Annotated in this window: 51 protein-coding genes and 1 pseudogene (1 of these 52 running past the window's edge); 24 read left to right on the forward strand and 28 right to left on the reverse strand. The window is 67.1% G+C overall.

From position 1 onward, the window contains the following. Positions 1 to 192: 192 nt before the first annotated feature. The 7 genes from ACT3S6_RS11110 to ACT3S6_RS11140 all read left to right on the forward strand — a co-directional run bounded on the left by ACT3S6_RS11110 (position 193) and on the right by ACT3S6_RS11140 (position 7,361). Entirely contained in the window at positions 193 to 852 is a 660-nt protein-coding gene (locus ACT3S6_RS11110; RefSeq protein ID WP_444555014.1) for a GntR family transcriptional regulator, read from the forward strand. A gap of 198 nt (positions 853 to 1,050) precedes the next feature. Next, entirely contained in the window at positions 1,051 to 2,451 is a 1,401-nt protein-coding gene (locus tag ACT3S6_RS11115; RefSeq protein WP_444555015.1) for an MFS transporter, read from the forward strand. Between the two features lie 56 nt (positions 2,452 to 2,507). Beyond that, entirely contained in the window at positions 2,508 to 3,758 is a 1,251-nt protein-coding gene (locus ACT3S6_RS11120; protein WP_444555016.1) for a M24 family metallopeptidase, read from the forward strand. 96 nt (positions 3,759 to 3,854) lie between these two features. Then, complete coding sequence (locus tag ACT3S6_RS11125) at positions 3,855 to 4,652, forward strand: IclR family transcriptional regulator (RefSeq protein WP_444555017.1); 798 nt, start codon at positions 3,855 to 3,857, stop codon at positions 4,650 to 4,652. A gap of 43 nt (positions 4,653 to 4,695) precedes the next feature. After that, positions 4,696 to 5,148: a cupin domain-containing protein gene (locus tag ACT3S6_RS11130; protein ID WP_444555018.1), complete on the forward strand. Its 453-nt coding sequence runs from the start codon at positions 4,696 to 4,698 to the stop codon at positions 5,146 to 5,148. 107 nt (positions 5,149 to 5,255) lie between these two features. Beyond that, on the forward strand, positions 5,256 to 5,621 hold the full coding sequence (locus ACT3S6_RS11135) for a VOC family protein (RefSeq protein ID WP_444555019.1): 366 nt from the start codon (positions 5,256 to 5,258) through the stop codon (positions 5,619 to 5,621). A 78-nt stretch (positions 5,622 to 5,699) separates the two neighbouring features. Continuing rightward, complete coding sequence (locus tag ACT3S6_RS11140) at positions 5,700 to 7,361, forward strand: FAD-binding dehydrogenase (RefSeq protein WP_444555020.1); 1,662 nt, start codon at positions 5,700 to 5,702, stop codon at positions 7,359 to 7,361. 63 nt (positions 7,362 to 7,424) lie between these two features. Here ACT3S6_RS11140 and ACT3S6_RS11145 read toward each other — a convergent pair whose 3' ends face one another. Beyond that, the gene (locus ACT3S6_RS11145; RefSeq protein ID WP_444555021.1) at positions 7,425 to 7,631 is read right to left on the reverse strand and encodes a hypothetical protein; all 207 of its coding nucleotides are present in this window, start codon (positions 7,629 to 7,631) and stop codon (positions 7,425 to 7,427) included. Between the two features lie 133 nt (positions 7,632 to 7,764). On the opposite strand from ACT3S6_RS11145, the gene ACT3S6_RS11150 reads away from it, so the two are divergent. Next, positions 7,765 to 8,424, forward strand: coding sequence for a hypothetical protein (locus tag ACT3S6_RS11150; protein ID WP_444555022.1), 660 nt, complete (start codon positions 7,765 to 7,767; stop codon positions 8,422 to 8,424). 29 nt (positions 8,425 to 8,453) lie between these two features. Here the strand turns inward: ACT3S6_RS11150 and ACT3S6_RS11155 are convergent, their stop codons facing one another. Then, positions 8,454 to 9,305, reverse strand: a complete 852-nt coding sequence (locus tag ACT3S6_RS11155; protein ID WP_444555023.1) for an inositol monophosphatase family protein — start codon at positions 9,303 to 9,305, stop codon at positions 8,454 to 8,456. An 18-nt stretch (positions 9,306 to 9,323) separates the two neighbouring features. After that, positions 9,324 to 9,764: a pyridoxamine 5'-phosphate oxidase family protein gene (locus tag ACT3S6_RS11160; protein ID WP_444555024.1), complete on the reverse strand. Its 441-nt coding sequence runs from the start codon at positions 9,762 to 9,764 to the stop codon at positions 9,324 to 9,326. Between the two features lie 81 nt (positions 9,765 to 9,845). Between ACT3S6_RS11160 and ACT3S6_RS11165 the strand changes: the two genes are divergently transcribed. The 3 genes from ACT3S6_RS11165 (at position 9,846) to ACT3S6_RS11175 (ending at position 12,482) form a co-directional block, all read left to right on the forward strand. Then, positions 9,846 to 11,024, forward strand: coding sequence for an App1 family protein (locus ACT3S6_RS11165; protein ID WP_444555025.1), 1,179 nt, complete (start codon positions 9,846 to 9,848; stop codon positions 11,022 to 11,024). Beyond that, a complete protein-coding gene (locus ACT3S6_RS11170) occupies positions 11,021 to 11,485 on the forward strand; it encodes an acyl-CoA thioesterase (protein WP_444555026.1) in 465 nt (154 codons plus the stop codon). Before ACT3S6_RS11165 ends, ACT3S6_RS11170 begins: the two co-directional genes overlap by 4 nt. A gap of 130 nt (positions 11,486 to 11,615) precedes the next feature. Next, complete coding sequence (locus ACT3S6_RS11175) at positions 11,616 to 12,482, forward strand: siderophore-interacting protein (protein ID WP_444555027.1); 867 nt, start codon at positions 11,616 to 11,618, stop codon at positions 12,480 to 12,482. Positions 12,483 to 12,504: 22 nt separating this feature from the next. On the opposite strand, the gene ACT3S6_RS11180 is transcribed toward ACT3S6_RS11175, so the two are convergent. Continuing rightward, a complete protein-coding gene (locus tag ACT3S6_RS11180) occupies positions 12,505 to 12,927 on the reverse strand; it encodes a DNA-3-methyladenine glycosylase family protein (protein ID WP_444555028.1) in 423 nt (140 codons plus the stop codon). Then, a complete protein-coding gene (locus tag ACT3S6_RS11185) occupies positions 12,924 to 13,379 on the reverse strand; it encodes an AlkA N-terminal domain-containing protein (protein WP_444555029.1) in 456 nt (151 codons plus the stop codon). Before ACT3S6_RS11185 ends, ACT3S6_RS11180 begins: the two co-directional genes overlap by 4 nt. A 248-nt stretch (positions 13,380 to 13,627) precedes the next feature. Between ACT3S6_RS11185 and ACT3S6_RS11190 the strand changes: the two genes are divergently transcribed. The 5 genes and pseudogenes from ACT3S6_RS11190 (at position 13,628) to ACT3S6_RS11210 (ending at position 18,235) form a co-directional block, all read left to right on the forward strand. Further along, a complete protein-coding gene (locus tag ACT3S6_RS11190) occupies positions 13,628 to 14,686 on the forward strand; it encodes an acetyl-CoA C-acetyltransferase (protein WP_444555030.1) in 1,059 nt (352 codons plus the stop codon). A 94-nt stretch (positions 14,687 to 14,780) separates the two neighbouring features. Continuing rightward, positions 14,781 to 16,184: pseudogene (locus ACT3S6_RS11195) on the forward strand (3-hydroxyacyl-CoA dehydrogenase NAD-binding domain-containing protein); the annotation flags it as partial. After that, positions 16,182 to 16,856 carry a 3-hydroxyacyl-CoA dehydrogenase family protein gene (locus ACT3S6_RS11200; protein ID WP_444555074.1) on the forward strand — a complete coding sequence of 225 codons (675 nt, stop codon included), beginning with the start codon at positions 16,182 to 16,184 and terminating at the stop codon, positions 16,854 to 16,856. The pseudogene ACT3S6_RS11195 and the gene ACT3S6_RS11200, both read left to right, overlap by 3 nt. A 78-nt stretch (positions 16,857 to 16,934) precedes the next feature. Beyond that, a complete protein-coding gene (locus ACT3S6_RS11205; protein WP_444555031.1) occupies positions 16,935 to 17,315 on the forward strand; it encodes an ArsR/SmtB family transcription factor in 381 nt (126 codons plus the stop codon). Next, on the forward strand, positions 17,312 to 18,235 hold the full coding sequence (locus ACT3S6_RS11210; RefSeq protein WP_444555032.1) for a cation diffusion facilitator family transporter: 924 nt from the start codon (positions 17,312 to 17,314) through the stop codon (positions 18,233 to 18,235). The genes ACT3S6_RS11205 and ACT3S6_RS11210 overlap by 4 nt, the downstream gene beginning before the upstream one ends. 27 nt (positions 18,236 to 18,262) lie before the next feature. On the opposite strand, the gene ACT3S6_RS11215 is transcribed toward ACT3S6_RS11210, so the two are convergent. From ACT3S6_RS11215 to ACT3S6_RS11225, 3 genes are read right to left on the reverse strand one after another with little or no spacing between them, the layout of a single operon-like run. Continuing rightward, the gene (locus ACT3S6_RS11215; protein ID WP_444555033.1) at positions 18,263 to 21,613 is read right to left on the reverse strand and encodes an ATP-binding protein; all 3,351 of its coding nucleotides are present in this window, start codon (positions 21,611 to 21,613) and stop codon (positions 18,263 to 18,265) included. After that, entirely contained in the window at positions 21,610 to 22,431 is an 822-nt protein-coding gene (locus ACT3S6_RS11220) for a DUF4194 domain-containing protein (protein ID WP_444555034.1), read from the reverse strand. The genes ACT3S6_RS11215 and ACT3S6_RS11220 overlap by 4 nt, the downstream gene beginning before the upstream one ends. Further along, entirely contained in the window at positions 22,428 to 23,885 is a 1,458-nt protein-coding gene (locus ACT3S6_RS11225; protein WP_444555035.1) for a DUF3375 domain-containing protein, read from the reverse strand. Before ACT3S6_RS11225 ends, ACT3S6_RS11220 begins: the two co-directional genes overlap by 4 nt. Positions 23,886 to 24,125: 240 nt before the next feature. Here ACT3S6_RS11225 and ACT3S6_RS11230 point away from each other — a divergent pair, with 240 nt between their 5' ends. After that, positions 24,126 to 25,472 carry a polysaccharide deacetylase family protein gene (locus ACT3S6_RS11230; protein WP_444555036.1) on the forward strand — a complete coding sequence of 449 codons (1,347 nt, stop codon included), beginning with the start codon at positions 24,126 to 24,128 and terminating at the stop codon, positions 25,470 to 25,472. Between the two features lie 6 nt (positions 25,473 to 25,478). Here ACT3S6_RS11230 and ACT3S6_RS11235 read toward each other — a convergent pair whose 3' ends face one another. Both ACT3S6_RS11235 and ACT3S6_RS11240 read right to left on the reverse strand, forming a co-directional pair. Then, the gene (locus tag ACT3S6_RS11235; protein ID WP_444555037.1) at positions 25,479 to 26,486 is read right to left on the reverse strand and encodes an aldo/keto reductase; all 1,008 of its coding nucleotides are present in this window, start codon (positions 26,484 to 26,486) and stop codon (positions 25,479 to 25,481) included. A gap of 67 nt (positions 26,487 to 26,553) precedes the next feature. Beyond that, positions 26,554 to 27,456, reverse strand: coding sequence for a dihydrodipicolinate synthase family protein (locus ACT3S6_RS11240; protein WP_444555038.1), 903 nt, complete (start codon positions 27,454 to 27,456; stop codon positions 26,554 to 26,556). Positions 27,457 to 27,574: 118 nt separating this feature from the next. On the opposite strand from ACT3S6_RS11240, the gene ACT3S6_RS11245 reads away from it, so the two are divergent. Next, the gene (locus ACT3S6_RS11245; RefSeq protein WP_444555039.1) at positions 27,575 to 28,078 is read left to right on the forward strand and encodes an SRPBCC family protein; all 504 of its coding nucleotides are present in this window, start codon (positions 27,575 to 27,577) and stop codon (positions 28,076 to 28,078) included. A gap of 60 nt (positions 28,079 to 28,138) precedes the next feature. Here the strand turns inward: ACT3S6_RS11245 and ACT3S6_RS11250 are convergent, their stop codons facing one another. Further along, positions 28,139 to 31,792 carry a TM0106 family RecB-like putative nuclease gene (locus tag ACT3S6_RS11250; protein WP_444555040.1) on the reverse strand — a complete coding sequence of 1,218 codons (3,654 nt, stop codon included), beginning with the start codon at positions 31,790 to 31,792 and terminating at the stop codon, positions 28,139 to 28,141. 214 nt (positions 31,793 to 32,006) lie between these two features. Between ACT3S6_RS11250 and ACT3S6_RS11255 the strand changes: the two genes are divergently transcribed. Beyond that, entirely contained in the window at positions 32,007 to 32,195 is a 189-nt protein-coding gene (locus ACT3S6_RS11255) for a hypothetical protein (RefSeq protein WP_444555041.1), read from the forward strand. A 119-nt stretch (positions 32,196 to 32,314) separates the two neighbouring features. Here ACT3S6_RS11255 and ACT3S6_RS11260 read toward each other — a convergent pair whose 3' ends face one another. The 12 genes from ACT3S6_RS11260 to ACT3S6_RS11315 form a co-directional block, all read right to left on the reverse strand. Next, positions 32,315 to 34,096, reverse strand: coding sequence for an MFS transporter (locus tag ACT3S6_RS11260; RefSeq protein ID WP_444555042.1), 1,782 nt, complete (start codon positions 34,094 to 34,096; stop codon positions 32,315 to 32,317). Between the two features lie 42 nt (positions 34,097 to 34,138). Next, positions 34,139 to 34,594 (reverse strand): MarR family winged helix-turn-helix transcriptional regulator, encoded by a 456-nt coding sequence (locus ACT3S6_RS11265; protein ID WP_444555043.1) that lies wholly within the window; start codon positions 34,592 to 34,594, stop codon positions 34,139 to 34,141. Between the two features lie 89 nt (positions 34,595 to 34,683). Further along, a complete protein-coding gene (gene glsA / locus ACT3S6_RS11270) occupies positions 34,684 to 36,522 on the reverse strand; it encodes a glutaminase A (protein WP_444555044.1) in 1,839 nt (612 codons plus the stop codon). Between the two features lie 56 nt (positions 36,523 to 36,578). Continuing rightward, complete coding sequence (locus ACT3S6_RS11275) at positions 36,579 to 37,796, reverse strand: serine hydrolase domain-containing protein (protein ID WP_444555045.1); 1,218 nt, start codon at positions 37,794 to 37,796, stop codon at positions 36,579 to 36,581. A 13-nt stretch (positions 37,797 to 37,809) separates the two neighbouring features. Beyond that, positions 37,810 to 39,525 carry an ABC transporter ATP-binding protein gene (locus ACT3S6_RS11280; RefSeq protein ID WP_444555046.1) on the reverse strand — a complete coding sequence of 572 codons (1,716 nt, stop codon included), beginning with the start codon at positions 39,523 to 39,525 and terminating at the stop codon, positions 37,810 to 37,812. Positions 39,526 to 39,527: 2 nt separating this feature from the next. Beyond that, positions 39,528 to 40,424 (reverse strand): ABC transporter permease, encoded by an 897-nt coding sequence (locus ACT3S6_RS11285; protein WP_444555047.1) that lies wholly within the window; start codon positions 40,422 to 40,424, stop codon positions 39,528 to 39,530. Beyond that, the gene (locus ACT3S6_RS11290; RefSeq protein WP_444555048.1) at positions 40,421 to 41,380 is read right to left on the reverse strand and encodes an ABC transporter permease; all 960 of its coding nucleotides are present in this window, start codon (positions 41,378 to 41,380) and stop codon (positions 40,421 to 40,423) included. Before ACT3S6_RS11290 ends, ACT3S6_RS11285 begins: the two co-directional genes overlap by 4 nt. Further along, positions 41,377 to 42,996, reverse strand: coding sequence for an ABC transporter substrate-binding protein (locus ACT3S6_RS11295; protein WP_444555049.1), 1,620 nt, complete (start codon positions 42,994 to 42,996; stop codon positions 41,377 to 41,379). The genes ACT3S6_RS11290 and ACT3S6_RS11295 overlap by 4 nt, the downstream gene beginning before the upstream one ends. A gap of 27 nt (positions 42,997 to 43,023) precedes the next feature. Continuing rightward, entirely contained in the window at positions 43,024 to 43,464 is a 441-nt protein-coding gene (locus ACT3S6_RS11300; protein ID WP_444555050.1) for a thioesterase family protein, read from the reverse strand. Then, positions 43,465 to 44,433: a 3-hydroxyacyl-CoA dehydrogenase NAD-binding domain-containing protein gene (locus tag ACT3S6_RS11305; protein WP_444555051.1), complete on the reverse strand. Its 969-nt coding sequence runs from the start codon at positions 44,431 to 44,433 to the stop codon at positions 43,465 to 43,467. 10 nt (positions 44,434 to 44,443) lie between these two features. Continuing rightward, positions 44,444 to 45,325 carry a 3-keto-5-aminohexanoate cleavage protein gene (locus ACT3S6_RS11310; RefSeq protein WP_444555052.1) on the reverse strand — a complete coding sequence of 294 codons (882 nt, stop codon included), beginning with the start codon at positions 45,323 to 45,325 and terminating at the stop codon, positions 44,444 to 44,446. Further along, on the reverse strand, positions 45,315 to 46,199 hold the full coding sequence (locus ACT3S6_RS11315) for a TetR family transcriptional regulator C-terminal domain-containing protein (RefSeq protein ID WP_444555053.1): 885 nt from the start codon (positions 46,197 to 46,199) through the stop codon (positions 45,315 to 45,317). The genes ACT3S6_RS11310 and ACT3S6_RS11315 overlap by 11 nt, the downstream gene beginning before the upstream one ends. 265 nt (positions 46,200 to 46,464) lie before the next feature. Between ACT3S6_RS11315 and ACT3S6_RS11320 the strand changes: the two genes are divergently transcribed. Further along, positions 46,465 to 47,871: a sugar porter family MFS transporter gene (locus ACT3S6_RS11320; RefSeq protein ID WP_444555054.1), complete on the forward strand. Its 1,407-nt coding sequence runs from the start codon at positions 46,465 to 46,467 to the stop codon at positions 47,869 to 47,871. An 86-nt stretch (positions 47,872 to 47,957) separates the two neighbouring features. Here the strand turns inward: ACT3S6_RS11320 and ACT3S6_RS11325 are convergent, their stop codons facing one another. Then, positions 47,958 to 48,749: an SGNH/GDSL hydrolase family protein gene (locus ACT3S6_RS11325; protein WP_444555055.1), complete on the reverse strand. Its 792-nt coding sequence runs from the start codon at positions 48,747 to 48,749 to the stop codon at positions 47,958 to 47,960. 135 nt (positions 48,750 to 48,884) lie between these two features. Between ACT3S6_RS11325 and ACT3S6_RS11330 the strand changes: the two genes are divergently transcribed. From ACT3S6_RS11330 to ACT3S6_RS11340, 3 genes are all read left to right on the forward strand, one after another. Then, positions 48,885 to 49,622 carry a M50 family metallopeptidase gene (locus ACT3S6_RS11330; RefSeq protein WP_444555056.1) on the forward strand — a complete coding sequence of 246 codons (738 nt, stop codon included), beginning with the start codon at positions 48,885 to 48,887 and terminating at the stop codon, positions 49,620 to 49,622. A gap of 72 nt (positions 49,623 to 49,694) precedes the next feature. After that, a complete protein-coding gene (locus tag ACT3S6_RS11335) occupies positions 49,695 to 51,197 on the forward strand; it encodes a TIGR01777 family oxidoreductase (protein ID WP_444555057.1) in 1,503 nt (500 codons plus the stop codon). Between the two features lie 419 nt (positions 51,198 to 51,616). Next, positions 51,617 to 52,324: a transglycosylase family protein gene (locus tag ACT3S6_RS11340; protein WP_444555058.1), complete on the forward strand. Its 708-nt coding sequence runs from the start codon at positions 51,617 to 51,619 to the stop codon at positions 52,322 to 52,324. A gap of 166 nt (positions 52,325 to 52,490) precedes the next feature. Here ACT3S6_RS11340 and ACT3S6_RS11345 read toward each other — a convergent pair whose 3' ends face one another. The 4 genes from ACT3S6_RS11345 to kynA form a co-directional block, all read right to left on the reverse strand. Further along, on the reverse strand, positions 52,491 to 53,306 hold the full coding sequence (locus ACT3S6_RS11345; RefSeq protein WP_444555059.1) for an isocitrate lyase/PEP mutase family protein: 816 nt from the start codon (positions 53,304 to 53,306) through the stop codon (positions 52,491 to 52,493). A 61-nt stretch (positions 53,307 to 53,367) separates the two neighbouring features. Further along, a complete protein-coding gene (locus tag ACT3S6_RS11350) occupies positions 53,368 to 54,210 on the reverse strand; it encodes a PaaX family transcriptional regulator (protein ID WP_444555060.1) in 843 nt (280 codons plus the stop codon). Further along, positions 54,207 to 55,460, reverse strand: coding sequence for a kynureninase (locus ACT3S6_RS11355; RefSeq protein ID WP_444555061.1), 1,254 nt, complete (start codon positions 55,458 to 55,460; stop codon positions 54,207 to 54,209). The genes ACT3S6_RS11350 and ACT3S6_RS11355 overlap by 4 nt, the downstream gene beginning before the upstream one ends. 18 nt (positions 55,461 to 55,478) lie before the next feature. Beyond that, entirely contained in the window at positions 55,479 to 56,375 is an 897-nt protein-coding gene (kynA, locus tag ACT3S6_RS11360; protein WP_444555062.1) for a tryptophan 2,3-dioxygenase, read from the reverse strand. A gap of 89 nt (positions 56,376 to 56,464) precedes the next feature. Here kynA and ACT3S6_RS11365 point away from each other — a divergent pair, with 89 nt between their 5' ends. Then, positions 56,465 to 56,573, forward strand: the beginning of a protein-coding gene (locus ACT3S6_RS11365) for a DUF488 domain-containing protein (protein WP_444555063.1). It continues 455 nt past the right edge of the window; only the first 109 of its 564 coding nucleotides appear in the window; its start codon is at positions 56,465 to 56,467; its stop codon lies beyond the right edge, outside the window.

The raw sequence follows: 56,573 nt of genomic DNA on the forward strand, positions 1-56,573 counted from the left end.
ACGAAGTCGTCAATGACTTCGCTGAGACCTGACCTGTGGTGGCGATGGTCATGGGTACTCCTTATCCGCACTACGTCGACAACTGATATATCTCTTGTGTTCCATATCGTATGATGGAGATCACGGTCGGTCAAGGGAAAGTTTTTACCCGCTGGTAATGTAGTCGCGGGCCCAGGAAGCAGGAGGAAGTCGATGGACATGGTGACCGGAACGGCACCCGTTGCCGAGTCGCTGGCGGAACGTTCCTATCGGGTGTTGCGCGATCGGTTGATCATGCTGGACATCGCCCCCGGCGCCCCCATCAACGAGGGGCTGCTCTCGACGGAGCTGGATATGGGGCGCACCCCCATCCGCGAAGCACTGAAGAAGCTCGAGACCGACCGGCTGGTGCACTCCTTTCCGCGACGCGGCACCTTCGCCACGATGGTGGACATCAAGGACCTCGCGGCCATCTCGGAGATCCGTCACCTCCTGGAGCCGCTGGCGGCCGAGAAGGCGGCGCTGAATCCGAACCCCGCGCTGCGTGAGCAGCTGGCCGATACGGCGGCGGCGATCGAACAGCTGGACGAGGACCAGGACCGCCGGGCCCTGATGGAATACGACCTGGAGGTCCACCGGCTGATCTACCGGGCGGCGGAGAACCAGCACCTCGAGGAAACGTTGGTGCGCCTGGACAACCTGGCCACCCGCATCTGGTGCCTGGTGATGGACCGGCTACCGAGCATCGCCGGCCACATCCAGGAGCACGCCTCGCTGTTGCGGGCCATCATCGCCGGGGATCCGGTGGAATCGCGGCAGCTGGCCGAAGAACACGTGCGTCACTTCGAGTCCACCATCCGCTCGATCCTCTGACGCTCCCGCGCCGACCGGAAAGGCACCACCCCACACGACAGGGGTGGTGCCTTTTTTGGTATCGGCCGCCGGGTCGCGCGGTCTGGTGGGCAATTTGAGGACTTCCGGCCAAAGCCTTGACAGTGACCCCTGCCACAAATAGCGTATGTGCAACAGCGTTGCAGTGAGTGCAACTTCAAACTTCTTTGGTGGTCCCTCATGAATCACGAAAAAACACCCGAAGCGCACGGTGAGCCTCATCAGCCGCCGTCAGTACTGACGCACCAACACGAATCCGGCGTCAAGCCCCGCACCGCCTTCAGTGGTGGACCGGGCGAGGAGACCCCGGCCTCCATCCGCAAGACCCGCAACAAAGTCGTTGCGGCGAGCTTCATCGGCAACTTCGTCGAGTGGTTCGACTACGCCGTCTACGGCTACCTGGCGGTGACCATCACCGCAGTGTTCTTCCCCGAATCGGATCAGCAAACCGGTCTGCTGCTGACCTTCGGCCTCTTCGCCGTCTCCTTCTTCGTCCGCCCGCTGGGCGGCTTCATCTGGGGGCACCTGGGTGATAAGTTCGGCCGGCGGCTCGCCCTGTCCTGGTCCATCCTGATCATGTCCGCCGCGACGTTCTGCATCGCACTGATCCCCGGATACGCCACCATCGGGTTGTGGGCCCCGATCCTCCTGCTCATCATCCGCGTCATCCAGGGCTTCTCGGCCTCGGGGGAGTACGCCGGGGCCGCCGCCTTCCTGGTGGAATATGCCCCGCCCAAGCGTCGTGGCCTCTTCGCCGCCGTCGTCCCGGCCAGTACGGCCACCGGACTGCTGCTCGGTTCACTGCTGGCAGCCTTGCTGACCGGTCTGCTCTCCACCGATCAGATGGAAGGCTGGGGCTGGCGCCTGCCCTTCCTGCTGGCCGCTCCGATGGGACTGATCGGACGCTACATCAGGACCCGGCTGGAGGATTCCCCGGCCTTCCGGGCCCTGGAGGCCGAAGACGACACCGAAACCACCCCGATCAGGGACCTCTTCCGCGACCATTGGCGTCAGCTCGTGCAGGCCATCGGCGCCGTGCTCCTGAACGCCGTCGGCTTCTACATGCTGCTCAGCTACATGCCCACCTACCTCGCCACGGAAGTCGGCCTCGATGAATCGAAGTCCTACCTGGCGACCACGGTGGCACTGTTGACCTACATCGGCTTCATCTTCGTGATGGGCATGCTCTCGGACCGGCTGGGACGCAAGAAGGTGCTGTTGACCGCCTCAGTCCTGTTCGTGATCTTCACAGTCCCGCTGTTCATGCTGCTGGACACCGGGAACTTCCTGATCATCGTGCTGGTGCAGATCGCACTGGGCGCGATGCTGACCCTCAACGACGGGACGCTGCCCAGCTTCCTGGCGGAGATGTTCCCCACCCGGGTCCGGTACACCGGATTCGCTGTCAGTTTCAACCTCTCCAACGCGATCTTCGGCGGAACGGCCCCCTTCGTGGCCACGTTCCTCATCGGCTTCACGGGCAGCGACCTGGCCCCTGGCTGGTACCTCATGGGAGCCGCCGTCATTGCCCTGGTGGCCGTCGCCTTCTCGGCGGAAACCAGCAAACAGCCGCTGAAATAGCGGCTCCTAACCTTCCTGACGAACCATTGATCCACCACGATAAAAAGGAGTCCATTGTGACCACCGAAGCATCCACCAACGCCGTCTCCGGACTCGAACGCCTGAAGGTCCTGCACAACGGGGACAAGGTCTCCCTGACGTTCTCGGACGCCGAGTTCGAGCGCCGCCTGGCCGGGCTGCGGAAGATCATGGCCGAGAAGGACCTCGACGCCGTCGTCCTGACCAGCTACCACTCGATCAAGTACTACTCGGACTTCCTGTTCACGTACTTCGGGCGTTCCTATGCCATGGTCGTCACCGCCGACGACACCTGCACCATCACCGCCAACATCGACGCCGGCATGCCGTGGCGCCGCAGCTACGGCGAGAACATCGTCTACACCGACTGGCGTCGTGACAACTTCATCCACGCCATCCAGGAGTCGCTGCGCCAGCGCAACGTCACCGTCCGCCGGCTCGGGGTCGAAGACGACACCCTGCCGCTGGACAACCGCAATAAGATCCAGGCGGCCTTCGAGCGCGCCACCCTGGTCGACGTGGCCCAGGCGGCCATGTTCCAGCGCATGATCAAGTCGGCCGAAGAGATCGAGGTCATCAAGCACGGGGCGCGTATCGGTGACATCGGTGGTGAAGCCATCAAGGCCGCCATCCGCGAGGGCATCTCCGAATACGAGGTCGCCCTGATCGGCACCGAGGCAATGGTCCACGAGATCGCCCGGACCTTCCCGGATTCCGAGATCCGTGACACCTGGGTGTGGTTCCAGTCCGGGATCAACACCGACGGGGCCCACAACTGGGCGACCACCCGGAAGCTGCAGCGAGGGGATATCCTGTCGCTGAACTGCTTCCCGATGACCTCGGGCTACTACACCGCGCTGGAGCGCACCTTGTTCCTGGGCGAGCCTGACGAGCGGTCGCTGGAGTTGTGGAACGTCAACGTCGAGGTCCACCGTCGTGGTCTGGAGCTGATCAAGCCGGGGGCCGTCTGCAAGGACATCGCCGCCGAACTCAATGAGATCTTCGTCGATCGTGGGCTGCTGGCCAACCGCACCTTCGGCTACGGACACTCCTTCGGCGTCCTGTCGCACTACTACGGCCGTGAGGCGGGCCTGGAACTGCGTGAGGACATCGATACCGTGCTCGAACCGGGCATGGTGGTCTCCATGGAACCGATGATCACCGTGATGGATGGTCAGCCGGGGGCAGGCGGCTACCGTGAGCACGATATCCTCGTGGTGGACGAAAACGGTGCCGAGAACATCACCAAGTTCGGGTTCGGCCCGGAAAACAACATCATCCCCTGCTAGAACGCACGGGGAACCGGGGCCACTGAGGACCCGGTGGCTGCTGGTGGCGGACAACTGCTCCGCCACCAGCAGCTGCAACCTTGGAGGGACGAAAAGATGACGGCTCAGACACGTGAATCGGAGGCGGGGGAGCCCCGCAGTTCTTCCGTGATCGTCAACGTCATCGACGTCCTGCGCTGTTTCACGGTCGATGATCCGCTGCTCGGGGTCACCGAGATCGCCACCAGCGTGGGACTGCACAAATCCAGCATCTCGCGCATCCTGTCCACCTTGGAGCAGGAACGCATCGTCGAACGCGACGAATTATCGCGCAAGTTCCGCTTGGGGCTGGGGCTCATTGCCGTGGCCGGCCCGCTGCTGGCCAATCTGGATGCCCGGCGCATCGCCTACCCCGTGCTGCAGGAACTGGCCGAGACCACGGGGGAGACGGCGGCCCTGAACATCTGGGACGGCGCCGAATCGGTGTCCGTCGAACAGATCCCCAGCCGCAAACAGGTCAAACACACGTCGCCCATCGGCACCCGGTACGGCACCCCGTTGAGCGCCTCCGTCCAGGTGTTCTTGGCCTACCAGGAAGAATCAGTCGTCCGGGAACTGCTGTCCAGATCAAGGGCCGAGGAGCATGACCCAGCGGGACCGCAGGACCTGAAGACGTACCTGCGTCGACTGGAGACGGTGCGGGAGCGTGGCTACGCCTGCAATTACGGGGAAACCTCCCATGAAGAGGTCGGGGTCGCGGCACCGATCATGGGGCATCGCGGGGAAGTCGCCGCGGCTCTGATGGTCGCCGCCCCGCTCTACCGCATCCACGATGCCGAACTGACCCGGCTCGCGGAGGCCTGTTGTCGGGCCGCCGCCCGGATCAGCCGGCGCATGGGCGGCCAGCCCGAATAACGCCCCGCACCACCCACCCACACCGGAAGGCACGGAAGCAGTCATGAGCGTTGAACGTCGCGGAGAATTCGCCTTCGACTACCTGTTGCATGAGGGCACGGCCCCGACGAAGGTCCAATTCCACTTCCTCGAGGAACTGAACCTCCCCGTGGCCATACAGACCTGGGAGCTACCCGTCGGGGGCAGCGAGGGGATGCACCGCCACGACGGGGAGCAGGCCCTCGAGGAGTTCTACCTCGTGGTCGAGGGAAGCGCGCGCATGCACCTGGGCGACGAGATACTTGAACTGGAGGCCGGGGACACGGCACTGGCGCCAGCCGGGGTGGACCATGACCTGATCAATGCCGGTGAAGGCCCCCTGAGGATCCTGACCGTCTGGGGCACCCCCGGCGCGGCGGACTTCTCCTCCTTCGGCTCCGCCCGTGCCTCGAAGGAAGCCCGCGCACTGGCCGCGGACCGGACGAAGGGCCCTTCCGGGACACCGCCGAGCCGCTAGGCGGCCCGCCACGGCCGGGAGGGGAATCGGCCGGGCACAAGTCTTGCCAGCCACGGGGGCGGATGCTGGAGTGGGGGCAACGGTTCCCTACGGAGAGGCAGTCCATCATGACCGGAGAGATTTCATTCATCGAATTCGGGGCCGGGGACGCCGCGGAATCCGCACGGTTCTATGCCGCGCTCTTCGGGTGGCGGAGCGAACCCGGCCCGAACGGGCCCGATGCCGGCTACCAACTGGATGTGGCCGGCACCCCGGGTGGCCTCCATTCCGGGGATCCGGGGGCGGCGCCCTACGTGTTCTTCGCCGTGGAGCAGATGCAGGCCGCCTGCGATCGGGTCGTTGAACTCGGGGGGACCGTCGACCCGATGGACCTCAACGGCGATGCCGGCTACCGGGCCACCCACGGACTATTCACGCTCTGCCGGGACCAGCAAGGCTCCCCGTTCGGCCTGCATCAGCGGCCCGCCGGTTAGGGCCATCGGCCCCCGACGGTGCACGGACCCGCCCCGACGATGGTGTGTCCCGCGCCATGTCCGGGCTACGCTGGCCGCATGACAGAGCATGACCAGCGGGAGTTCGACGTCATCGTCGTCGGTGCCGGCCTCTCCGGACTGGTGGCCGCCACCGAAGCCACCGACACCGGACGGAAGGTCCTGCTGATCGACCAGGAACCGCAATCCAACCTCGGCGCCCAGGCCTGGTGGAGTTTCGGCGGCCTGTTCCTGGTGGACAGTCCCGAACAGCGGCGCCTGGGGATCCGTGACAGCGTCGAGCTGGCCCGGCAGGACTGGTGGGGCACCGCCGGCTTCGACCGGCCGGAGGACCATTGGCCCCGGGCCTGGGCGGAGGCCTACGTCGACTGGGCGGCCGGGGGCAAGCGCGCCTGGCTGCACGAGCTGGGGATCAGGTTCTTCCCCGTCGTGGGCTGGGCCGAACGCGGAGGCCACGGGGCATCGGGCCCCGGGAACTCGGTGCCCCGCTTCCACATCACCTGGGGTACCGGCCCCGGGCTCGTGGAACCCTTCGCGAACAAGGCCCTGGCTGCGGTGTCCTCCGGGCTGCTCACCGTACGCTTCAGGCACCGCTTGGACTCATTGGTGGTCCGGGGCGGCGCCGTCACCGGGGTCCAGGGACAGGTGCTGGCCCCCTCCAACTCACCCCGCGGCCAGGCCAGCAACCGGCAGGAGGTGGGCGACTTCGAATACCTGGCCCCCGCCGTCGTGCTGTGTACCGGGGGGATCGGCGGCAACGTCGAGAAGGTGCGGGCCGCCTGGCCCGAACGGCTGGGGGACCCCCCGGCCCGGATGATTTCCGGGGTTCCCGCGCACGTCGATGGCCGGGGGCTGGATATCGGTGCTGCCGCCGGAGGGCACCTGATCAACGGGGACCGGATGTGGCACTACACCGAAGGGATCATGAACCACGGCCCGGTCTGGGAGAACCACGGCATCAGGATCCTGCCCGGACCCAGCTCGCTCTGGATCGATGCCGTGGGCCGACGCCTTCCGGCACCGCTGTGGCCGGGATTCGACACGCTGGGAACGCTGGAACATCTGCGCGGCACCGGTCACGACCATTCGTGGTTCATCCTCAACCGGCGCATCATCGGCAAGGAGTTCGCGCTCTCGGGATCCGAACAGAACCCCGATCTGACCGGCAAGGACATCGGTGCGGTGCTGCGGCGGGCCCGCACCGCAGTGCCGGATCCGGTGCAGGCCTTCCTGGACCGCGGCAAGGATTTCATCCAGGCGGACAGCGTGGCCGAGCTGGTCGCGCGGATGAACCGGCTCGCAGGAGGGGACCTGCTGGATGCGGAGGCCATCGAAGCCGAAATCATCGCCCGCGACGCCGAAGCCTCGAACCGATTCAGCAAGGACCCGCAACAGATGGCCGTCCAGGCGGCCCGCAGCTATCTCGGTGACAAACTGATCCGCACCGTCGCCCCGCACCGGCTGCTGGATCCGAAGGCAGGCCCGCTGATTGCCGTGAGGCTACACATCCTCACGCGCAAATCGCTCGGGGGACTGGAAACGGATCTGGACTCACGCGTGCTGGCCCCCGGCGGCCGGGCGGTCCCAGGTCTCTATGCCGCCGGGGAGGCCGCGGGATTCGGTGGCGGGGGAGTCCACGGCTACCGGGCCCTGGAGGGGACGTTCCTGGGAGGCTGCCTCTTCAGCGGCCGGGCCGCCGGGCGGGCCGCCGCCGGGCGGTGAACGGCGCAGAGGGGGACCAGGTCCCGTCGGTTGCGTGATCCCGACGGGCCGTTGGACCCGGTGCTAGTGCCTGGCCCAATACGTCGTGCCGATGACCAACGCGTACACCCCGAAGACAACCCCGAGGTACATGGGGCTGAAGACGTGGCCGGAGATGATCGATTGCAGGACCGCATAGGCCAGGAAAAGCAGCAGGATGCCGATCCCCGCAACGACGTACTCCACGCCGTGGTGATGATGGTGGGCGTGGGCGACGCCTTGATGATTCATAGAATGTCCCATACTTCGAACATACGCCGGTGCCGGGGGAAGAACCATAGCTAGACTGGGGGCCGCGAACGCACGCCGCCGCACGCCGGCCCGGGATCGACCCGCCTGATCAAGATTGCCTCGAGGTACCCAAATGACTGAGCAGAACCCATACGACCCCGCCCCATACCCCGGGCCGCAGGGCCAGGGCGGGTATCCCCACCCGTACCCGGGACAAAACCCGTGGTACCAGCAGCCACCGGCAGCCTCCGGGTTGACCAAGGCCGCGATGATCATCGGCATCGTGGCGATCGCCTTGGCATTCATCCCCGTCGTGGGGTTCATCTCCTTCATCCTGGGGCCACTGGCCCTGGTCCTGGGGATCATCGGGCTGGTGAAGCGGGTTCCCCGCAAGGGCTTCGCACTCACCGGGGTCATCACCGGTGCCGCGGCACTGATCGTCTGCATCATCTACGTGATCATCGCCGTCGCACTGGCCAACGTGGTCCAGAACGGGATGGGCGAAACCGCGCCCTATACCTACTCGGTGACCGGGGATGGCGCCTACACCGTCGACTACACCGCAGAGAACATCACCTCGGAGAAGACCGAAGAGATCCCCGGCGGCGAGTTCACCAAGGACGTCACGGCCAATTCCATGCTGGGAACGCTCACGGCCCACAACGCCGCGGGCAGCAGCGGGGATCTTTCCTGCACGATCAGCAAGCCGGACGGCAGCGTCGTCGCGAAGGATTCGGCCTCGGGCGCCGGGGCCAGGGTCGCCTGCCTGACCGGCGAAGGCTTCAATAAGTAGGGCCCGCCGTCCTGCCGGGGCGGGAGACGCTACCGGCGATGGCCCTTGGCCCGGCGGGCGGCCACGCGTTCCTCGACGATCGCGACGGCCGTTCCGGCCGAGGTCCGGGGGCCCGTGGCCAGATAGACCGGCGCCTCATGGACGGGCCGGACCTCGTCGTCGTACCGATAGGGCAGGTAGCTACCGCCCGAGCGGCGCACCAGCAGCACCCCGGCGGCGACATCCCAGGGGTTGGTGTCGAAGCCCAGGGTGATATCGGTCCACCCGGCCGCGACATGGGCCAGGCCCAGGGCCCCGCTGACGGTCCGCCGGACGGTGGCGTACCGGGTGACCAGGGTGCCGAAGGCCTCCAGGGCTGCCGGTCCGTCGAGTTCGAGGGCCTCGGCCGAGGGGTAGTCGGTCATGAGGCTGGACGCGGTTTCCTCCGGTGTGCCGGACGGTTCCAGACGATCCCCGTTCAGCCAGGCGCCTTCGGCATTGGCGGTGAACATCAGCTCGGCGACGGGGTCATAGACGACGCCGGCGAGTAGTTCGCCGTCCAATGCCGCGGCAATGGACACACAGAAGAAGGCGACGCCGTGGGCGAAGTTGCTGGTCCCGTCGATGGGATCAACGATCCATTCGATGCGGCCGGTGCCCTGATGCCCTCCCTCCTCGCCGAGGATCCGGCTATCGGGGCAGGCGGCGAAGAGATGGGCGGAGATGGCCTTCTCGCTGGCCTGGTCGAAGGCGGTGACCAGATCGTGGGCGTTGGCCTTCTGGCGGGCTTCGGCCCCGGAACGGAAGGCCCCGCGCAGCAGCGGGCCGACACCCCGCGCCGCGTCCTCCGCGATGCCACGCAGATGTTCGGCCAGTTCCAGGGGGTGCTCGGGGGTATCCACCCGGTCAGCCTACCGGGCTCAACTTTCGTCGAGCTGTTCCGGCTGCTCGCCCAGGATGAAGTGCCGTCCGGAGATCGACGTGGGGGTGATCTCGATCCAGAAGTCCTTCAATGTCTGTACCCAGGGGTCCACCCCGGAGGCCCGGGCGGTCTTGATCTCCGCTTCGGTCTCCAGGATGCGTGCGGTGCCCTGGATGATCACCGACCAGGCCTCGTCGCTGAGGATGCCGTCGGATTGGAAGGCGACCTTCGGGTTCACCGTCAGGCCCGAGAGCTTGGAGCCGGCCGCCGAACGCAGGTAGATCCGCTCATTGGAGGCCCCGTGGTTCACCGGGGTGATGTAGGGGACGCCGTCGAAAGCGGTGGCGAGGCGCCCGTGTTGGCTGTGGCCCAGGAGCTTCCAGCACTGGTCTTCGTCCAGGATCAGGACCGGTTCGTCGTCTGCATGGGTGAACATCATGCCCCTATTCTTCTACGGCATGTAGAAAAAATCCAGTATCCGCCGGGACTTGTTGACGCGCGGGCGTGAAAGACTGGCGATATGTCATCACGCAAAGCAGAATCGTTGCGACAGCACCTGGGGGTCAGGCTCGAGGACGCCTGGCATGCGTTCCGCGAGGCGAACGGTCGTGAACGTGGCATGGTTCCGACCGTGCTGCCCTTCAGGGGGTACGGACGCTCCGAATCCGCTGAGGACGGGTGGGTCCGGATCCTGGCACGGATCGTCGTCGCCTCCCCGCAGCCGTTCCGCCATGGGGTTCCGCGGTCCCGCGTGGTCGCCGATGGCGTCCGGGGGTGGAGGAACTTCATTTCCCCGCCCATCCCGTATGCCGAGGCCACCGTCACCATCGCCGGAGGGGAGCATCTGGTCCGCGCGGATCGTGGGGGAGTCCTGGATGCCCGCATCGCCACGAGACTGGGGCCGGGCTGGCATACCGTCACCCTGAGCGCCGAGGGCTCGGCCGAGGTCAGGGCCCGGGTGTTCGTGGTCGATGCCTCCTGCGAATTCGGTCTCCTGTCGGATGTGGATGACACCGTGGTGGTCACCGCCCTTCCGCGGCCGTTGTTGGCCGCCTGGAACTCGTTCGTCCTCGACGAGCATGCCCGGGTGGCCACCCCCGGCATGGCGGTGATGATGGAGCGGGTCTTGCGTGGACGCCCCGGCGCCCCCGTCCTGTACCTGTCGACCGGAGCCTGGAACGTCGCCCCGACCCTGAGCCGGTTCCTGGCCAGGAACCTCTTCCCCGAAGGACCCCTGCTGCTCACCGACTGGGGGCCCGTGGAAACCGGCGCCTCCGGTGGCCGCTGGTTCCGCTCCGGTGCCCAGCACAAGGTCGACCAACTGCGCCGTCTGGCCGAGGAGTTCCCACAGGTGAAATGGCTGCTCATCGGCGATGACGGCCAACACGACCCGGAGATCTATGCGGGCTTTGCCCAGCGCTACCCGCAAAACGTCAAGGCCATCGTCATCCGCCAGCTGACCCCCTCCGAGGCGGTCCTCGCCGGCGGCCGTTCGCAGCGGACGGTGAACTCGACGCCGGGCATCGACTGGGTCTACGCCCCCGATGGGGCTCATATCCTCTCCGAGCTGCAACGGCTGGGCATCGTCTCCGACGAGGAACAGCACGTCGAGCACCAGGAGCGTCGGCGGTTGCGCCAGCAGTGGCCGGAAGGAGAACCACAGGGAGAGCAGGAAGAACAGGAGGTCCACGCCCGATGAGCGGACGGAAACTGCAGGTCCAGGTCCCGATGCGGTGGGGCGACATGGACGCATACGGGCATATCAACAACGTCAACCTCGTGCGCATGATGGAAGAAGCCCGCATCGCCGGCTTCGGCGTGCCCGGGGGGACGGGCAAACCGGGCACCGAATCGACCGCGGAACTGTTCTCCAGCGTCCCGGTCAACACCCAGATCCTCGTGGTCGAACACCGGGTCAGGTATCTCAGCCCGCTGGACTACCGCAATGTCCCGGCGGAGGTCGAGATCTGGCTTTCCCGGGTGAAGGCGGCCAGCTTCGACGTCTGCTACGAATTCCGCGACCCGATCGAGGGGAGCCTGTGCGTGCGGGCGACCACCACGTTGGCCTTCTTCTCGGTGGAGGACCAGCGGTTGTTCCGGCTACCGGCCCGGCAGCGGGAGGAAATGCAGCAGTTCCTCGGCGAACCGGTCTTCCCCTGAGGCCCGGGGGCCGCTGAAGTAACCTCTTCGCCCGTGGCGTACGGAGTTTGCGTTGCCTGCGCGCTTGGGATTGGGTGGAGGAAATACGTTTTGCCGGGTCAGGCTCGGCCCTCGAAGGAGTGATCGGAAGATGCCCGTCCCCGCAACCGCTCGACCGCCGCGCCCGCAGGTCGTGTTGGAAGTGGTGACCAAACGGAAAATCGGCAAGCACATGGTCCGTCTGACCCTGGGCGGCGAGGGCTTTGCCGCCTTCCGCAACCGGGATGCCACCGACAAGTACGTCAAGCTGCTCTTCGCCGACCCCGAATTGGGGCTGACCCCACCGTACGACATGGACGAACTGCGGGCCGTCCTGCCGCAGGAACGGATGCCGGTCCGCCGCACCTACACGGTGCGCAGTGTCAACGAAGCCGCCGGCACCTTGCAGATCGACTTCGTCGTGCACGGTGAGGAGGGCCTGGCCGGCCCCTGGGCCGCCAACGCCCAACCCGGTGACCTGGTCTGCTTCTCCGGCCCCGGGGGCATGTACTTCCCCTCGAAGGACGCCGACTGGCATCTGCTTGCGGGGGACGAATCAGCTTTGCCGGCCATTGCCGCCGCCCTGGAGAAGATGCCTCGTTCCGCCGTCGGTGAGGTCTATGTCGAGGTGGCCGGGGAGAAGGACGAGGTCAAGTTCAGGGCCCCGAAGGGAATCAACGTCCACTGGCTGTACCGCGGCGGGACGTTCACCCCCGAAAGCACCAAGCTCGCCGCCGCCGTGATGGCAGGTCCCTGGCATGAGGGCGAGGTGCAGGTCTTCGCCCACGGGGAACGGGAGATGGTCAAGGCGCTGCGCCGGTTCCTGGCCGACGAGAAGGGCCTGCACCGCAAACAGCTCTCGCTCTCGGCCTACTGGGCCTTCGGCCGCGCCGAAGAGACCTTCCAGGCGGAGAAGAACGAACCGATCGGCAAGATCTTCCCCGAACAGCCGGGGATGCAGGCCACCACGGGCGGTTGATCCGCCGTCCGGGGCGAGGGCCTCAGCCCTTCGAATAGGCTTCCTCGTTCCAGAGATGGAAGAGCGCGTGGCTGCGATAGGGGCGCCAGGCTTCCGCGCGGCGGGCCGCCTCCCGGGTCGTGACCCCGCCCAGCGCCCGGCGCAGGACGAGGTCTCCGGCGGTGAAGGCATCGGGCTCCAAACGCGCCCTGACATCGAGGTTGTCGGCGCTCCACGGGCCGATGCCGGGGATGGCCAGGAGTTCTTCACGCGTGAGCGGGAACGCCCCGGGATCCGCCGGTGTCGCCACATGGGCGAACGCCTCGGCCACGGCCAACAACGTCCTGGTGCGGGCGTGGGTCAGGCCGACGCCGGCCTGCAGTTCGTCTTCGGGGATCCCCGCCACGACCCCGGGAGTCGGGAACAAGTGCAATCCGGCGATCGGCGGGCCGGCCCATCCGCTCACCAGCCGCCCGGCGAAAGTGCGTCCCGCGGCCAGGGAAACCTGCTGGCCGAGCACGGTCGTGGCCGCGGCCTCGAAGGGATCCGGGGAGCCGACGGGGCGGAGCCGGGGCCGCTTGGCGACCAGGGGGCCAGGGTCGGGTCGCGGAGCAGCCGGGCATTGATCGGTTCCAGATCCAGATCCAACGCGAACCACCGGCGAAGCAACGCCGAGAGCGGGGGCCGGTCCTCGGCCGTCAGCGCCGCGTCCACCCGGCGGAGCAGGACCGCGTCCTCGGTGAAGCGTAGACCGATCACCACGTTCCGGTCTCCGATCCTGACCGGGCGGCGGTGTTCGCCCCCCGTTTGTTCGTCGAGGCCCGGCACGGCATGGGCGGCCAGGACGGCCAGCGAAAGCTGCGGGTCCAGTCCTCCATTGGCTGGTAGGCGCAGGACCTGTTCCGGGTTCTCTGGCATGGCATCCATGGTTCCCCAGACTAGTGCCCCGAGGGGGTCGTCGATCCTGGCTATACAATCATTCAGTACCTTGTACGAACGTATAGGTGGGGGTAGTCTCAACCCATGGCAGCTTCCCGACCAGTGCTGCGTCCGCCCCTTCGCCCTTCAACGTGAGGTACTGATGACCACACCACCCCAAGCACTCATCTACGATTCCATCCGTATCTCCCCGGGGAAAGGGCAAGCCGAGCGGGTCCCTCCACGAAGTGAAGCCGATCGATCTCGTGGTCGGGCTCATCGATGCCCTCAGGGAACGCCACCCGGGGATGGATACCCGACTCATCGACGATATCGTCCTTGGTTGTGTGAGCCCGGTGGGGGAGCAGGGGATGGATATCGCCCGGATCGCCGCCCTGAAGGCAGGGCTACCTTGGGAGGTCGCCGGCGTCCAACTCAACCGCTTCTGCGCCTCGGGGCTCGAGGCCGTGAACCAGGTGGCTGCCCGTGCCCGCGCCGGTTGGGAGGATCTGCTCATCGGCGGCGGCGTCGAATCGATGTCCAGGGTGCCGATGGCCTCCGACGGAGGGGCGTGGGCCATGGACCCGGCCACCGCACGGGCCACCAATTTCGTTCCCCAGGGAATTGGTGCCGATCTAAGTGCCACCTTGGAGGGCTTCGAGCGCTCCGAAGTGGACCGCTTCGCCGCGCAAAGCCATCATCGGGCCGCCACCGCGTGGAAGGAAGGTCGCTTTGATCGTTCGATCGTCCCGGTCCGTGATGTGAACGGGCTGACGATCCTTGACCATGATGAAACCATTGGACCCGGGACCAGCACGGAAACCTTGGCTCCGCTGAACCCCTCATTCGCGAAGCTAGGCGCTCAGGGCGGCTTCGATGCGGTAGCCCTCGAGCAATACGCCTCGGTCGATACGATCAATCACGTCCACCATGCGGGCAACTCCTCGGGAATCGTCGCTAGTGCTGCCCTGGTCCTGGTCGGAAACGAGAGCGCTGGCCAACGACACGGCCTCACCCCGCGGGCCCGGGTGGTCGCAACGGCGGTGACCGGTTCCGAACCGACCATCATGCTCACCGGCCCCACTCCTGCCTGTCGCAAGGCCCTCGACCGTGCCGGCATGACGGCCGGGGATATCGACCTCATCGAAGTCAACGAGGCTTTCGCAGCGGTACCGCTGAAACTCATGCGGGATATGGGCTGGAACGAAGAACAAGCGAATGTCAACGGGGGCGCCATCGCCATGGGTCACCCCCCCCCTCGGGGCAACCGGCGCCATGATCCTGGGAACCCTGGTCGACGAACTTGAACGGCGTGAGCTCGAGCGTGGCCTCGCCACCCTCTGCGACGACGACGGAATCGTCACCCTGACCATGAACGACCCCGAGGCCTCGGTCAATACAATGAACGACGCCTACCAGGCCTCGATGGCCGAAACCGTCGAGATGCTGGAAGCGCAGCGGGAAGAGATCACCGGAGTCATCCTGACCAGCGCCAAGAAGACCTTCTTTGCCGGCGGGGACCTCGAAGCGATCTATCGGACCACTGCCGAAGACGCCGATAAACTCTTCGACCAGGCCCAAACCATCAAAGCCCAACTGCGGCGCCTCGAGCAGCTGGGAGTCCCGGTGGTGGCTGCGCTTAATGGCACGGCACTAGGCGGCGGACTAGAAATTGCGCTAGCCTGCCATCGCCGTATCGCGGTGAACAGCCCCGGAAACAAATTCGGCCTCCCCGAAGTAGGGCTGGGACTGCTGCCCGGCGGCGGAATCACCCGGATGGTGCGGATGCTGGGCATCCAGAAGGCGTTGATGGACTGGTTGCTCCAGGGTCAACAGCGTGACCCCGAGGCGGCACACCAGCAGGGTGTCGTGGATGAACTGGTCGACAGCCCCGAGGCACTGCTGCCCGCCGCTCGAGCCTGGATCCATAACCAGCAGCAGGAGGAGCCGAATACCCAACCCTGGGCGGCGAAGGGATACAAAATTCCCGGTGGAACCGCGGCATCGCCATCGATGGCCGCCATTCTTCCGTCCCTGCCTGCACTGCTGCGCCAACAGCTCAAGGGAGCAGACCTTCCGGCGCCCCGGGCGATCCTCAGCACGGCCGTGGAAGGGACGCTGGTTGACTTCGATACCGCATGCCGTATCGAGTCGCGGGCCTTCGCCAACCTCGTGGTTGGCCGCACGGCCAAGGCCATGATCCAGGCCTTCTTCTTCGACCAGCAGTCGATCGGTTCAGGCCGGCTCCGCCCGCAGGGGCCGAAGCCGCAGAAAGTCGGCACCGTCGCGATCCTCGGCGCCGGGATGATGGGCGCCGGGATCGCCTATTCCTGCGCTCGGGCAGGCATCGACGTGGTGCTGAAGGACGTCGATCAGGCGGGTGCCGAGAAGGGCAAGTCCCATGTCTCGGATGTGCTCGCCAGCCAGGTGTCCAAGGGGCGGCTGGACCAGGAATCGACGGATTCGATCCTGGCCCGAGTCCACCCGACGGGTCGGGCCGCAGACCTGGCGAGGGCAGAGGTGGTCATCGAGGGGGTCTTTGAGAACCTCGAGTTGAAATCCGCTGTCTTCGCTGAAGCCGAAACCGAGCTGCCCGCCGAGGCGCTGCTGTGCTCGAATACCTCGACGCTGCCCATCTCAACGCTGCAGGGCACGAGCGGACGCCCATAGGATTTCGTGGGGCTCCATTTCTTCTCCCCGGTGGAGAAGATGAAGCTGGTGGAGATCATCCGAGGAGACCAGACCTCGGATGCCACCGTCGCTCGGGCCTACGATCTGGTCCAGCAGATCCGGAAGATCCCGATCACCGTCGGGGACGGCCGTGGGTTCTATACCTCCAGGGTCTTCGGGACGCTGATCGTGGAGGCCACGGCATTACTGGAGGAGGGGGTGGATCCGCAGGTGATCGAACGTGCAGCCACCCAGGCGGGCTTCCCTGCCCCTCCGCTGGTTCTGCTGGACGAGGTCTCGCTGACGCTGGCCCAGCACACCCGGGCCGAAGAAGAAAAGGAATACGCGGCCGCCGGTGCGGTCCGCGAACCCGCAGCGGGGGAACGCCTCATTGACACGATGGTCGATGACTATGGCAGAAAAGGCCGCGCCGCAGGAGGCGGGTTCTACGACTATCCGACAGGCGGCGGCAAAACCTTGTGGCCGGGGCTCAGGGAACACTTCGCCCGCGGGACCGAGCTCGCCTCGAAGGACATCCAGGACCGCTACCTCTTCCGCATGGCGCTGGAGACGGCCCATTGCTTCGAGAATGGCGTCCTGACGGATACTGCCTCGGCAAATATCGGCTCGATCTTCGGGGTCGGGTTCCCCCCGGGGACCGGCGGGGCCGCCACCTTCATCACGAACCACGAAGGGGGCATCGCGGGCTTCGTGGCCCGGGCCGACGAGCTGGCCGACGCCTATGGTGAGCGCTTCCGCCCCCGGGACTGGTTGCGTTCCCGGGTGGGGATGGGGTCCCTGATCTGAGGTCCGCAGTCTTCCCGCCGGCTCCGGCAGGCGGGAAGGCCCCTCGCAATCAACGCTGGATACGGCTATCATCGTTATATGACGATGATAATGCGGAAGGGCGAACCGACGACGGGACCGCTGGCCCCGGCGGCGGCCCTGTTCCACGGGCTGGCCGATCCGACCCGATTGCTGATCCTGCGCCATCTGCGCACCGGGGAACATAAAGTCAGGGAACTGACCGAGCATCTGGGCCTGGCCCAGAGCACGGTCAGCGCACATCTGACCTGCCTGCGTGATTGCGGGCTGGTGTCGTCACGGCCGGTCGGCCGCGCCAGCATGTACTCGCTGGCCGAACCCGAGCACATCGACGTCCTGCTTCTCGCCGCCGAGACCCTGTTGGCCGACAGCGGCAACGAGGTCGCCCTGGCCGCCCACCATTGGCACGAGTCCCACCGCACCGGGCCGGAGTGCACATGAGTCATTCGCATTCCCACGACCACAGTGGCGGAGCCGTCGAGCACCGGCCCCGGCTGGCCATCGCGTTCGGGATCACCGCGGTCATTCTCATTGCCGAAGTCATCGGTGCGGTCGTCACCGGCTCGCTAGCCCTGCTCGTCGATGCCGCCCACATGCTCACGGACGCGGCCGGCCTGCTCATGGCCCTGACTGCGGCGACCCTCATGGGACGCCCGGCCACCGACCGGCGCACCTGGGGCTTCCGACGGGCTGAGGTGCTCTCGGCCACGGCCCAGTCCACGCTGCTGCTCGCCGTTGGACTCTATGCCATGATCGACGGCATCCGCCGGCTCTTCGCCCCGCCCGAGGTCGCGGCCACCGGGCTGCTGGTCTTCGGGATCGTCGGACTGGTCGGGAACATCATTGCGATCGTCGTGCTCAGCTCCGGACGCGGGGCGAACCTGAACATGCGCGCCGCCTTCCTGGAGGTCGTCAACGACGCCCTCGGCTCGGTGGCGGTGATCGTCGGCGCCATCGTCATCAGCACGACCGGGTGGATGCGCGCGGACGCACTGGCGGCCATGTTCATCAGTGCCCTGATCCTGCCCCGGGCGTTCCGGCTGCTGCGTGAGACGACGTCCATCCTGCTGGAATCGACCCCGCGCGGGTTGGACCTGGAGGAGGTCAGACGGCACCTGCTCTCCCAGGATCTAGTCCTTTCGGTCCACGATCTGCACGCCTCGCAGATCGCTACCGGCCTGCCGGTGCTCACCGCGCACGTCGTGGTCCATGAGGATGCCTTCCACGACGGTAGGGCCTCGAGCATGCTGGACTCGTTGCAGGACTGCGTGGCCGGGCACTTCGACGTGTCCATCGAGCACTCGACGTTCCAGATCGAAACCGAACGCCATGCCGAACACGAACAGCGCTTCCACCCGTAGCCGCCGGTCCGGGGCCGGCCCCACGGCTCAGCGCAGGATGATGTCCGTGGCCAGGGCGGGGGAGCGGCCGGTCTCGACGAAACCCGAGACGTTCGAGGCGGGATGCTTGATGATGTCCGAGACCGAACCCAGATGCAGGGCCAGATCGATCTTGTCCTCCGGGGCGGCCAGCAACAACTGGAAGCCGAACTCCTGCAGCGCGTTGATGCCGGCGGCGGCGTACTCCGCGTTGGCCTGGATGAACGCCTCGTCGATCATCACGGTCCCGTAGGTCGTGAAGCCCTGCAGGGCGAAGCCCAACTGGTAGGCCAAGGCGGCGCCCATGATGAACGAGGTGAAGCGTTGGCCCTCACCGCCGGAGAGCGTGCCCGGTTCCAACCCGTTTTCGATCTCACCGCCGGGCTTATGCTCGTTGCAGCTGATCCGCACATGTTGGCGCACGTCCAGAACGGTATCCCGCCAGGCTTGCCGTGCCGGATCGTCCAGGGCGTCCACCAGCTGCTCCAACGCCTTGTAGTTCGCACTCAATTCCTCCACCCCGCGGGAGCCGTAGGCGTTGCCGAGCGCCTCCTTGAGCGCGGTGCGGAAATCGCGGGCCTCTTCCGGGACGACCGTGGTGACTTCCAGACGCAGGTACGAGCCATGCTCGAAGGGGACATCGGCCAGGATCTGGTTCAACGGCAGGATGCGTTCACCGATCCCGCGGCGTTCCTCCTCCAACAGCTGCAGCAGATCCGAGAAGCGTTCGTAGGAACGGTTGGAGAAGTATTCGCGGAACTCCTCCTGGCGTTGCGGCAGCCCCTCCTGGACGATCGCCCGGTGCAGTGCCACATAGTGCGGGGCGCTTTCGATGCCGGTGCCGAAGGAAGCAGAGGTGGTCATGCCGAAGTCGCGGGCAAATTGGCGGAACGTCTCGGTGAGCGTGGCCTCGGTGGAGAAGACGAGTTCACGCACCTCCGTGGTGCGTTCGCCCAGATCCAGTGAGGTCGCCGACACCGCCGCATCCAGTTCGGCGAGGTCGAAGTCCTCGCCGGCCTCCAACCGGTGCATTGCCTCGGCCAGCAGCGGCTCGGCGCCCAGCTCTTCACGGGCCTGCGCCTCCGGGGCGGCCGCGGCGCTGGAGGCACGGGCCGCCTCGAGCTGGGTGCTCGCGGTCGCCGCCCGGGACTCGAGCGTCGCGGTCTGGTTGCGCAGTACCGCCAGCCGTCCGACGGCGGATTCCAGTTCGGTGCGGGCCGTCTCCAGGGCGGTGCGCAGCCCGGCCAGGTCGGTGCTGGAATCCATGGCCTCGGCGATCCGGGTCTCCAGCTCCTCGACGGCGGCGCCCTGGACCGAGGAATCCAGCGCGGAGAAGGGACGTTCGTCAGCGACCAGCTCGCGCAGCAGGGAGAGTTTGCGGGCCAGGGAATCCTTGGAACGGCTGCGTTCGGCGGCCAGCTCCTCGGCTTGGGCCCGGTCGGCGTCCAACTGGTCGACCTGGACGGTCAGTTCGGAGATCTTCTCCTCGTTAGTGAAGCCCAACAGGTAGTCCGAGGCCGCCACGGGCCGGGTATCGCGTTCGAAGGAACCGCGGCCGGATTTGATCGTCCCGGCCCGGGAGATCGCCCGTCGTTCGGCGTGCAGGTCGGCATCGGTGGCCACGCAGATGAAATCGTGGTCGGCGGCGATCTTGCGTTGCAACCACTGGCCGGCCTCGGATAGCTTGAACTCCAGCTTCGTCACCAGGGCCTGGTCGGCGGCGGTGGCCACCGGGTCCCCGTCGCGGCCGCCGGGGACGTGGGCCGAGAGGTCGATCCACCGCAACCTGCCATAGCCTTCCAACCGATCCGCCGCCGCCGTCACCCGTTCGATGTCCTCGCCGCCGACCAACAGGGTGGTGGCCAGTGAGCGCAAGGCCTTCTCCGCCGCGGCGCGCCAGGGGCCGGCCCCGGGGGCCATGTCCATGAGCTCCCCGGCGAAGGGGAGGTCCTCGGCCGCGATCCCGGTTTCGGAGCAGATCCGGCGGCGGGCCGCCGCCGAGAGGCCGTCGATGTTCGAGCCCCTGCGGGCGTAGGAATCGATGTCCTGGCGCAGCTTCTGCGCCTTCTCGCGCGCCTCCATGGACGCGGCGATCGCCTCGTGTTCCATGGTGGTCGCATCCTTGGCCACCCCCTGCAGGGTTTCGGCGGTCACCGCCGCCTGGCGACGGGCCGCCTGCAGACCGGAAGCCGAGAACGTCAGCGCCACCCCGGCGTCGTGCATGCGGGCCTTCAGGGTGGAGGCGATCCCTTGGCGCTCGGCCAACCGTGAGCGGGCCGCCTCGAGTTCACGTTCAAGCGCCTGGACCGCCTGGCCTCCATGGGAGTCGTGTTGTTCGGTCAGTGAACGCACCCGTTCGGCCAGCACGGTCCGGGATTCGGAGACCTCGGAAATGGCGGTGCGGTTGGCCTTCAGTTCGGCGGCGATGGCGGCGGAGCGGGTGCCCAGCAGTTCGGCGGCCAGATGTTCGCGCAGCAGCGGCAATTGATGCCGCCCCAGGCCCTGGAGGTGGCGCAGGGATTCGGTGAGTTCCTGGTGGCGTCGATGCTGTTCGGGCACCAGCTCCAGGGCATCTCGTTGGGCGCGGGCCTCCTCGAGTTGGCGGTGGATCCCCCGCAGATGGGAGAAGTCCTCCACCGCGCCGGCAGCGGCCTTCAAGGTCGAGGGGACCTCCAGGACCTCATAGCGGAAGAACTGGTTGACCCCGCGGTCCAGGCCTTTGCCGTTCTGCAGGGTGCGCAGCAGCGAGAACGCCTTGTCGTTGTCGATACCCAGGCGCCGGCGGAACCGTTCGGCGAAGGTGCGGTGGACATCGAAGGCCTCGAACCCGGGGAGCACCTTCATCAGGGAGGACGGCGAGAACCTGCGGGAGCCGTGCTCTTCCAACGCCGCGGTATCCAGGGTGCCGTCCCCGATGACATAGTGCTTGCCGACCTGGCCCTCCAGGCCCTGGGCCGGAAGGTCGAACAGGACGGCGATGCAGGTCCGGGTCCCCAACCCGTCCTCGAAGGTCAGGGCCACGGCGCTCCAGGTGGCGCCGGGACGTTGATACAGGGTGCCGGTTTCGGTTGTGAAGCGACGTCCACGCATATAGGAGTAGGTGGTGCGCCGGTCCTTGCGGGTGGAGGCCTCATGGGCGGATTCGTTCAGTCGAGGGGCCGCATGGAAGATATGGCCGATTCCGTCGAACAGGGTGGACTTGCCGACGCCGGGGCGGCCGGTGAGCAAGGTGCCGTCGCGGTCCACATACAGTTCGTGCCGGCCGTGGAAGGTGCCCCAGTTGATGACCTGGATCGAGCACAGGCGCTGCTGTCCGGGGTTGATCGCCTCACCGAAGGGCAGGGTCTGGGAGATGGTCACTGGGCCGCCCCTTCGGGGTTGGTGGTGGTCACGGGGTCATCTTCGGCGTCGTCGTCGGGCTTCCCGGAGTCGTCCTCCGGGTCATCGGGGACGACGTCGGAATCCAGTTCCAGCGTCGGCTCCATCCCCTCGTCGGCGGCCCGGTCCAGGGACTGCAGATAGGCGGGGATCTCATCGATCGAATCGAAGGGCAGGGCCAGCGCCAGGGCCCCGGAGACCCGGTATTCGTGGTCGAGTTCGGTGGGCAGGATCAGTTTCAGGGCAGCCAGCCGGGCCAAGGAGGAATCGGTGAGCTCCTCGAGCCGCTTATCGTCCAGGGCCCCGGGATGGCGATGCTCCTCGAGGAGCTCCCGGGCCCCGGCGCGGGAGATCACCGGATCGGTTCCGGTGCCGGCATGACGGTCCAGCAGCAGCCGCAACCGCAGCGCCAACAGGGTCTCCTCGCGGCGCAGCGGCTTGCGGGGCACGATCGCGGTGGTGTGGACGGTCTGGGTCGGCACCGGTACGAGCAGGGCGATCTTCCGTTCGGGATCGATCTGCAGCTTCAGGAACAGCTCGGCGACGAAGGCGGAGATTTCCCGGCGTCGGTCCAGCACCAGTTGCCACAGCCGCGCATCGGCGCTCCCGTCCAGGTAGGGGCCGCGCAGCAAGCGGATCAGCGCCTGGCGCAGCGCCAACTCGAATCTGCCGGTGTCCCCGTCGAAGAGCTCTCCCTCGGCCCGGCGGCCCGAGGGGGTCGCGGTGTCCGGGGTCTGGTCGTCGTCCCCGGAGGCACCGTGGGGGGCGAGGGCGGGGGATTCGGGGTCCGGGTGGCTCATTCGGTGTCCTTCGCGAAGGTGATCACGGGCAGGTAGGCGGTGCGTTCGGAGCCGTCGACCTGGCTGAAGGTGATCGACTCGAATCTGGTGGTGTCCACGTCCCGTCCGGCGGTGCGGGCGGCCTCGATGAGGTAGCGGATGGTGTTCACATGGTGGTCCCTGGTCTCGAGCCCGGCGAACACGGAACCGAGGGTGAGGGGGCCCGCGGCGGAGTCCACCGCGGTGGCGATGGCCGTGTCGAGCCGGTCGGCATCGGCCTTCGGGGTGCTGGGGGTGCGTCGGATGTCGGCGCTGCTCATCGCCGGCGGTTCGGCGAGCTTCGGTGGGGCCACATGCTCCTGGGGGTCGAAGATCCCCAGGCCCGACAGGGTCGAGAAGGCCGGGGCGTACAGCTTCACCGCAGTGACCGGGGTCCGGGGGCCGAGTGCCTCGGAACCGGCGACCGCCAGTTCGGCGCTACGCACCGTCCGGCGCAGCAGGACCGAATCGCGGAATTCGTCGGACTGGACGAAGGCGTGCAGGGATTCCGAGAGCTTGCCATAGCTCGAATGCACTTCGGCGGCCTGGCGGCGCAGCTCACGCAGCAAGGTGGCCAGGGTATGGCGTTCCTGGGCGTTGAGGCCATCGACGAAATCACGTTCGAGTACTTCGTTGATGGCCTGGCGGAAGCGGTGTTGCCGGGTCGGATCGTTGAGGAACTCGGTGAACCCCCGGAACGTCTCGCCTTCGGCGGTGCTGCGCAGTTGCCTATCACCTTCCAAGACCCGGCCGACGGCCACGCCCTTGGCCACCGAGCCTTCCATGATCTCCCGTCTGACCTGGTGGAGCATATGCCGTACACCGTCGCGCATGCGCTTGAAGTCGGCCGGCAGGTTCGCCGCCAGATCCAGGATGCTGCGTGCCGCGGCCATGGCCCCGTCGGCCGGCAACACGGCCGGGGCGGCCCCGGAACGCAGGGCCCGGACCCGTTCGGTGCGTTCGGCGATCTCGGCTTCGAGCTGGCGGATCCGCGCCTCGGGGTCGGGATCGGTTTCATGGGCCAGGGACTCGATGCTGGTCAGCAGGGTGTTCAAGCGCGAGGAGTTCAAATTGGTCCCCGAGCCGGAGAAGCCTTCGAGGAAGGTCAGCACCCGGGCGGTATGGGCGGTCGGCTCGTAGACGAAGGAGCCATCGATCAGCGGCCGCGCCAGATATCCGGCCCGCACCCAGGAATCGGCGTACTGCTGGGCCTGCCAGGCGTCGTTGAGCGGTGTCCCGGCGGAGCGGAGATGCCGTAGGAAGGCCTGCAACGAGGCATGGAACGCCTCCAACCCCACGCGGGGACGGGCCTGGGTGAACTCGGCCCGCAGGAACGCGACCGTCCACGGCGTCGCCGAGAGCAGCTTCCAGGCGGGGGAGGACCTGAATTCCTGCTGGTCGGCCCACGTCGCAACGGCGGGTTCGATTGAAGGCATCTGCTACTTTCCGCCCCACACGGTGGGGGACGACGATGGACGGGTGATGGTCGAAAAGGAAGCCGCGGCAGCGCGACGAACGGCGTTCGCACCGTCGAGGGCCGGATGGTCATTCTAGGCCACAACCGACGTGTCGCGTGCGTCCGGATCAAAGGTCGGGGCTAGCGTGGAAGACAGCGGATGTTTGATCGCACCCCCGCCGGCCTTCGTCCGCTCGACGTGCTGAAAGAGGTAGCAATAATGTCCTCCGCCAGGAGAACACGCTCCACCGGTGCCCTGCTTCTGTCCTCCGCCCTGGCCGTTTCCCTGGGCCTGTCGGGCTGCGCCGCGGAATCCGGTGGCCAGGAAGGGCCTCCCGGAGGGGGCGCCTGGGCCTCCGGGCCGGGCCTGGCACCAGACGGCGGATCCGAGGGGCCCTCGGCAGCGGACCAGCGCGAGGCCGCGATCGATGAGGCCAGGACGGCGGCGGCGCACTACGACTACTCCACCGCCCTGGAACAGCTCGAGGATCTCGAGGGCGGGGACGTGTCCGATCTCATCGACAAGATCACCGCGCAGCAGAAGAAGGCGGTGACCTGGGAGGACAACTCGAAGATCTCCCACCTGTTCTTCCACTCGCTGATCGTTGACCCGAAGCGGGCCTTCGCCCCCGGACCCAGTGCGCAGGGATATGCCGACTACATGGTCACGGTCAAGGAATTCAAGGCCATCCTCGCCTCCGTCTACGACAAGGGCTATGTGCTGGTCAACCCGCACGACATCGCCCGCGAAAACGCCGACGGGGAGATGGAATACCGGCCGATTAAGTTGCCGCAGGGCAAGAAGCCGTTGGTCCTCTCCGAGGACGACGTCAGCTATTACGAATACATGGACGGCGACGGCTTCGCCACGAATCTGACCCTGGACGACGACGGGAACATCACCAACACCTACCAGGCCCCCTCCGGAACGACGGTCCATGGGGACTACGACCTGCCCACGGTCGTGGACGCATTCGTCCGTGAGCACCCCGATTTCTCCTACCACGGCAGCAAGGGCATCCTCGGACTGACCGGCTACAACGGGGTGCTGGGCTACCGCACCAGCGAGATCGAATACGGGGATGACCCGGAGGTCGACGTGAAGGCACAGACCAGGAAGGCGAAGAAGGTCGCCGGGGCCCTGAAGGACGAGGGCTGGGTCTTCGCCTCCCATACCTGGGGCCACTCCAACGTCACGAATTCGACGATGGCGCGGCTGAAGGCCGACACGAGGAAATGGGACCAGGAAGTCAGCCCCATCCTGGGGGACACCGACCTGCTGATCTTCCCGTTCGGCGCCGACATGTCGGGCATCGCCGCGTATTCCGGGGCGAAATACGAGCTGTTCAAGAAGGCGGGCTTCGATTTCTACTTCGGCATCGACGCCTCGACCCCCGCCTGGATGCAGCTCACCGACGACTATGTGCGCCAGGCCCGCATCAACGTGGACGGGTTGAGCATGAACGCGGCGCTGAAGGGCAAGCACCACGTCCTGGAGAAGTTCTTCGACGTGGAGGAGGTCATCGACCCGGCCCGGAGCCGGCACGCCCCGAAGGACGAGGAATAGGTCGGCTCAGGCCTGCGCGGCGGTGAACTCCTCGGTGTCGATGGTCCGCTGTTGACCGGGGTTGTACCGGGCGCCGTGCATGGTCTGTGAGTTGATGATCGTCCCGACCTCGGCGGCCGTGGCCTCATCGAGGGCGACGGAACCGGCGTCCAGATTCTCGTCGAGGTGCCCGGTGCTGGTGGTGCCGGGGATGGCATGGACGTGATCGCCCTGGGCCAGGATCCAGGCCAGCGCCAGCTGGGAGCAGGTGAGGCCCAGCCGTTCGGCGACCCGGCGGAAGGAATCGAGCAGTTGAAGGTTGGCCGGATAGTTCTCGGCGGTGAAACGCGGCAACACGTGGCGCAGGTCCTGCTCCGGGAGTTCGGAGGGATCGAGTAGCGTGCCGGCCAGGAAGCCCCGGGAGAGCGGGCTGAAGGCCACGAACGAGGTACCCAGCTCGCGGCAGGCATCCAGCACGCCCAGTTCGGAGTTCCGGGTGGCCAGCGAGTATTCGTTCTGCACGGCGGCGATCGGATGTTCGGTTGCCGCCCGGTAGAGGGTGGCCGTGGAGACCTCCGACAGGCCGATGGCCCCGATGGCCCCTTCGGCCACGAGGTCGGCCAGGGCGCCGACGCTTTCCTCCACCGGCACGTTCGGGTCCAGGCGGTGCAGGTAGTAGAGGTCGATGAAATCGGTGCCCAGCCGGTCCAACGAGGCCTCGGCTTGGGCCCTGATGGTTTCGGGTCGGCCGTCGATGCGTCCGCGTTCTCCCGGAGCCATGATCTCCAACCCGCACTTGCTGGCCAGGAAGTAGTCGTCACGGCGTTTTCCCAAGGCGGCGCCGACGAGTTCCTCGTTGCACCCCCTGCCGTACAGGGTGGCCGTGTCGAAATGGTCCACCCCCGCATCGAGGGCGTGACGCAGGAGCCTGGCGCCGTCGGCGTAGCTTGGGAAGTTCGAATACCCGTGGCTGAGGTTCATGCACCCCAGCCCCAGCGGGTTCACCGGGGAACCCGCCAAATTGCGCATTTTCATGCCCCCTTGTCTAGCACGAGTTACCCGGGAGTTCGAACCCTTGGTGCACAGGGGCGGTGCCGGATCGCTACAGCGGTTCGGACAGCTCCCCGAGCAGCCGGGCCAGGTCCCGCTGGCTGCTGCCGGGCAGGGGGAGCAGCGGGCGGCGTGGTTCCCCGGAATCGATGCCTGCCGCACGGGCCAGGGCGTGGAGGTTGCTGAGTTTGCGCAACGCATTGAATTCGCGCATCAACGGGGTGAGTTCCTCCTGCAGCCGGTTCGCTTCGACGATGTCCCCGTCGACCAGGGCGGCCCGCAGCGCCCCGAAGTGGGCCGGCAGCACCGAAGCCGGTCCGGAATGCCAGGCGTCGGCGGCGAAGCCCGCCTCGGCGATCAACGCGTCCCCGCTCATGCCGTGGCTGAAACCGGGGTGGACGCGGGAGGCCAAGGCCTCGTGGCGTTCGATGAAGGTCGCCAGATCGGCGGCCGTTTCCTTGATCGCCACGATCGTCGGCTCGGTGGCCAGCTCGGCGATGAGGTCCAGGGAGAAGGAGAAGTTGGTGGTCGCCGGGTTGGAATACAGGCAGATGGGCAGATCCGAGGCGGCGGCAACCAGCCGGCACTGGGTGGCGACCTCGTCGTCGTTCAGGGGCACATAGGACACGGTGGAAAGCAGCAGCCCGTCGACTCCTGCCGCCACGGCCGCCTCGACGTGGCGCATCAGTTCGGCGGTGGATACGGCGCTGACCCCTGCATGGACCGGCAGTGCTGGATTGACCTCGCGGACGGTCTCGACGGCGGTGGTGATCACCGCGGCGCGTTCGGCGGCGTCGAGGTAGGCGAAACTACCGGAGGAGCCCAGCACGACGATGGAATCGACCCCCGAAACCGCCAGCGTGGATAGATGACGGCGCAGGGCCGGATGATCGATCGCCCCGGAGTCGTCGAAGGGGGTGACGGGATAGGCAACGAGACCGTGGAATGCACTCATGGCCACACGCTAGCAGGGGCCGGTCGCGGTTTCGTCCAATTCGCGGCGCCGACGCGAGGAGGTACGCTCCGAACACGGTTGATGTTCAGCGGCCGGGCCAACGAACGGGAGGACCCGAATGAAGCGCACCATGCAGGTCAGCGACAGCGTCGACATCAAGGTCGACGCCGAGACGATCTGGACCCAGCTCGCCGACCCCGCCCAGATGCCCCGCTGGAGCCCGGAAAACACCGGGGCCACGACCCCCGCCGTGGGCCGCCCGCTGCAGGTGGGAGAGATCTTCGAGGGGACCAATCGTCGGGGGCGGGCCCGGTGGATCACCCGGTGCGTCGTCACGGCGTCGGACCCGGGGCGACGTTTCGCCTTCGACGTGGGCAGGATCGGTGTCCGTCGGCCGATGCTCCGCGGCAGGATCGCCAGTTGGGCCTACGACCTCGACGACGTTGACGGGGGCACCCGGGTCACCGAGACCTGGACCGATGGGAGGTCTAAATGGCCGGACTGGCTTGCCGGGGCCTTTGACCGCGCCGTCACCGGCGGCCAGCTTTTCGCGGAGTTCCAGCGCAAGAACATCCGTCGCACGCTGAACACGATGCGGGGCGAGTTCGAGCACGACGGCTGAGCCCGCAGGACCTGCCCGGCATCGGGGCGGCTGGCACGGTGAGGCACCAGCCTTGCTGCTTTAGCCGCAGAGCCCCACGAAAGCCCCGAGTTCGGCCAACCCCTCGGGGCGGGTGGGCAGGAAATTGGTCAGTTCGGGGGAACGGACGATGACGGTACGCCATTGTGCCCGCGACACGGCGACGTTGATCCGGTTGCGGTTGAGCAGGAAATCCATGCCGCGTGGGGTTTCCTCGGCGGCGGAGACCGCCATGGACACCAGCACCACCGGGGCCTCCTGGCCCTGGAACCTGTCCACGGTGCCGACCCGGACGTCCTCGTACCCGGCGGCATCGAGGGCCTCGCGGATCACGTTGACCTGGGCGTTGTAGGCGGCGACGACCAGGATGTCCCTGGGCCCCAACCCGCGGACCGGACTGCGTCCGCCGTCGTCCCAGCGCAGCCCCAGATGCCGGCCGACCTGGGCGGTGATCTCCGCGGCCTCCTCGAGGCTGGAGGTCGCGTTGCCGTGGTGCTCCACCAGCACGGTGCCGACTCCCGGGGCGACCCCCTCGAGGTGGCGCCGCGCGGCGGCCGGGGCCGAGGCCAGGCGCCCGGCATAGCTCAGGACCGAGACCTTCGCACACAGGGCCGGGTGCATGCGCCAGGAATCCGGGAGGAAGTAGCCCAACCGTCCCGGGAGGGTGGCGGCCCCTTCGGAAAGCCAGCCCAGTGCCGAATCGTCGACGGGTTCGGGGTGGGTCCCCTGGGTGACCTGGGGCAGCTGCCGCGGATCACCGAGCAGCAGCAAACGGTCCGCGGCCCGGGCGACGGCGAGCGTATTGGCCAGTGAATACTGCCCGGCTTCGTCGATCACCAGCAGGTCCAGGCAGCCGGCGGGAACCTGTTTTCCGGTCATCGTCCAGGCCGTCCCGCCGATCAGCGCCCCGCCCTCGGACTCGAGGAGGGCGGCGAACTTCTTGTCATCGGTCACCGACCAGGGGGAGGGGACGAGGGGGTCCTTGGGCTTCTTGGCCACCCGCTCCGGATCGACCCCCGCCTTGCTGATGGCCGCTCCGAGCATGTTCTCCACGACCGCATGGGATTGGCCGACCACCCCGATCTTCCAGCCGCGGTCCAGCAAGGCGGCAATGACATGGGAGCCGACATGGGTCTTGCCGGTCCCGGGAGGGCCCTGGACGGCCAGATAGGAGCGATCCAGGTCGGCGACGGCCTCGGTGATCGCCCCGATATGGTCCCCCCGGCCTTCGTCATCGACGGTGACCGCGGGAAGGCCGTCCAGACTGGCCAGCCGCGGGGTGGACCGGCGCAGGATATCCAGCCCCGGGTGGTGGGGCAGTTTCGGCGGGGTGGTGATCACCGGCAGGGCCTCACCCGGGTCCGAGGTGGGGGAGGGCACCACCAGGGTGGAGCCGACCTGGCGGGCCAGCTCCGCCAACGATTCGCGGATGCTGACGGTCATGATGGGCCGCCCCGGGGTCAGTGCCATGGGTGTCTGCGGGTACGGGGGGATCCTCCCGCTGGATTTCTCGGCGACCGTGAGGACCGTGGCGTGGCCGCTGACCTCCACCGACAATAATGCGGTGTCGAAGATCCCGCCCCGCGCCGCGGGGACCGGATGGCCCTCGGCATCGACCGGGACGTCGGCGCCGGAGGGGACGGGGGGACCATACATGCGGAACCAGTTGGTGCCGGGGCGCAGATCGGTTCCGTCGGAGGCGGTTCCGGTCAGTTCCAGGACGCGGCGTTCGGTGCGGGCGCGCGGTGGCCGGGTCCAGTCCTCGAGGACTTCGGCGGAGTCCACGAGGAAGACTCCCCGGGTTTCGGCCCAGTCCTCGGTGGGGGATTCGAGCCGGTCGAAGTGGCCCCACCAGAACTGCTTGTCCTCGCGCCGGTGGTAGCCGGTGGCGGCGGCGACCATGGCCACTGCGGCGTGGTCGGCCCGTGCCGCCGGGCGGTCCGCGTCCGGAAGGGATGAGAAATCGGCGTCGAGCTCCAGATAGGACTGCAGCCTCAGTTCCTCGGCGCTGGGCTCATACGCGTCCGGTGCCGGGGCCCCGGTGCCGGGCAGGACGCCGGTGGCCGTGCCGGGCGACGGGTCGGGGGTCGGCTCGTCGGCGGCCAGTGAGAGCAGCCAATCACGCAGGCGCAGCGTGGAGAGGCAGTCGTATTCGTTATAGGCGGAGATCGAGGCCAGGGTCGATGCGGCGGCCTCGGTGTTCCCGGCCTCGCGGTCGGCGGCGTAGATCGCATAGGCCACGACCGAGGCCCCCGCGTTGGTGACTCCGTCCCGCGGGCCATCGGCGCCCATGTAGAGCGGTTCGAGCTTCTTGATCGAATAGGAGCTTTCCGAGATGCGCACCGAATGGCGGACGGTGTCATACAGGTCCACCAGCAGGGACTCGCGCAGCCAGGCATCCACGGTGTCTTCCCCGGCGGTGTGCCGGACCGAGAGGTTGCGCAGCGCAGACTTCTCGTAGGGGGCGTAGTGGTAGACGTGCAGGTCGGGCCACCGCTGACGGCGTTGTTGGATATAGTCCAGGAAGTCCAGGAACGCCCGTTTCTCCCCGGCGCGGGAATGCGCCCAGAACGGGCGGAAGACGGGGGTGCCGGTGTCGTGTTCGATGACGCCGAAGAGATACTCGATACCCCAGGTGCCGGTTTCGGGGTCCTGCCAGAGCGGGTCGCCCTCGAAGTCGAAGAAGATGTCGCCGTCGCTGGGGGCCGGTAGCTCGCCGATGGCATGGGTGGGCTGCACACGGTAGGAGACCGTGTGCTCCCCGACGCTGGCGGACCCGTCGAATTCCATCAGCCCGGTCTGGGCCCTGGCTTGTTCGCGGAGACGGCCCAGACCCGAATCCGGGTCCTCTCCGGCGGGGGCCGGCTGCTCGGCGAGTTGATGCATGGTGGTGATGCCCTCGGCCATCAGGGTCCGCCGTCGTGCCGCAGTCATGCCGCCGATGAGCAGCAGGTCATCGTGGGCGGCGACCTGTTCGGCACAGTAATCACAGGTCCCGCACCGCCGCAGTCCGGGACGGTTCCAGTCAACGGTGGTCCCCGCGGCGCGGTGTTCGGCGGTCAGCCGGCGAAAACGCGTCCGGAGCTCGCGGTAGGCGGGCAGCAGATCGGGCATCGGATGGTCGCTGTGTTCGAGGTCGCCCAGCACCAGGGTCGCCACCGGGGAGGGGTCGAATCCCAGACGTTCGAGCTGGTCCCCGTAGGCGGCCAGTTGCAGCAGTGCGGTGACCCGGGCATGGCGGGCCAGTTTCGAGTCCCAGACGGCGTAGCGGCCGTCGGCCCCGCGGACGATGAAGTCGGCGAACCCGAGGAATTCGCCGTCGAAGAAGGTGGCCTGGAAAACGACGTCGGCCCCGAGGGTGAGGGCCTCGGTGGTGTCGGCAGCCAGCCGTTCAAGCGTGGCCCGGTCCATGGTGGGGGCCTTGTTGATCCGGCGGACCCCCGTGCCGCTGGCCTGGTCCCAGGGACCGTGGGTGTGTTCCAGCTGCTCCAGGACCCGTTGTTCGTGGACATCACCGAGGTCCGCGGCGCGGGATGCCAAGGCGTCCTCGGGGAAGTCTGGTTTCTCGCGGCGGCCCAGTTTGACGTCGAGTTTATACAGACTCTGGTATTCGCATTCGCTGGCCGTGACCAGATCGGAAGCCGAGAAAACCAAGGGTGGCGGCTCGGTGGCCTCCACGGCATCCAGCAGGAACATCCACACTCCTTCTCATCTCAGCCGCGGACCTACCAACGGACAGGGCTCGAATCTAACAGTGCCGACCGACGCTTCGGGAACCAGGCACGTGCCTCTTGTGCTCCGCGTTGCGGGGAACCTACGGTGGCCGGACAGGACAACCGCCGGGTCACCGGGCAGCAAGCCCGCCCAGGGCCCGGGAAGGGACCAATGGAATCCTGGGGAGGAGCGGGCCATGCTGAAGATCATCACCCCCTTGGCCTGGGTGTTCATGGTCGCGACCATCGCCCTCGGCGCCGTCTCGCTGGCCACGGATGCGGACCTCGTTGCCTATATGCTGCCGTGCCTGGCCCTGGCCGTGGCCCTGTCCGTCCTGCGGCTGACACTGATCCGTCGCAGGCACGCGGAGTCCACGGCCGGCTAGGTTCTTGTCCCCGCCTGCCGGTCCGCCAGGGCTGCCGCAGGCACCGCGGCGGCAGGGGACGGCGAAGGCCCGCCCGGCACCAGGTGCCGGACGGGCCAACGGAATCGTGCAAGACCCGGTCAGGGCCCGACGGGCTGCGCCGCCTCCGGGTTCACGATGGTGACATCCGTGTGGGCGGTACGCCAGATCTCCTGGCTGGCGGAGGCGTCCATGAGCGCGGAGAGCCCGCCATGGGTCGGGGCCCCGATGACCAGGGACCTGGCTTGGATGCGGTTGGCATATTCGGCCACCGCTCGTCCGGCACCGGCATGGTCCTCGGGGCGGCCCGGCCCGGTGCCCAACACGTATCCGGCGGCGCCGACGCCTGCGGCGGCGAGGCGATCCAACTGGGCGCGCACGGCTGCCGACGCCGTGTCCAGGTCCTCGCCGTCGATTGCTGCATCACTGGCGATGACCGATTCCAGGACGTGGATCACGTCGACCCGAAGTTTCGCGGCGGCGGCGACCCGCAGGGCCTTGTCCACGATCCGGTCGGCGGAGTCGGAGGAGCCGATGGCCGCCACGACGGCTCCCTGGAGCCCTTCGGGGACGACGGCGGTGGCTGCATGTTCGACGGGGATGATCCGGCGGTCGGCAATGGCCAGGGCGTCTTCGGGTGCTTCGGTGCCCGGTTCCCCGGTGGAGCCTGCCGCCGCTGTATCGGCGGCTTGTGCTTCTTCGGCCTTGCGGAGGAGCTTATGTCCCGACATCAGGATGACCAGGCCGATGACCAGGGCCACGGCGCCGAGGATGAAGGGCACATGCATGTTGTAGTGCTCCACCAGCTTGCCGGCGGCCAGCGGGGCCAGGCCGCCGCCGATGAAGCGGACGAAGCCGTAGGCGGCCGAGGCGACGGAGCGTTCGACCGGTGAGACGGTCATGACGGCCTGGGTGGTGACCGTGTTGTTGATGCCGATGAAGATGCCGGTGGCGATGACCGCCGGAATGAGCACCGAGGTGTTGTGCACCCAGATGCCGATGATCAGGATCGTCACGGCGAAGAGCGAGAGGTTCATGTACAAGGTGCCGGCGATGCCGAGCTTGCGCTGCAGCCAGGGGGCCCCGAAGACGGAGAACCCGGCGACCAGGACACCCCAGCCGAAGAACACGAAGCCCAGGTGGATCGCGTCCAGGCCCATCGGGAAGGGGGCGTAGCCCAGCACGGTGAAGAACGCCCAGTTGTAGAACAGGGCCATCAGCGACATGGTCAGCAGACCGCGGTGGCGCAGGGCCTTCAGCGGATCCAGGATGGAGGTCTTCTTCACGGGTTTGGGCGTGGGCTCCACCAGCACGATGGTGGCGATCAGGGCGATGAGCATCAGGCCGGCGACCCCGAAGAAGGGGCCGCGCCAGGAGATGGAGCCCAGCAGGCCGCCAACCAGCGGCCCGGCGGCCATGCCCAGGCCCAGGGCCGCCTCGTAGAGCACGATGGCCCCGACGAAGCCGCCGCTGGCCGAGGCCACGATGACCGCCAACGAGGTGGCGATGAACATCGCGTTGCCGACACCCCACCCGGCGCGGAAGCCCACGATGCCGTCGATGGACCCGGAGAAGCCGGCCAGGGCGGCGAAGATGACGATGATCGTCAGGCCGTAGACCAGGGTGCGTTTGGCCCCGATGTGGCTGGAGATCCACCCGGTGAAGAGCATCGCGACGGCGGTAACCAGCAGGTAGCTGGTGAACAGCAGCGTCACCTGGCTGGGCGAGGCCTCCAGCTGTTCGGAAATGGCGGGGAGGATGGGGTCCACCAGGCCGATCCCCATGAAGGAGACGACGCAGGCGAAGGCCAGCACCCAGACGGCTTTGGGTTGTTTGAAGGGACTGGCCGGCCGGGAAGGGCTGGTCGTTGGTGCTCCGGTCATCGGTGCTCCAATCGAGGGATATGGGATGGGTTGGTGCTGTGCTTATTTGCCGTCGGGGCGTTGGTCGGGGGCTGCGTCGATGAGCCGGCGCAGGGCCCCGGTCGCGGCGATGATCGAATGCTGATCGGTGGCATCCAGTGCGGCCAGCAGCTCGGCGACGCCTTCGCTGCGGCGTTGGCTCCGGGCGGCCAGGGCTGCCAGGCCGGTGTCCGTGATCGAAATCAGGACGGCTCGACCATCGCTGGGATCGGGGACCTGCTGGACCAGGCCTTCGCGTTTGAGCCGGCCGACGGCCTGGGTCATCGAGGGCTGGCTGACGCCCTCATGGGCGGCCAGTGCCGTCAGGCGGGCGTCTCCATGGCGTTTGAGCGAGGCCAACGCCGAGTAGACGGTCAACGAGTAGTTCCCGGGTGGGGTCAGCCGCCGGGAGAGCCGGAAGAGTTCCTCCAGCAGCCCGGCCACGTCGGAGATTTCCTCCGGCTCGGGGGTCCGCGTCATGTTTTGCATAAGTTATTTATATCAAAGACCTATGCAATTTAAGAAATAATGTGTCCTGGGGAACGACGCCAGCGGGTCGGGTCGGCCCTTCAGCGGTTCGTTTCGTCGTGGAAGGTCTGGTCGCGTTCGCGCACGGCTGCCTCGCGGAAGCTCTGCTCCACGCGGGTGTAGGCGTCGCGGGCCACCGCCTTCCAGAAGGAGAGGGCCAACGACGGATCATCGGCCTCGAGGTGGGCGATGGCTTCGGCGGGCAGTACCTTGAGCTGGACCCGCCCCTCGGCCGTGACGCGCAGGGACTGGCCGCGGTCCCCGCCCAGAGCGATCTCGCCGAAGGTCATGCCGGCACCCAGTGTCGCATGGCGGAACCGGTGTCCCTGTTGGGTGCTGGTGGTGGCCACCTTGCCCGAGAGAATGAAATAGACGCCGCCGAACTTCTGTCCCACCCGCCGTATGACCTGCCCGTCGTCGTAGGTGCGTTCCTCCATATGCGTTTCAAGGGCAGTGATCTGTTCCGGCTCCAGGGGCCCCACGGCGGGGAAATCGGGCAGCCGTACGACGTCGGGGACCAGCCCGGGGCCGCCGTGCAGGGCAATGATCCACTCCTCGGCCCACTCCACCGCGTCGTTGCGGGTGCCGAAGACGGGGACGTCGTTGCGCCCGGCGGTCATGGCATCGGCGATGACCCCCTCGGTTTCGATCAGGATCAGCCGGCGTTTCTCCTCGACCAGCCCGTCGCGCACCTCGGAGAGCATGGTCAGGGCCACATCCCCGACCTCGTCGATCCGGCGCACGTCCAGGATCACCAGCTCCACCTCTTCGGGCAGCGCACTGATGGCCCGGACCATCGACTCGGCGCCGGCGAAGAGCAGGTCCCCGTTCAGTTCGAGGATCTGCGCCCGGTGCCCGTGCTCTTCGAGCACCGCCGCGGCGTCGTCGTTGTGGCGGACCCCGGAGGGAGCCTCGGTCAGGTCGTAGCGTTCGCTGATGACCGAGCGGCCCATGCGGGCCGCCCGGACGAAATGCAGTTCCATGTCCGCGGCCATGCGTTCGGAGGCGGCCACCCCGCGCACGGGGGAGCCGTGCTCGTTCAACGGCGGGGAATAGACCGCCAAGCCCAACTGGCCGGGAAGGACCGCCAGCAGGCCGCCGCCGACCCCGGATTTGGCGGGCATGCCCACGGCGCTGGTCCACGATCCGGCGTCGTCATACATGCCGCAGGTCATCATCACCGAAAGCACCCGCTGGACCGAATCGATCCCCATGACCTCCTTGCCGGTGAGTGGCTGCGTGCCGCCGTTGGCCAGGGTGGCGGCCATGAGGGCCAGATCCCGGGCGTTGACCATCACCGAGCATTGGCGGAAGTAGTTGCGCAGCGCCTTTTCCGGGTCGTGTTCGATGACGTTGAAGCTGCGCAGCAGGTTGGCCATGGCCCGGTTGCGGTGGCCGGTGCGGATCTCCGAGCGGTAGATCGATTCGCGGACCTTCAACGGCCGGCCGGCGAAATCCGAATAGGTGGCCAGGATCCTCTCGAAGCCCTGGCGTCCGCCCGAGCCCTTGATCAGCGAGGTCGCGGCGATGGCCCCGGCGTTGATCATCGCGTTGGCCGGCCGGCCGGTGCCCTCGGAGAGCGAGATCTCGTTGAAGGCATCACCGGAGGGTTCGACGTCGATCTTCTCGTCCACCGCGTCCGGGCCCAGGTCCTCCAGGGCCAGGCCGTAGGTGAACGGCTTGGACACCGATTGGATCGAGAACTCGGTATCGGCATCGCCGACCTCGTAGACGTAGCCGTCGACCGTGGCCAGGCAGATCGCGAAGTCGTCGGGGTTGCCATGGGAGGTCGCGGGGATGTCCTGGTAGGGGGTCCCGTCGCGCAGGCTCGACAATTCGGTGTGCAGCCGTCGCAGGTAGCTCTCGATGGGGGATTGCATACCCACACAGTAGCGGCAGCGCCGGGGCCCCGGCGGGCGAAACCCCGGCCCCGGGACTAGACGATCCGGGCGAGCGCCGCCAGCAGGTCCTTCACGCGCCGGTCCTGGTCCTCGGAGAGCATCTCGTTGATCAGGAAGGAGAAGCCGATGTTCTTGCCCGGCCAGGCCCCGTGGAGTCCGCCGCCGGCACCGGAATGTCCGAAGGCCGGGGCCACGGGGCCGTAGGTGCCGATCGGGTCGGCGAGCTCGTAGCCGAGGCCGAAGCGCAGCGGACGGTCGTTGACCGCGTCGACGCCTTCGGACCAGGTCCCGGTGGCGTCGGCCAGGGCCGTGGGATCCACCAGGGTCTGTCCCGGGGCGGCCAGCTGGGAGTAGAGGCTGGCCATGGATTCGGCGGTGGCGATCCCTCCGCCGGCAGCCAATTGCCCGCGGCGCATCTCCACCGAATTGAAGCAGTCCTTCTCCCCGGTGAGCGAGCCCGCATACATCCGGTCCACGATCCGGCGTCGTTCGGCATCCTTGAGGAAGGTGCTGATCGCGTAGTCATCGGCCCGGAAGATGGTCGCGACCCTTCCGTCGAGTTCCGGGGGCAGTCCCAGGTGCAGGTCCAGGCCCAACGGCTCGGCAAGCAGTTCGCGGATGAGGGTGCCGATGTCCTGGCCGGTGGCCCGGAGCAGCAGCTCGGCCATCAGGTACCCATAGGTGATCGCATGGTAGGCGACCTTCGTCCCCGGTTCCCACAGCGGGGCCTGGGCGGCCAGGATGGAGGCGTTGAGCCGGTTGTCGTACCTGGTGTTTTCCCCGTCGGGTTCGGGGTCCACATAGACCAGCCCGACCGTGTGGTTCAGCAGCATCGACACCGGCACGTCGGCCTTGCCGGCTGCGGCGAACTCCGGCCAGTAGTCGGCGACCGGACGGCGGACGTCGAGTTGGCCGCGGCCGACGACGATCGCGGCTACGGTCGCCACGAGGCCCTTGGTTCCCGAGAACAGCACGGCACGGGTGTTTTCGTCCCAGACGGCCGGGCCGGCCAGTCCCGGTGCCGGGTCCATTCCGGCCTTCACCGTCGTGCCCCCATGGAAACGGGCCACGGGGGCGCCTTCGCGGTAGACACAGAAGGACATCCCGCCGGCGCTGGCCTGGAGGTGTTTGGCGAACGTCTCCTGCAGCATGGCGAAGTCCGCCGCGGGCAGAGCCGCATCGTTATGGGATTGCAGGGTGAGGGATGCCGAACCGCCCGCTGGTGAAGGCGCTGGCGAGGTGTCGGTGGGCATGGTGGGAGCTTCCTTAGAACGTGGGGACATGGTCGAGCAGCTGACGGGTGTAGGCGTGCTGCGGGTTGTTCAGCACCTCTTCCGTGGGGCCCAGATCCACGATCAGTCCGCGCTGCAACACGGCCAGCCGTTGGGAGATATGCCGGGCCAAGGCGATGTTGTGGGTGACGAAGAGCATCGACATCCCGGTGTCCAACTGCAGGGTGCGCAGCAGGTCCAGGATGGAGGCCTGGACGGAGACGTCCAGGGCGGAGGTGATCTCGTCGCAGACCAGGACCGAGGGCGCGTTGACCAGGGCGCGGGCGATGGCAGCACGCTGGCGCTCGCCACCGCTGAGTTCGCCCGGCCGGCGGTCCAGGTAGCTGGAGCCCAGCTTGACCTGGTCCAGCGCCTCGTGCACCAGGGTGCGGCGTTTGCGCCGACTGGATATCCCGGCCATCTCCAAGGGCACCTCCACCGATTCGCAGATGCTGCGCCGCGGATTCAGTGAGGAGAAGGGGCTTTGGAACACGTACTGGATCGCTTGGCGCTCTTCGGCGGTGCGCCCACGGGTCCCCTCGGCCAGTGCGGTGCCACGGAGCGAAACGGTGCCGTGGTAGTCGTCGTTCAGTCCGGCGATGCACCGCGAGAGCGTGGTCTTGCCCGACCCTGATTCGCCCAGCAGCATCATCGACTCGCCCGCCTCGAGTGTGAGGTCGATTCCGTCGAGGATCCGGGCCGGACCGTAGGACAGCTCCAGCCCCGAGACCGAGAGGACCTCGGTGGACGACGACGTTGCGTCCGCGGAAGACTCTGCTGCCGAGGCTTCGGGGATGGTGTTGATACGCGGCTCCCCGGGGGCGTGGGGCCCGGGGATCAGCAGGGGTTGTTCCCCGGTGATCGCCTCCACATCGCCCACCCGGCGTTTGCCGGCCAGGTCGGGAACCGCGGCGAGCAGTTTGCGGGTATAGCGGTGCCGGGGCGAGAACAACACGTCCTGGATGGAGCCCCGTTCGACGACGTCGCCGGACAGCATGACCAGGACCTCGTCGGCGACCGTGGCGACGACGGCCAGATCATGGGTGATGTACAGGCCCGCGACCTGATGCCGTTCGGCCATTTCGTGGATGGTTTCCAGGACCAGTGCCTGCGTGGTGACGTCCAGGCCGGTGGTCGGTTCATCCAGGATCATCACCGAGGGACGGCAGGCGAAGGCCATGGCGATCCCCACGCGCTGCTGCTGTCCACCGGAGAGCTGGTGGGGGTAGCGGCGGCGGTAGGCTGCATCGTTCTGCAGGCCGACCTCGGTGAGGACCTCGTCCACCCGGGCGGCGCGCTCGTGGTCGTTCGCACCAAAGCCGTGGACCTGGAGCGTCTCCAGGACCTGCTCGCCGATCCGCATGGCGGGGTTCAACGACAGCGCGGGGTCCTGCGGGACATAGGAGATGGATCCGCCCCGCAGGACCCGGACCTTCGGGGCGCTGAGCTCGAGCAGGTTGCCCGAGGCCTCTTCGCTACCCAGATGGACGGAGCCGGCGGTCAGTTTCAGGCCCTGGCGGAAATGACCCATGCAGGCCAGGCCCGCGGTGGTCTTCCCCGATCCGGATTCCCCGACCAGCGCCAGGATCCGTCCCGGGTGCAACTCGAAGTCGATCCCGTGCAGGATCTCCTTGCCGGCCAGCGTGGCGACCCGCAGGTCGGTGGCCCGCAGTGCCGCGACGGTTGGTGCTTCGTTCTTCACGGTGTCCATGTTCATTCTCCCGCGTTCAGGTTGGCCGAGGCCCGTGCCAGGGAATCGGTGAGGAGGTTGGTCCCGACGGTCAGGATGGCGATGGCCACCACCGGCAGGATGACGCCCCAGGGTTGGACGGTCAACGCAATGCGGTTCTCGTTGATCATCAGGCCCCAGTCGGCGGTCGGTGGTTGCATGCCCAGGCCCAGGAAGGACAGGGCGGCGACGAAACCGATGGAGTACGTCATGCGCAGGCCCAGTTCCACCATGAGGGGGCCGGTGATGTTCGGCAGCACGTCCTTGAGCAGGATCTTCCATTTCGGGACGGCATACATTTCCGAGGCGCGGACGAAGTCCTCGGTGATCACCGAGGCGGTCGCCGAACGGGTCACCCGGGCGACCCGGGGGGCGTGGGTGATGCCGATGACGGTCACCAGGACCCAGCCCTTGGGGCCCAGGACGGTGATCGCCAACAGGGCGAAGACCAGCTGCGGCAAGGCCAGCAGGACGTCGTTGGAGCGCATGATCAGGTTGTCGAGCCAGGGCCGTGAGTAGGCGGCGGCCATGCCGATCACCACACCGACCACCATGCCCAGGGCGGTGGCCAGGGCCGCGTAGGCCAGCAGCCGTAGTCCACCGTCGAGGAAACGGCTGAGGATGTCGCGGCCGAGGTTGTCGGTTCCGAAGATGCCGTCCGGTTGGAACGGCCTACCGGAGAAGGAGGTGCTGGTGAATCCGGTGGCCCAGGGAAGCAGCAGCGGGCCCACCAGGGCCACCAGCAGCACGATCCCGGTCAGCACGGCGCCGATCCTGGCCTGCTTCTGGCGCATCATGCGCCGGAACAACCCGGGGGCGGAGGAGACTTCGTCGTCGATGGCCGATCCGGCCATGTCGGTGGGGGTGTTGTTGGTACTCATCGGGCGGACTCCGTCCTGAGCTTCGGGTTGGTGGCTATGCCGACGATGTCGGCCAGCAGGTTCACCACGATGTAGGCGGCGGCGATGAGCATCGAAATCGCCTGGACGACTTGGACGTCACGGTTGGACACGGCGTCGACCAGGGCCTGGCCGATGCCCGGGTAGCGGAACAGGAACTCGATGACGACCACGCCGCCGGCCATCCACGCCAACTGGATGGCGACCACCTGGGCCACGGGGCCCAGCGCATGGGGGACTGCGTGGCGCAGGATCACCGTGCGCTCCGGGACGCCCTTGAGTCGGGCCATTTCCACGAAGCCGGAATCCAGCACCTCGATCATCGTGGCACGCATCATCCGCACGATGTAGGGGGTGACGACCAGGACCAGGGTCAGGGCCGGCAACACCAGCTGCAGCGGATAGTTCCAGACGGGTTCACCCGGCGGGGCCAGGGTGACGGAGGGAAGGATCTTGAAGACCGTGGTGGAGAAGAGCGTGATCATCACGATGCCGATGACGAACTCGGGCATCGCGGCCAGGACCAGCGAAGTGGTGGTCGCGACATGGTCGGCGAAGCGGCCACGACGCAAGGCACTGTAGGTGCCCACGATGATGCCCACCGGAATGCTGATGACCGCGGCGATGCCCATCAGGACCAGCGAGGCGGTGATGCGCTCGCCGATCAGGGCGGAGACCGGGCCGGCGGTGGCCGCCGAGTAGCCGAAGTTGCCGGTGAACAGTCCTCCGAGCCAGGAGAGGTAGCGCATGACCACCGGGTCGTTGAGGTTCATCTGCTCACGCAGCGCCTCGAGCCGTTCGGGGGTCGCCTGTTGGCCGAGCACGGCTTGGGCCGGGTCTCCGGGGAGCAGCAGGGTGGCCACGAAGACCATGATGGAGACGACCAGCAGGATCAGCACGCTGACCAACAGGCGTCGGGAAACGAGTTTGAGGATCATTTCGTGCCTCCCATCCACACACGACGGAATTCGTAGCCGGACAGGGCCAGCCCGGTTTTATTGGGTACCAGTCCGGCGACATAGTGCTGGAAGGCATCGGCCTGGTTGGGGTGTCCCCAAATGATGTATCCACCTTCGTCGTAGAGCAGGCGTTGGGCCTTGGCGATCTGCTGGTTGCGTTGGTCTTCGTCCACGGTGGCCTTGGCCTGGTTGACGAGGTCGACGAAATCGGCGTTGTCCCAGTGGGTTTCGTTATAGGGGGAATCCTTCAGCAGGGAGTTGTCCACCTGCGGCAGGAAGTTGCGGGTGTAGTAGAAGTCCTGGGCGAAGTCCCATTGGAGGTAGTCGTCGCCGAAATAGGTGGTGGTGTCGGTGCGGCGGATCTTGACCCTGATCCCGGAGGCCGCCGCCTGTTGGGCGAAGACCTGGGCCGCCTCGACGGCGCCGGATTGGATGGGGGCCGTGACGAGCTCCACGTCCAGTCCGTTGGGGTACCCCGCCTCGGCGAGCAGGGACTTGGCCTTGGCGATATCCTGCGTGCGCTGGGTCAACCCGGTCGTTCCGGGGTCGAAGGGGGCGAAGACGTCGTTGCCGATGGTGCCGTGGCCGCTGAGGACCTGCTCGATCATCTGCTCCCGGTCCACGGCGAGCTTGAAGGCCTGCCGGACCCGGACGTCGTCGAAGGGTTTGCGGTCCACCCGCATGGTGAACGGCAGCCACATGCCGGTCTCCGAGTTCAGGATCCCGATACGCGGGTCCGAACCGATGACTTCGGTCAGTGCCAACGGGATCTGTCCGATCGCGTCGACCTGGCTGGACAGCAGGGCATTGATCATCGCGTCGTCATCATCGAAGTTCAGGATGGCCAACTCGTCCAGATAGGGCTCGTGATCGCGCCAATAGCCGTCGTTGCGGGAGAAGACCGACTGCCGGCCGGGCGAGAAGCTCTTGACCTTGAAGGGGCCGGTTCCCACCGGCTTCGCGGCGTCGTAATCCGCGGGGACGATCCCCATCGAGTATTGGCCCAAGGAGTCGTCGAAGGTCGCCGACGGGGAGTTCAACCGGAATTCAACGGTGTCCTTGCCCACGATCGCGACCTCGTCGAGGACGACCAGCGCCGTGGCACCGGATTTGGGATCCTCGGGATCGGTGATGCGCTTGAACGTGGCGACGACGTCTTCGGGCCGCACCGGGCGTCCATCATGGAAGACGACTCCTGGACGCAGTTTCACGGTCCAGACCATCGCCTTTTCATCCGGCGTCGCACTCAGCGCCAGCAGCGGCTGCAGGTCGTAGTTCTCATCCCGGTACAGCAGTGCTTCGTAGAGGTTGACCACGCGGGCGATATCCGTCGTGTTCACCGGGATGTGGGCGTCCAGGGTGTCTGAGGCGCCACCTCCGGAGAGCCCGACGCGCAGGGTCCCGCCGGTTTGTGGATTGCCGGTCGGTGCCGCAATGACCGAGGGCTGGGCCCCGCAAGCGGTCAGCACGGCGCCGAGGCCGAGGGCCATTCCGCTGCCGAGCAATGCCCGGCGGCTGAATCCCTCAGGCCCGGAACGTCGGGCGCGGGCTGCCGGGGGAGGCATGGGAAAGAGGGAAGGTGGGGAGGAAGTCACGGTGGGGCTCCTGGAGTAGGCGGATGGCTAGCAGGTGATGGATCGGCCGCTCCAGTCCGGGGGGTCATCGCGATGGATTTCGATGGCGTCCAGGATGTCCTGTCCGAAGGGAAGGGTCTTCCCCGTTTCCTGGCTCACATGCAGCCCCAGGATCTCCTCGGTGGCAATCACCGCGCCATCGACCCGCATGGTGTGGGCCAGATGCAGCTTCTTGGCCCCCGAGCCGGCCACCGTGGTGGTGACCTCCAGTTCGGCGCCGAGACCGGTTTCATCCAGATACCTGACGTGGGCCTCCACGGTGTACAGCGAATTGGAGGTGGCCTCCCGGTAGACGGGGCCCAGGCCCAGCGTCTCCATGGCCGCATCGGTGGCGAAACCGAAGACGAGGACGTAGTAGGCCTCGGAGAGGTGGCCGTTATAGTCGATCCATTCGGGCAGGACAGCCGTGGAATACGGTTCCAGCGCCACCTAGACCGCCGCCTTCGGTGCCGCCTTCAGCTCCCCGATCACGGTGCGGACGGCGATGATGGCCGCGTCGCGTTCGGCGACCAGATCGGCGAAGCCGCGCTCGCCGGCTTCCTCGTCGCAACCGGCGATGACGTCATCGCGCAGCTTCCGGGTCAGTTCCGGGGCATCGAGCCGGGTCCACGGCGACTTCAAGGAGGGGCCGAAGTGGTCCAGCATATGGGCCATGCCGCCGGGCCCACCGGCCAGATGGAAGGTGAGCATGGGGCCTTGGATCGGCCAGCGCAGGCCGGGGCCATCGGTGATGGCCAGATCGATCTGTTCGACCGTGGCCTCGCCGTTGTCGATCATATGCAGGGCCTCGCGCCAGAGCGCCTCCTGCAAGCGGTTGGCGATGAAGCCCGGGACCTCACGGTCCATGGTGATCACCGACTTGCCGATGAAGTCATACCACTGCGAGGCCCAGGCCACCGCTGCCGGATCGGTGCCTTCGGCGCCGGCGACCTCCACGAGGGGGATCAGGTACGGCGGGTTGAAGGGATGGCCGACGACCAGGCGTTCGGGGTGGGCCGCACGTTGGTTCATCTCACTCATCCCGTAACCGGAGGTGGAGGAACCGATGACGACGTCGGTGTCGGTCACCGCGTCGATCCGGGCCAGCAGATCCGATTTGAGGTCCAGGTCCTCGGGGGCGCTTTCCTGGACGAACCCGACACCGGACACGGCGTCGGCGAGTTCGGCGTGGACGGACCAGTTGTCCTTGGAAGCATTCGGTGCCAGACCCAACTGGGTCAGCGCCGGCCAGGCGGCATCGATCAGCGCGGCCAACTTGTCACCGGCATCGGCGGAGGGGTCCCAGGCCTGGACGCGGAAACCGCGGGACAGGAAGTAGGCGGCCCAGCCGCCACCAATGGTGCCGATGCCCACGCAGGCCACCGTTTCGACGTCGTGCAGGTTGGGGTAGTTGCTCATGAATCAGGCCTTACTTTTCGAGCTTGAGGATTTCGCGGGCTTCGTCGGGGGTGGCCACGGAGGAACCCATGCCGGTGACGATGCCGATGGCACGTTCGGTCAACTGTGCGTTGGTGGCCTTCACGCCCTTGGAGAGGTAGAGGTTGTCTTCCAATCCGACGCGGACGTGGCCACCGAGGAGCACCGACTGGGCGACCCAGGGCAGCTGGTTGCGGCCGATGGCGAAGGAGGTCCACTGGGCCCCCTCGGGCAGCATGTTCACCATGGCCTGCAGCAGGGCAGGATCCACGGGGGCGCCGTAGGGGATGCCCATGCACAGCTGGTAGAGCGGCGGCGGGGCGATCAGCCCTTCCTCGACCATGACGTTGGCGAACCAGAGGTTGCCGGTGTCGAAGATCTCCATCTCCGGCTTCACACCCAGTTCCTTGATGCGGGCGGCGCCCTCGCGGAGCATGTCGGGGGTGGAGACGTAGAGGTTGCTGCCTTCGCCGAAGTTCAGCGAACCGCAGTCGATGGTGCAGATCTCCGGGCGCAGCTCCTCGACGTGGGTCAGCCGCTCCAGCCCCGAGACCAGATCGGTGCCCGGCAACTGGGCCGTCGGCTCGGAGGGGTCGACCACCAGGTCCCCGCCCATGCCGGCGGTGAGGTTGATGACCGGATCGACGTCCGATTCCTTGATCTGGCGCACGACCTCGCGGTAGAGCTCGGTATCGCGCGAGCCCTGCTTGGTTTCGGGATCCCTCACGTGGATGTGGACGACCGAGGCGCCGGCCCGGGCCGCGGCAATGGCATCGGCGGCAATCTCATCCGGGGTGACGGGAACGAATTCGCTCTTGGACGTGGTGTCCCCGGCGCCGGTCAGGGCGCAGGTGACGATGACTTTACGATTCATGGGATGACTCCTCGGGGGTGACGATGGTGCGGTCAATGAAATTTTCGATGTGCTCTTGCATCTGAACGGTGGTCAGCATGCCGGTCAGGACCTTGATGCCCAGGCCGTCCATCAGGCTGGTGATGTCCAAGGTCAGATCGGCGGCGTCGATGGAGCGGAACACCCCGCTGCGTTGGCCGTCGGCGATGATGCCTTCCACGGTTTGGCGCCAGCGTTCGTAGCCATGTGAATGGTTGTCTCGTTGGCTCGGGTCCACGGCGGCCTGTCCCCAGGTCTGCAGCCAGATCGACCATTCGGCCCGTCCGGCCACCCCTTCGGGGAGCTGGAGGCGGATCAATTGCTTGAGCCGCTGGACCGGATCCGGGATGGCGTGCAACTCAGTGACCTGGCGGTCGAAGGCCAGCTTGACCGAGTAGCGCAGCGCCTCGGCGAAGATCTCCAGCTTCGTCGGGAAGTAGTAGTGCACCGAAGCCGGGGACATGCCTGTTTCCCGGGCGATATCGGAGATCCTGACGTTGGCGTGGCCCATTTCGGCGAAGAGCCACCAGGACTGTTCGATGATCAGCCGGCGCTTGCGGGCCGAGGTGGTGTCTTCGCGGTGCCGGGTGGGCAGGATGCCCGAGGAGGGGGCCACCGAGGCTCCTGCCGTGGAGTCGGAGCCGGAGAGCAGCCAATTGGCGGTCACGCCGGTATTGGTGGCCAGCAGGGTCAGTTCCTCGGGATTGAAGCGTCGGATGCCCTTGAGTGATTTGGACAGTTTGGTCTCGTCGATGCCGATGAGGGCGGCGACGTCACGTTGGGCCAGTCCCGAGTCGTGGATGGCCCGCCGGGCACGGTCTGCGAGTGTGTCGGCGGAGGATTCGGCGGTTGGCATGGGGCCAACAGTAGAACAGGACTTGCGAACATGGCAAGTGAGTTGATTGACAATCAATCATGAATTGCGATTCATGGCGATCTCTGAAGCTGTCGCGGAGGCGATCGATGCCCGGTTTCCGCCCGGCTCGGTGGGCGCGGGGAAGACGCATTCCGACCGGCGATGGGGCCCGGGGTCGGGGGGTGATCAAGTTCATGTTTCGCGGCGTTTCCGTGCCCCCGCCAGCCTCTGCCCGGCAGGGGCGCAAAGGCGTACGATTGCGGGCATGAGCGTCTCAACAGAACATGACTCGACCCCCACAAAAGTGGTGATGGTTTCCATTGTCGCCGCATTGGGCGGATTCCTCTTCGGATTCGACAGTGCCGTGATCAACGGTGCCGTCGACGCCATCGGGGAACAATTCGCCCTCAGCGGGGTCCTTTTGGGATTCACCGTCTCCTGCGCACTCCTGGGCGCCATGGTCGGCGCCTGGTTCGCCGGACCCTTCGCCGATAAGCAGGGCCGGGTGCGGGCGATGCTGGTCGCGGCCGTCTTGTTCACGATCTCCGCCCTGGGCTCCGGTTTTGCCTTTGGCCCGGTGGATCTGATCATCTGGCGCACCATCGGCGGTGTGGGCGTGGGCATGGCCTCGGTCCTGGCCCCGGCCTACATCGCCGAGGTCGCCCCCGCGCACAGTCGCGGCAAGCTGGCCTCCCTGCAGCAAATGGCGATCGTGCTGGGCATCTTCGTCGCCCTGCTCGCCGACGCCTTCATCGCGGCGACCTCAGGAGGCGCCTCCGAAGTGAGCTGGCTGGGTATCGAAGCCTGGCGCTGGATGTTCCTGACCGAGATCATCCCGGCAGTCCTCTACGGGGCACTGGCCTGGCAGATCCCCGAGTCCCCGCGCTACCTCGTGGCCCGCGGCCAGCTGGCCCGGGCCGCCAAGGTCCTGCATGAGGTCGTCGGTTTGAAAAGCCGGGACGAGGTCGACGAGAAGATCGCCTCGATCAAGTCCACCATCAGCACCGAGAAGAACCAGGGCCTGCGCAACCTCGTGGGAGGCAAGGGCTGGCTGCTGCCGATCGTCTGGGTGGGCATCCTGCTCTCGGTCTTCCAGCAGTTCGTGGGCATCAACGTCATCTTCTACTACTCCACCAGCCTGTGGAAGTCCGTCGGTTTCACCGAGGAAAACTCGTTCACGATCACCGTCATCACCTCGGTCACCAATATCCTGGTGACCGTGGTCGCCATCCTGCTGGTCGACAAGGTGGGCCGCAAGCCCCTGCTGTTGGCTGGTTCAGCCGGCATGACCGTCGCCCTGGGCCTGATGGCCGTCGCCTTCAGCCAGGCGATGGGCACCGGCGACGACGTGTCGCTGCCGCAGCCCTGGGGCGTGATCGCGCTGATCGCCGCCAACGTGTTCGTCGTCGCCTTCGGCGCGACGTGGGGGCCGGTGGTCTGGGTGCTGCTGGGTGAGATGTTCTCCAATAAGATGCGTGCCGTGGCCCTCTCGGTGGCCGCAGCCGCCCAATGGCTGGCCAACTTCCTGGTCACCACCACCTTCCCGTCGCTGGCCGAGGCCGGATTGGTCTTCGCCTACGGGCTGTACGCGCTCTTTGCCCTGTTGTCCTTCTTCTTCGTCTTCAAGTTCGTCACCGAAACCAAGGGCCGCGAACTCGAGTCCATGCAGTAGGAGCACCCGTCGATACCGCAAGGGGCGGTCGGGTCTGCGGTGCAACGCAGACCCGACCGCCCCTCGTTGTTCCCGGGACGGGGTGGCTAGGGCAGGTCGACCGTGGTGTCCTGGGCCGTGGGCTGGGTGCCCAGGGCGGCCTGGACCGCCGAGCCCAGGATCCGGGCCCCTTCCGCCGTGGGGTGGGTGCCGTCGTAGCTCAGGCCCTCGGCGTAGACCTCCGGATGGGTCGAATCGCGCAGGCCCCGGGACCCGTCGATCCAGCCCCACCCCTGCTCGAGGACGAAATCGTGCAACCACGCGTTGTATTCGACGGTGCGGGTGCGGAATTCGTTCCGCGGCGGGACGGAAGAGACGAGCACCCGGTCGGAATCCGCCTGCGCAATGATGTCCTGCAGGTTCTCCCCGATCCGTTCGAAGGGGACCCCGGCGCGGATGTCATTGGTCCCGGCGATCACCACCAGCACGTCGGAGGGCACGGGGGTGTAGCCGTCCAGCATCTGAGCGGTGGTGGCACCTCCCCGGGCCCATCCGCCGGCGAAGGTCGTGGCGGGGTCCTGGGCGAAGACGGCCCAGGACCTCTCGCCGACGATCCGCCGGGAGACCTGCTCCGGATAGGCGTGATCGGCGGTGATGGAGTCCCCGACCACGGAGAACGTGACCGCCTGCGCGTCCCCGGCCGCCATCGGGCGCGCCATCGGAAAGCCGTCGGAGAAGAGCGCCTCCTGCCCCTGGGGCTGCCCCTGCCCGCCGACCAGGATGGCTCCGGCGGTCACGGCCAATACGGCCATCCCGGCCAGCAGCGCGGTACGGGGCCGGGAGGACAGGCGGGAACGAAGCGTGGGACGGTCGGTCCCGGCGGGGGTGGGGTCGTGCACTGATTACTCCTGGGTAAAGAAGGTGGATTCCCAGCCTAAGGAACCCACCGCGGGGTAAACGGACCACAACATGACGATCGGATGACGATTCCGGCCAGAACGTTTTTCACAGCCCGGTGCCCTACCCTCTAACCCATGCTTGAGCAGATTTCCGTTGATTCCTGGTGGCAGGCGCTGCTGGTCGGCTTCACCCGTGGCCGTTCCCTCCATGCCGAGGCCCTGACGCTGGTCCTGATCATCGCCGTTGCCGTCGCCCTCTGCGTGCCGCGGGCCACGTGGCGTTGGTTCGGCCTGTATGTCACGTTCGTCCACGAGCTGGGCCACGCGCTGGCAGCGTTGATGACGGGACGGATCGTCCGCGGCATCCGGTTGAACCTGAATCATTCCGGGGAGACGGTCAGCGCCGGCCGGGGCGGTGCCGGCATCGCCTGGTCCGGGTTCTGGGGCTATCCGGCCCCGGCGGTCGCCGGGGCGGCGATGATCTGGGCCGCCTCCTCGGGGTGGGCCGGGGCGGCCCTGTCCATCGGGGCGATCCTGCTGTTGGTGGCCTTGCTGTTCATCCGCAATCTGGTGGGGATCGTGATCGCCGTTGGATGCGCGGCCCTGGCCCAGGTTCTGGTGCTCTTCACCGACGGGGAATTCTCCGCCTACGTCGTCCTCTGTCTGGGCATTGCCCTGGTGGTGGGGGCGGTCAAGGACTGGTTCAAGGTCGCCGCGGTCCACGTCCGGCGTCGTCGGCTGGAGAGCTCGGATGCCTACATCCTGGCCCGGGCCACCGGGGTCCCCGCAGCGGTCTGGCTGGCCGGATTCGCTCTGGTCATCATCGGGTGTGCGTACTGGTCGCTGCTCTCCCTGGGTGCCGCCGTCAACTGAGTTGCCCCGACCCGGGCCCGCGGGCGGCCCCGGGCGATGGTGGGCCCGGGGGATGACGCGTAGCCTCGGGGCATGGAGAATCCCCTGCCAGACTTCGAATTCACCACCAGCCTGCCGGTTCCCCGCGAGGAGGCCTTCGCCTGGTTTTCCCGTCCCGGTGCCCTGGTCAGGTTGCTCGCCCCGTTTTCGGGCAGCGTGCGTCGTGAGCCCAGCGATGGGTTGAACGTCGGCTCCACGGCGGTGATCGGCATCGGGGCGCCGGGGCAACTGGGGCTGGGGTTGGGACCGGCCATCGGAGCCGTCGCCGGACCGTTGCACCTGCCCGGGTGGGCCAAACCCGAAATCCCCTGGCACGCCCGGCACGTCGGGCTGGTCCCCGGGCGCAGTTTCACCGACGTCATGGAATCCGGGCCCCTGGCCTCCTGGCGTCATGAGCACGTCTTCGAGGAGGACGACGGCGGGACCCTCATGCGTGATTTCGTCTCCTACGACCTTCCGTTGGCCAGCAGTTCCGGTCCCGGAGGGCGGATCCGGGAGTGGGGGAAGGAACGCTTCAACACCGAGCTGAAGCGCATGTTCGGATACCGCGAACGCCAGGTGATCGGCGACCTGCTCTTCCACTCCCGGCATTCCGGGGCCGATTCATCCTCGAAACGGATCGCCATCTCGGGGGCCGGCGGACTCATCGGCACCCAGCTGCGGGCCTTGCTCCAAGGCGGCGGGCACGAGGTGTTCCGGTTGGTCAGGGGGCCGGCAACGGAAACGGATGAAATCTCCTGGGATCCGGATGCGGGACGGATCGACACTGCGGCGCTGGCGGGCTGCGACGTCGTCATCCACCTGGCCGGGCACCCGATCGGTGGGCGATTCACCGCAGCCACCAAGCAACGCATCATGTCATCGCGGACGGTGGGGACCTCCTTGATCGCCCGGACGCTGGCCGACCTGTCGGCGGACGGACACCAGCGCACCCTCGTGGCCGCCTCGGCCATGGGGTACTACGGGGCCTCCCCGGAAGCCCGCCCCGCGCAGGCCCCGACGGACTTGAGCGAGGACGGCCCTCCGGGAACCGATTTCCTCGCCGATGTCTGTCTCGCCTGGGAGGCTGCGTGCGAACCGGCGGCACGGGCCGGGGTCCGGGTGGTGAACGTCCGCACCGGGCTGGTCCAGAGCCCCTCCGGCGGAATGTTGCAGCAATTGTTGCCATTGTTCGTCGCCGGTCTGGGAGGTCGCATGGCCGGGGCCGGCATGCAGAGCTGGATCGGCATCGATGACGTCGTGGGGATCTTCGCCCATGCCGCCCTGGAGGACCGGGTCTCCGGACCTGTCAACGCCGTCGCCCCGCATCCGGTGGACGCCCGGGACTATGCCGCCACGTTGGCCAGGGTGCTCAACCGCCCGGCAGGACTCACGGTCCCGGGCTTCGGCCCGGCCCTGCTCCTGGGCCGCCAGGGGGCCCGCGAAATTGCCCGGTCGGACCAGCGGGGCTCCTCGAGGCGGATCGAGGAGTTCGGCTACGCCTTCCGTGAGCCCGAGCTCGAACCGGCGCTGCGGCACGTGCTGGGTCGCCGCTGAAGGTCAGGAGACCGTGACCTAGGACGTCGGTAACGGTCGGATTACGGATAATACCGAGCAAAAACGGGTTCGGGCGTCCGTCCGGACTCCCGATCTCTACTCCGATCCGAGACTCACAGGAATCACAGATACATCGATTCTGCCGCGAGATCACGGGGTTTGAGCTGTAAACTTTTTGTGGATCGTCTCCCCAGGGGGACGTTCGTAGTTGACGCAGCCCCCCATCGTATAGTTATCGTAATCAAGTCACGTTTTGATAACACCTCGCCGTTCGGGGTGGTGCAAGACGGAGTGCAGTTCAGGTACCTTTCGATCGTCCACCTGACTGCCCACTAAATTTGGAGTCGACATCGACGCCGGACGATCGCGCAATGAGGGCCGGGGACGGCTGGAGCGCACAGGTGGCCCCTGGAGAAACTGTGATCCAGCAGAACAGCAAAAAGTTTTCGAAGATTTCCCGCATCGGCGCAAGCAGTGGTGTAGCAGCCTTGGCCTTGGCCGGCGCGGCAGCAGGCATCGGAGCAGCTCCCGCCTCCGCAGCACCTGCAGGCACCTGGGATTCACTCGCGCAGTGTGAGTCCGGTGGGGATTGGTCCATCAACACGGGCAACGGCTTCAAGGGTGGACTGCAGTTCACCAACAGCACCTGGAAGGCCTTCGGCGGTAGCGGTCAGGCCAACCACGCCAGCAAGTCCGAGCAGATCCGCGTAGCCAAGAAGGTCCAGGCTGCTCAGGGTTGGGGCGCATGGCCCGCATGCTCCGCCAAGCTGGGTATCTCCGGCAAGGCACCGTCCGGCCCGAAGCAGGCCACCAAGAAGGCTCCGGTCCAGAAGGCCGCGCCGAAGCAGGCTCCGGTCCAGAAGGCTGCTCCGAAGCACACCGCACAGGCACCGGTCCAGAAGGCCGCGCCGCAGCAGCAGGTCAAGTCGACCGGCAAGCACGTCGCCACGGTCAAGGCCACCGACTCGGGCAAGAACTACACGGTCAAGGCCGGCGACACGCTGTCCAAGATCGCCAACGCCCAGGGCCTGAGCGGCTGGGAGGGCCTGTACTCGGTGAACACCGATACGGTCTCCAACCCCAACGTGATCATGGTGGGCCAGACCATCAACCTGCCGACCAAGTAATCAGGTCGGCCCCGGGGCAGCGCCCCGGACCCTGAACTGCGGGAGCTTTGCCCCCGCCAGACGGCAGCGGCGGTTCGCCTTTCCCCCCAATGGCGAGCCGCCGTTGTTTCGTCAGGACACGAAGTGCCCGCACGGTCCACCGTGCGGGCACTTCGTGTGTCGGGGCTCAGGCGGGGAAGATCCGCGAGGCGAGGTCCTTGCCGGTCTTCGACTGCGATGTGTACCCGGAGGTTCCCTCGTCGAAGAACTCGCGGGCCGCCGCTGCGGTGGCCTCGAGGGCGGCAAAGGCGAAGGCCCCACCGACCGAGACGCGGCCGACACCCACCCGGGACAGGGCGGAGACCGGCGGTGTCCCCGCCGTGGCGAGCACGTTGAGCGGGCGGTCCACCGATTCCACCACCGACCGGATGTCCTCGAGCCGGGTGAGCCCCGGGGCGTAGAGCACGTCGGCCCCCGCCTCCTGGTAGGCCTGGAGGCGGTGGATGGTATCGGCCAGATCCGGGCGTCCATGCAGGAAATTCTCGGCCCGGCCGGTGAGCACCATCGGCGCCGGCCCGCGGTGGCAGGCCTCTGCCGCGGCAGCGACCCGCTCCGTGGCGGCCTCGATCCCGTGGATGGGGGAGTCCGGGTCCCCGGTGGAGTCCTCGATCGAGGCGCCGGCCAGCCCGGTTTGTAACGCGAGGTCGTAGGTCCGCCCGACGGCTGCTGCCTGGTCCGCGAACCCGTTCTCCAGGTCGGCGCTGACCGGCAGCTCCGTCGCCTGCACGAGCTCGGCCGCATTCTTCAAGGTCTCCTCGCGGGTCAGCCCTCCGTCGAGACGGCCCCGCGAGGCGGCATACCCGCTGCTGGTGGTGGCCAGGGCAAGGAACCCCATCGAGGCGAACAACCGCGCCGACCCGGTGTCCCAGGCATTGGGCAGCAGCAACGGCGTCGGGCCGTGATGCAGGGCGAGGAAGCGGGCAGCGGGTCCTGGGGGCGTCATGGCCACACGCTACACCGAGTCCACGGGGCACGCCGGGGTGCCGGACGGTGAGGAACGGGGCTCAGACGGCTTGGGGGACCGACCTGATGGATCCGACGTAGGCCAGGGCCTCGGGCCGGTAGGCATCTCGGAGCTGGAGGAAGCGGTTGCTGCTGGCCGCCCCCGGCCAATCCTCCGGCAAGCAGTCGGCCGGTAGCCCCGGGTCGAGGTAGGGAATGATCCGCCAGCTGTCGATGCACCGCACATAGGCGGCGAAGGCGGCCGCCCCCTCGGCGGGTGGCACGGAAGGGACATCGCGCTGCCGATCCAGGAATGCGTGGTGCAACCCCGCCAGCTCCTCCAGGTCCCACCAGCCGGCCACGGCCTCGCGGAGGGGGCCGGCGGCCTGGGGGCGTCCGGTCACGAAGAGCACTGAACGATCCCGCAGCCCCAGGTCCTCCAGGATCTCCTCGGTCTCGGCCTGCAGGTAGCGGGGGCAGATCCACAGTCCCGGCCCCACGGTGCCGCACCCGATCCAATGCAATCGGCGGCGCAACTGATGGCGCAGCCCACGAGCGGTTTCGGGCACCGTGAAGTAGACCAGGCACCAGGAATCGTCGGGGCCCATGGACCGGGGTTCGTGGATCCTGCGGTCGCCGCGTTCGAGCATCTGCCGGGCCCGCTCCCCGACGGCATGACCGGAGACGCCCCCGCGGGTGGAGGCGGTGAGGACTTCCTTGCGCCGCAGCCTGCTCAGGGCGGTGCGGGTCAGGGCCGGGGACACGTCGACGGCCTCCATCAGGGTGATCAGTTGGGTCGAAGACATCCACCCCCCGGCCCCGCGCAAATACAGCCCGATGATGGTGCGCAGCAACGACGTGGTGCTCCCGGGGCGGGAGTCCATGTCGTCGAGGACGGCACTCATTTCATGTCGGTCAGTGCGGCGGCGATCGCCTCGACGCCCACCTCGAGTTCGGCGAAACTGGTGCTCAGGGGCGACAGGCCGATGCGCAAGCCGTCCGGTGGGCGGAAGTCGGGGATCACCCCCTGCTCCCAGAGCCGGGTGGTGACCGCGGCGAAGTCAGGGTGGTCCACGGTCACGTGGGAACCACGCTGTGCAGGTTCACGGGGGCTGGCCAGCCGGGCGCCGTGGGGGGAGAGGCGTTCCTCGCAGAGCCGTAGGGCATGCTCGGTCAGTTCCACCGATTTGCTGCGGATGGCCTCGATGCCGACCTCGGCGATCAGCTCCACCATGTCCTTGAGCGGCTGCATGGCCAGGATGGGTGGGGTTCCGGTGATGAACCGGCGGATCGTACCGGCCGGTTCATAGGTCTCCGTCATCCCGAAGGGGTCGGCGGCCCCCATCCACCCCCAGATCGGCTGGCGGAGCGTGGAGTGAAGTGCCGATGCGACGTAGACGAACGCGGGGGAGCCGGGGCCGCCATTGAGATACTTATAGGTACAACCCACCGCCAGATCGACGCCCCAGGCATCCAGGTGCAGCGGGACGGCGCCGACCGAATGGCACAGGTCCCAGACCATGAGGGCCCCGGCATCCTTGACCTGGGCGGTGATGGCTTCGGCGTCGGCAAGGTAGCCCGAACGGTAGGCCACATGGCTCAGGAGTACGACGGCGGTGCGATCGGAGAGGACCTGTTCCAGATCCGTGCCGGTCACCCCGGTCGCCGGATCGGGGGTGATCCACCGCAGGGTCGCCCCCCGTTCGGCGGCGATGCCCTCGACGATGAACCGGTCCGTGGGGAAGTTCCCCGCATCGATGACGATCTCGCAGCGCCGCGGATCGGCTCCCTGTTGGTGGTCCAAGGCCGCCCGCAGCGCCTTGTAGAGCAGGACCGACGTCGAGTCCCCGACCAGCGTCTGCCCCGGCCCGGCACCGAGGACGACCTCCCCGAGGCGGTCTCCCAGGACGGTGGGCTCGTCCATCCACTGCTCATCCCAGCTGCGGATCAGCCCGGCACCCCATTCGGTGCGGACGAAGGTGGCCAGGTGTTCGGCAGTGGCGGCCAGCGGCCGCCCCAACGAGTTCCCGTCGAGATAGGCGGTCAGCGGCCGGGCCGGATCGGCGGCGGGGACCAGGAAGCGACTGCGGTAGAGGGCGAGTGGATCGGCGGCGTCCAGCTCGTCGCTGGTCGGGGACGCGGGGGAGGTGCTCATGCGGAAGGGCCTTTCGGGCTAGTTGCCGATTTCGGTGCGGACGGCGTAGAGCTCGGGGAAGAAGGTCAGGTCCAGGGCGCGGCGGAGGAAATCGACGCCGGAGGAGCCGCCGGTGCCGCGTTTGAAGCCGATGGTGCGTTGGACGGTGCGCAGGTGCCGGAAGCGCCAGGCCTGGAAGTTGTCCTCGAGGTCCACCAGATCCTCGCAGGCCTGGTAGAAGCCCCAGCGGGTCTCCTCGGTTTCGTAGATCTCCTTGAATACGGGGATGAGTTCCTCGTGCAGCACCCAGGCCTTCGAGAAGTCGCGGTGCAGGATCTCCTCGGGGATGCTGTAGCCGGCGCGGGAGAGGGCGGCGAGGAACGCGTCGTAGACCGTGGGCTCTTCGAGGAGCTGGCTGAGCATGGCGTGGGCCTCGGGATGGGATTCGAAGACCTTGAGCATGCCGCGGTGCTTATTTCCCAGGATGAATTCCACGGCGCGGTACTGCCAGGACTGGAAGCCGGAGGCCGAGCCCAGAGTGTCGCGGAACTGGGCGTATTCACGCGGGGTGAGGGTCGCCAGCACCGACCACTGGTCGGTGAGGACCTTCTGGATGTGCTTGACCCGGGCCAGGCACTTCAGCGCCTTGCCCAGATCGTCGGCGTCCATGAGGCGACGGGCTTCGACGAGCTCGTGGAGGACCAGCTTGAGCCAGAGCTCGCTGGTCTGGTGCTGGATGATGAACAGCAGCTCGTCGTGGTGTTCGGGATTGCTGTGGGGGTGCTGGGCGTGCAGGACCTTATCCAGATCCAGGTACCCGCCGTAGGACATCTCGTTGCGGAAGTCGGTGCGTACGGTCTCTTCGATATCGCGTTCGCCGGTAGCGGTATCGGCGCCGGGGGTTTCAGGGGTGTCTTGCGAGTAGGGGCAGCTCATGAAAGTCAGAATATCAGTTACGTGACGAGCGTCAATCAATTGAAATTCGTGTGGCGGTCGTCGGGGAGCAGCGCTGGCATGATGGAACCATGAGCACCCCAGCGGCTGCCGCGCCACGCGCCATCCTCCATACGGTCGGACATTCCACGCATGTGATCGCGGAGTTCGTCGAGCTGCTCCGGGCCCATGGGGTGCAAC

This window comes from Arthrobacter sp. AOP36-C1-22 (genome assembly GCF_052377515.1).
In the GTDB taxonomy this organism is placed as follows: domain Bacteria; phylum Actinomycetota; class Actinomycetes; order Actinomycetales; family Micrococcaceae; genus Arthrobacter_H.

Bases quoted from the DNA above. Each gene is read 5' to 3' on its own strand.
- ACT3S6_RS11230 (WP_444555036.1), top strand. From the start codon at position 24,126: ATGTCCTCCGCCAGGAGAACACGCTCCACCGGTGCCCTGCTTCTGTCC.
- ACT3S6_RS11170 (WP_444555026.1), top strand. From the start codon at position 11,021: ATGAGCGGACGGAAACTGCAGGTCCAGGTCCCGATGCGGTGGGGCGAC.
- ACT3S6_RS11305 (WP_444555051.1), bottom strand. From the start codon at position 44,433: ATGAGCAACTACCCCAACCTGCACGACGTCGAAACGGTGGCCTGCGTG.
- ACT3S6_RS11235 (WP_444555037.1), bottom strand. From the start codon at position 26,486: ATGAAAATGCGCAATTTGGCGGGTTCCCCGGTGAACCCGCTGGGGCTG.
- ACT3S6_RS11135 (WP_444555019.1), top strand. From the start codon at position 5,256: ATGACCGGAGAGATTTCATTCATCGAATTCGGGGCCGGGGACGCCGCG.
- ACT3S6_RS11175 (WP_444555027.1), top strand. From the start codon at position 11,616: ATGCCCGTCCCCGCAACCGCTCGACCGCCGCGCCCGCAGGTCGTGTTG.
- ACT3S6_RS11315 (WP_444555053.1), bottom strand. From the start codon at position 46,199: ATGCCAACCGCCGAATCCTCCGCCGACACACTCGCAGACCGTGCCCGG.
- ACT3S6_RS11115 (WP_444555015.1), top strand. From the start codon at position 1,051: ATGAATCACGAAAAAACACCCGAAGCGCACGGTGAGCCTCATCAGCCG.
- ACT3S6_RS11285 (WP_444555047.1), bottom strand. From the start codon at position 40,424: ATGAGTACCAACAACACCCCCACCGACATGGCCGGATCGGCCATCGAC.
- ACT3S6_RS11265 (WP_444555043.1), bottom strand. From the start codon at position 34,594: ATGACGCGGACCCCCGAGCCGGAGGAAATCTCCGACGTGGCCGGGCTG.
- ACT3S6_RS11210 (WP_444555032.1), top strand. From the start codon at position 17,312: ATGAGTCATTCGCATTCCCACGACCACAGTGGCGGAGCCGTCGAGCAC.
- ACT3S6_RS11335 (WP_444555057.1), top strand. From the start codon at position 49,695: ATGGAGAATCCCCTGCCAGACTTCGAATTCACCACCAGCCTGCCGGTT.
- ACT3S6_RS11245 (WP_444555039.1), top strand. From the start codon at position 27,575: ATGAAGCGCACCATGCAGGTCAGCGACAGCGTCGACATCAAGGTCGAC.
- ACT3S6_RS11240 (WP_444555038.1), bottom strand. From the start codon at position 27,456: ATGAGTGCATTCCACGGTCTCGTTGCCTATCCCGTCACCCCCTTCGAC.
- ACT3S6_RS11125 (WP_444555017.1), top strand. From the start codon at position 3,855: ATGACGGCTCAGACACGTGAATCGGAGGCGGGGGAGCCCCGCAGTTCT.
- ACT3S6_RS11320 (WP_444555054.1), top strand. From the start codon at position 46,465: ATGAGCGTCTCAACAGAACATGACTCGACCCCCACAAAAGTGGTGATG.
- ACT3S6_RS11145 (WP_444555021.1), bottom strand. From the start codon at position 7,631: ATGAATCATCAAGGCGTCGCCCACGCCCACCATCATCACCACGGCGTG.
- ACT3S6_RS11110 (WP_444555014.1), top strand. From the start codon at position 193: ATGGACATGGTGACCGGAACGGCACCCGTTGCCGAGTCGCTGGCGGAA.
- ACT3S6_RS11310 (WP_444555052.1), bottom strand. From the start codon at position 45,325: ATGAATCGTAAAGTCATCGTCACCTGCGCCCTGACCGGCGCCGGGGAC.
- ACT3S6_RS11220 (WP_444555034.1), bottom strand. From the start codon at position 22,431: ATGAGCCACCCGGACCCCGAATCCCCCGCCCTCGCCCCCCACGGTGCC.
- ACT3S6_RS11275 (WP_444555045.1), bottom strand. From the start codon at position 37,796: ATGCCCACCGACACCTCGCCAGCGCCTTCACCAGCGGGCGGTTCGGCA.
- ACT3S6_RS11225 (WP_444555035.1), bottom strand. From the start codon at position 23,885: ATGCCTTCAATCGAACCCGCCGTTGCGACGTGGGCCGACCAGCAGGAA.
- ACT3S6_RS11260 (WP_444555042.1), bottom strand. From the start codon at position 34,096: ATGACCGGAGCACCAACGACCAGCCCTTCCCGGCCGGCCAGTCCCTTC.
- ACT3S6_RS11160 (WP_444555024.1), bottom strand. From the start codon at position 9,764: ATGATGTTCACCCATGCAGACGACGAACCGGTCCTGATCCTGGACGAA.
- ACT3S6_RS11280 (WP_444555046.1), bottom strand. From the start codon at position 39,525: ATGGACACCGTGAAGAACGAAGCACCAACCGTCGCGGCACTGCGGGCC.
- ACT3S6_RS11255 (WP_444555041.1), top strand. From the start codon at position 32,007: ATGCTGAAGATCATCACCCCCTTGGCCTGGGTGTTCATGGTCGCGACC.
- ACT3S6_RS11165 (WP_444555025.1), top strand. From the start codon at position 9,846: ATGTCATCACGCAAAGCAGAATCGTTGCGACAGCACCTGGGGGTCAGG.
- ACT3S6_RS11150 (WP_444555022.1), top strand. From the start codon at position 7,765: ATGACTGAGCAGAACCCATACGACCCCGCCCCATACCCCGGGCCGCAG.
- kynA (WP_444555062.1), bottom strand. From the start codon at position 56,375: ATGAGCTGCCCCTACTCGCAAGACACCCCTGAAACCCCCGGCGCCGAT.
- ACT3S6_RS11290 (WP_444555048.1), bottom strand. From the start codon at position 41,380: ATGATCCTCAAACTCGTTTCCCGACGCCTGTTGGTCAGCGTGCTGATC.
- ACT3S6_RS11330 (WP_444555056.1), top strand. From the start codon at position 48,885: ATGCTTGAGCAGATTTCCGTTGATTCCTGGTGGCAGGCGCTGCTGGTC.
- glsA (WP_444555044.1), bottom strand. From the start codon at position 36,522: ATGCAATCCCCCATCGAGAGCTACCTGCGACGGCTGCACACCGAATTG.
- ACT3S6_RS11355 (WP_444555061.1), bottom strand. From the start codon at position 55,460: ATGAGCACCTCCCCCGCGTCCCCGACCAGCGACGAGCTGGACGCCGCC.
- ACT3S6_RS11140 (WP_444555020.1), top strand. From the start codon at position 5,700: ATGACAGAGCATGACCAGCGGGAGTTCGACGTCATCGTCGTCGGTGCC.
- ACT3S6_RS11250 (WP_444555040.1), bottom strand. From the start codon at position 31,792: ATGTTCCTGCTGGATGCCGTGGAGGCCACCGAGCCGCCACCCTTGGTT.
- ACT3S6_RS11185 (WP_444555029.1), bottom strand. From the start codon at position 13,379: ATGCCAGAGAACCCGGAACAGGTCCTGCGCCTACCAGCCAATGGAGGA.
- ACT3S6_RS11350 (WP_444555060.1), bottom strand. From the start codon at position 54,210: ATGAGTGCCGTCCTCGACGACATGGACTCCCGCCCCGGGAGCACCACG.
- ACT3S6_RS11130 (WP_444555018.1), top strand. From the start codon at position 4,696: ATGAGCGTTGAACGTCGCGGAGAATTCGCCTTCGACTACCTGTTGCAT.
- ACT3S6_RS11205 (WP_444555031.1), top strand. From the start codon at position 16,935: ATGACGATGATAATGCGGAAGGGCGAACCGACGACGGGACCGCTGGCC.
- ACT3S6_RS11345 (WP_444555059.1), bottom strand. From the start codon at position 53,306: ATGACGCCCCCAGGACCCGCTGCCCGCTTCCTCGCCCTGCATCACGGC.